Source organism: Streptomyces sp. NPDC047002 (assembly GCF_040704505.1).
In the GTDB taxonomy this organism is placed as follows: domain Bacteria; phylum Actinomycetota; class Actinomycetes; order Streptomycetales; family Streptomycetaceae; genus Streptomyces.
Genome location: NZ_JBEYWC010000044.1, coordinates 1 through 55,720, shown reverse-complemented (window position 1 = coordinate 55,720; position 55,720 = coordinate 1). Strand labels below are relative to the sequence as shown.

Genomic DNA, 55,720 nt, shown 5'->3' with positions numbered 1-55,720 from the left:
CTGCTCCCACGGTGGCCGCCCCGGCCGTCACCGCGCCAATGAAACTTCCGTATCCCGCGATGCGGATCGCGCATCACCCCACGTCACCGCCGTCGCAGGGCGGCGCGGACCAGCAGCGCCGCGGTTAGGCTTCCGGCATGCCCGACCCGTCGCCCGACCCGGTGGACCTCGACCTGCGGCTGGTGCACTGCTTCACCGTCGTCGCCGAGCACCGCCACTTCGGCCGTGCCGCCGACGCGCTCCACCTCACCCAGCCCGCGCTGAGCCGGCAGATCCGCCGCCTCGAACGGCAGCTCGCCTGTCGGCTGTTCGACCGCTCGCCGCGCGGCACGACGCTCACCGCGGCAGGGGATGCCTTCCTGCCGCTCGCCCGCGAGCTGCTGCGGCACGGCGCGACGGCCGTCGCGCGGACCAGGGCCGCCGCCCTGCCCACCGGCATCACCATCGGATACACCACGAACCTCGTGGTCACGGACGCGGTGGGCGAGCTGCGCCGCCGCCGTCCCGACGCCTGCGTGCACACGCTGCACCTGCGGTGGGACGCCACGCGCGACGCCCTGCTCGGCCACCGGGTGGACGCCGCCGTGGCCCGGCTGCCGCTGCGCCCCGAGGGGCTGAGCCTGACCGTGCTCCGCGAGGAGGCCCGCGTCCTGGTGGTCGCCTCCGGCCACCGGCTCGCCGGGCGGGCGTCCGTCACCCTCGACGACATCGCGGACGAGCCGCTCCCGCGCAGCACCGATCCGTATCTGGACGCCTTCTGGCGCATCGATCCGCGGCCCGACGGCCGCCCCGCGCCCGGCGGCCCGCTCGTCGAGGCCCTGGAGGACAAGACCGAGGCCGTCGCCGCGGGGGAGGCCGTGGCCATCGTCCCGGCCGGCGAGCACCTCGACCGGATGCGGCCGGGCCTGACCGCTGTGCCCCTCGAAGGGGCGGAGCCGAGCCGCGTCGTCCTCGCCACCCGCGCGGGGGACCGCACGCCCCTGGTCGCGGCGTTCCGCGAGATCGCCGGGACGTACCTCGCCGACCCCGCGGGGCCCGGGCCCCGCTGACCCCGGCGGGGGCGCTCAGGCCCGGTCGTCGGGGAACGGGTCGTCGTCGGGGAACGCCTCGTCGGGGAAGGGGTCCTCGGGCAGGTCGTCGGGGAACGGGTCCTCGTCGAGCGGCGGGCCGCCCGCGGGGGGAGCGGACGAGGGCCCCGGGCCCCCGTCGGCGCCGAGCGTGTCGAGGATCGACTGGCCGTACTTGGCCAGCTTGTTCTCACCCACACCGTTGATACCGCTCAGCGCGCCCAGCGTCGACGGCTTCGCCAGCGCGATCTCCCGCAGCGTCGCATCGTGGAAGATCACATACGCCGGGACGCCCTGCTCCTTCGCTGTCGCTGCGCGCCAGGCGCGCAGCGTCTCGAACACCTCGGCCGCCTCCTGCGGCAGGTCCACCGCTGCGGCGCGACCGCGCCCGCCCGAGCCGGAACCCCCGCCGGAGCGGCCGGCCTTGGCCGCCCGCTCAGGCTCCTTGCGGAGCGTCACCGTGCGCTGCCCGCCGAGCACCTCGGAGCTCTCGGGCGTCAGCACGAGCGTGCTGTACTCGCCCTCGACCGCGAGCAGCCCCTGCGAGAGCAACTGCCGCGCGACGCTGCGCCACTGGGCGTCCGTGAGGTCCGCGCCGATGCCGAAGACGCTGAGTCCGTCGTGGTCGAACTGGATGACCTTCGCCGTCTTCCTGCCCAGCAGGATGTCCACGGCCTGGCCCACCCCGAACTTCTGGTTGCGCTCGCGCTTGAGCCGCACCACCGTCGACAGCAGCTTCTGCGCGGGGACCGTGCCGTCCCAGGAGGCGGGCGGCGACAGGCACGTGTCGCAGTTGCCGCAGGCCTCGCTCTTCTGCCCGAAGTAGTCGAGCAGCCGCACCCTGCGGCACTCGACCGTCTCGCACAGCGCGAGCATCGCGTCGACGTGCTCCGCGAGCCGCCGCCGGTGCGCGGCGTCGCCCTCCGAGGTGTCGATCATCTTCCGCTGCTGCACGACGTCCTGGTAGCCGTAGGCGAGCCACGCCGTGGACGGCAGGCCGTCACGCCCGGCGCGCCCGGTCTCCTGGTAGTAGCCCTCCACCGACTTCGGCAGGTCGAGATGGGCCACGAACCGCACGTCCGGCTTGTCGATGCCCATGCCGAACGCGATCGTCGCGACCATGACGAGGCCGTCCTCGCGCAGGAAGCGCGCCTGGTTCTCCTGGCGCACCCGCGCGTCGAGGCCCGCGTGGTACGGCAGCGCCCGCACGCCGTTCTTCACGAGGAACTCCGCGGTCTTCTCGACCGAGGACCGCGAAAGGCAGTACACGATGCCCGCGTCGCCCTCGTGCTCCGACCGCAGCAGCTGGAGGAGCTGGCGGCGCGGCTCGTTCTTCGGGGCGATCCGGTACTGGATGTTCGGCCGGTCGAAGCTCGCCACGAAGTGCCGCGCGTCCTGGAGCTTCAACCGGGAGGCGATCTCCGCGTGCGTGGCCTCCGTCGCCGTCGCGGTCAGCGCGATGCGCGGCACGTCGGGCCACCGCTCGTGGAGCGCGGACAGCGCCAGGTAGTCGGGGCGGAAGTCGTGGCCCCACTGCGCGACGCAGTGCGCCTCGTCGATCGCGAACAGGGAGACGGTGCCGCGCTCCAGCAGCCGCACCGTCGACTCGACGCGCAGCCGCTCGGGCGCGAGGTAGAGCAGGTCCAGCTCGCCCGCGAGGAACTCGGCCTCCACCAGCCTGCGCTCGTCCAGGTCCTGGGTGGAGTTGAGGAAGCCGGCCCGCACGCCGAGCGCGCGCAGCGCGTCCACCTGGTCCTGCATGAGGGCGATCAGCGGCGACACGACGACGCCCGTGCCCCGGCGCACCAGGGCGGGGATCTGATAGCACAGCGACTTGCCGCCGCCGGTGGGCATGAGCACCAGGGCGTCCCCACCGGCCACCACGTGGTCGATGATCTCCTGCTGGCTGCCGCGGAATGCGTCGTACCCGAAGACCCGGTGCAGCACGTCGAGGGCGCCGCCGCGCGCCGCCTCTGCGGCGACGTGCCCTGCGCCCTCGCCTGCGGTGCCGTCCGCCGCGTGGTCCTGGTCGATAAGGGGGGTCTCGAACTCTGGAGCGCTCACGGGCCCGAGTCTAGGGGCGGGGTACGACACCGGCGGACGACCCCGCTGCCGCACCCCGCGCCGCACCCGCCCCGATCACCGGCCGCGCCCGTGTCGCCCGCCGCCCGCACCCGCGCCGACCCCGTATCGAGGGTCCGTGGAATTTTCTCCGGAACGACCTCTTGTCCCTCCGGCGGAGCCGGGCGTAGCTTCCTTCCACAGATACTTCGGGCACCGGACAGTACGGAGACCTAAGTGACCGTAAAGGGAAATCCCCCCGACGACTCACCGGGTCCCGGCGACACCTTGGGCGAGGTTCTGCTCGCGCTCGGCGGGCGCCTGACCCGATTGCAGACGGAGATCCTGGCCGGGCTGCCGCAGCCGCTCACGATCAGGCAGTTCCGCATCCTCTCCAGGGTCGACAACGGGCACACATCGCTGACCGCGCTGTCGAAACTCGCCCGGCGGAATCTCTCCACGATGTCGGAGAGCGTCGACAAACTCGTGACGCAGGGACTGCTCTCCCGCGCCGCCTCGGAGACGAGCCGCCGCACCATGCGCCTGACCCTCACCCCGGCCGGACGCACCGCGCTCGAAGCGGGCAACAGGGCCCTGGACAAGTTCACTTCGGAACTGACCGTCCATATGCCGCAGCAGCTCCAGGACCAGGTCCTGCCGGCACTTCAGCAGGTGTACACCGAGGTCCAGGGGGATCTGGACGACCGATAACGGGGGACTCGGCCACAAGGAGGTGGCATCGTTCGTGCTCCATGAACCCGAGACCGCCGGCAGTCCTTCCCGACTGCTGACCACGCTGGACAACGCGCCTTTCACCCGGCGGCACTGCATGCTCTACGGAACCGTGCTCGCCGGACACTTCCTCGACGGATTCGTCATCAACACGACGGGCGTCGTCCTGCCCGCGGTGATTCCCGCATTCCATCTCAGCACCAAACAGGCCGGATATCTCAGCTCCGTGCTCTTTCTCGGCATGCTCGTCGGCGCGGCGGTCGCGGGCGTGGTGTCCGACCGGCTCGGCCGTAAATTCCCGCTCGCCGCCTGCCTGTTGGTGTTCGCCGGTTTCTCGCTGCTCGCGGCTCTCTCCTGGGACTATCCGTCGCTCATGGCGGCCCGCTTCCTCCAGGGGATCGGCCTCGGCGCCGAGATCGCCGTCGTCCTTCCTTACATCACCGAATTCGTGCCCTCACGGCTGCGGGCACCGCTCGTCACCATGGCCACCGGCGCCTGGCTCATCGGCCTGCCGGTTGCCGGCGTGGTGGGCGCGGCGGTGGTGCCGTCCCTCGGCTGGCGCGCCATGTTCGTGATCGGGGTCGCACCGGTCCTGGTGAGCGCGGCGGTCGCGCTCGCCCTCCCCGAGTCGGTGCGCTACCTGCTGCGCAAGCGGCGCGACGCGGACGCGCGAAGCGTCGTCCTCGCGCTGACCCGCGGCGCCGAGACCGCGGGACCCGTGGCGCCGCACGCCCCGCCGCAGCGCGAGGCCCCGGCGGACGGCGGCAGCGGCGCCGCGGGCTCCGTGCGGCTGCTGCTCTCCGGCCGGTACCTGCGCTTCACGGTGTCGCTGTGGCTGATGGAGCTGTGCGCGGGCGCCTTCCTCTACGGGCTCTCCACCTGGCTGCCGTCCGTCCTGGAGAAGAAGGGGATCGGGCTCCTCGGCAGCCTCACGTACACCGCCGTCATCACCGCGGCGGGCGTGCTCGGCGCGCTCATCGCCGGATACACCGTCAAACGCGTGGGACGCAGGATCACCATCGGCGTCTCCTTCCTGCTGAGCGGTGCGTTCTGCCTGTGGTGGGGCAGCGCCGGGACCACCGTGTCCGTCGTGGTCCTCGGCTGCTTCGCGACCTTCTTCGGCAGCGGATTCGCCGGCAGCACCCTCTTCGTCTACGCGAGCGAGCTCTACCCGACCTTCAACCGGGCCACCGGGCTCGGCTGGGCGGCCGCCTGGCAGAAGGTCGGCGGCCTCGTCATCCCCACCGTGATCGGCTGGGTGCTCGCCCTGCACTCGTCCAGCTACCTCTTCTTCGTCCTGTTCGCCGTCATCTCGGCACTCGCCGGGGCCTCCGGACTCCTCGCGACCTTCGAGACCAACAAGAAGACCATCGAGCAGATCACCGACCTCATGACGGCGGGCACGCGGCGCGCCCAGGACGGCCCCGCGGAAACGGCGCCCGCACCCCGGGTGGCGCACGCCACCGAACTCACCGCACCGTACGACCGAGAGACAGGCAGGTGAAGATGGCCACGGTCAGCGACACACGGACCGCAGCTCCGGCCCCCGGCACTGGCAGCCCCGCACAAGACGCCGCCGAGCGCACGCTCCGGCACACCAAGGTCAGGGCCGCGATGGCGGATGAAGGCCTCGACGCGCTCCTCGCCTACGGCCCCGGCTGGCGGCGGGAGAACGTGCGGTACTTCACCGACACGCGCGTGGCCGGCAGCTCCTCGCTCGTCCTGTTCCCCGCAGCGGGAGCGGTCAGCGCCTTCACCACCCGCCGCGCCGACCTGCCGGAACTCGCCCGCGGCGGCTGGGTCGACGAGGCGCTCGAACTGGACGTGTGGGACCCGGCGCCCCTGGTCGAGCGGCTGCACGGGCTGGCTCCGAAGCGGGTCGGCGTCGCCCATCTCGAACTGCTGCCCACCGTGCTCGCCGACGCGCTGCACACGGCGCTCCCCGGCGCCGAACTCGTCTCTGCGACGGGCCTGATGGATGGGGTGCGCCTCGTCAAGAGCGACTGGGAGCTGGCCAGGATGCGCCGCAGCGCCGCCGTCTGCGCGGCCGGCTGGGAGGCGTTCGTCGACGTGCTCGAACCGGGGCTGCCCGAGTACCGGATCGTCGCCGAGGTCGAGGCGCGCATCAAACTCCTCGGCGCCGAGGACAACTTCATGCTGATCGCGTCGGGCGGTGACGAGGTGCGCGGCATGACGGCGCCCACCCCGCGCGTCCTGGCGGCCGGCGACATGGTGCGCACCGAACTCACCCCGCAGATGGACGGCTACTGGCTCCAGATCTGCCGCTCAGCGGTGGTCGGCGAGCCGAGCGACGGCCAGCGCGCCTCGTTCGACCTGTTCAACGAGGCTGTCGAGGCGGGCATGGCGGCCGTGCGGCCGGGGGTCACCGCGCACGACGTGGCGAAGGCGCAGAACGACGTGTTCCGCGCCCGCGGCTACGGCGAGTACTGCACCAGCCAGTACACCAGGGTCCGCGGCCACGGCCACGGCCTGCACCTGGACGAGACCCCGATCATCGAGGGCAACGAGACCGTCCTGCCGCAGAACGCGGTCTTCATCATCCACCCCAACACCTATACGCCGCTGGCCGGTTACCACGTACTCGGCGACCCGGTGCGGGTCACGCAGGACGGCTGCGAAGTGCTGATCCCCACCGAGCGCAGGCTGTTCCACTCCGACAAGGGCACGAAGGGGGCCGCGGCGTGAAACGCGGACTTGTTCTACTCGATCCCGAAGAGGTCTCGCGCGACGAGTGGCGCGGGCGCACCGAGCGGGTGCGCCGCAGGGCCGCCGACGAGGGCGTCGACCTCGCCCTCGTGTACGGGGACGTGTTCGCGTCCGACGACATCGCGTACCTGACGAACCTCTGCATCTACTGGAACGAGGGCGTGCTCGCGCTGCCGGCGACCGACGCCGTCCTCGGCTCCGGCGCGCCCGTCTTCCTGACGAAGCTGTCGCCGCGCGTCCACCCGTGGATGCGGCGCGTCTCGACCGTGGAGCGCATCGAGAGCGGCAAGAGCTTCGGCGCCCTCGTCGCCGCGCTGCTCGACGGGCGTCCCGCGGCCGCCGTGGGCCTTGTCGACGCACCGCTGTGGCCCGCCTCCGTCGTCGCGGAGATACGCGCGGCGCTGCCCGGGGTGCGGGTGCGGGAGCTGCCAGGGCTGGTGCGCGAGGAGCGCGCCGTGGTCTCCGACGCCGAACTCGCGCTGCTGCGGCGCGGCGGCGAGGTCGTGGCGCGGGCCGCGCGTGAGGCCACCGCCGACGGCCTCGGGGCACTCGCCCGCACGGCCGTCGTGGAGCGCGTCGTGCGCGGCGCCGGCTTCCTCGACGTGCAGGTCGCCACCCCGGCAGCGCCGGACGGCGTCACGGGCGTGGAGGTCACCGGCCAGTTCAGGACCGGCTGGCTGCGTGCGGCGCGCCTCGCGGGCCGCGCCCCCTGGACCCGCGCGCTCACCGAGGCGCTGGACGGGGCGGTCGCCGCGGCCACCGCGGGCGCCACGGCCGCCGACGTGGCCGCGGCCGCCGCCCCCGCCCTCGCGGGGCTGCCCGCGGGCGCCGACCCCAGGGTGCGCCTGGTCGACCAGGCAGACCTTGCCTCGGGCGGCGAGTACCGCGGGCCGGCGGCGGGCGGGCCGCTGGCCGCAGGGTCCGTCGTCGCCGTGTCCGTGGACGTCCTCTTCGAGTCCGGCGGATACGCCGCGCTCGCGGACACCGTGTTCGTCACGGGCGGCCGCGCAGAGCGCCTGACCGGCGGCGCACACGAGGAGGCGGCGGAGTGAGGATCCTGACCAACGGCGACATCGAGCAGGTGCTGACCGCGCGCGAGTGCCTCGACACCCTGGAGACCGCCTACCGCGAGCTGTCCGCGGGCCGGGGCGCCAACCGGCCGCGCAACCACACGTACTTCCCGGTCAAGGACGACCGCTGGCCCGGCTTCGGCTTCCGCTTCAAGTCGCAGGAGGGCGGCAACGTGTCGAGCGGCGTGTGGGCGCTGCGCATCACCTCCGACATGGCGGGCGTCGAGACCCTGCCGAGCGGGGTGCAGCGGCGCAGGCTGATCCCCGCGGCGCCCGGTGGACGGTACGTGGGCCTCGTGACGCTCTACAGCCTCACCACCCTCGAACCTCTCGCCATCCTGCACGACAGCTTCGTGCAGAAGATGCGCGTCGGCGCGACCTCCGCGCTCGGCATCCGCGAACTGGCCCGCGAGGACGCCACGGTGGCCGGGATGTTCGGCTCCGGCTGGCAGGCGGAGGCCCACCTGGAGACGCTGCTGCTGGTCCGGCCGAAGATCGAGGAGGTACGGGTCTACAGCCCGACGCCCGAGCACCGCGAGAAGTTCGCCGCCGACTGGAGCGAGCGCACCGGCCGCCGCGTCGTCGCCGTCTCCGACCCGCGGGACGCGGTCAGCGGCTGCCAGATCGTCACCTGCGCCACCGCCGCCATGGACCCCTGCTTCGACGGCGCCTGGCTCGAACCCGGTACCCATGTCACCGCGATCACCTCGCCCGACGGCACCGCCACCCGGCGGGAACTCGACGACACCACCTTCGACCGGGCAGACCGCATCACCGTGCTCTCCCGCGAACAGGTGCACCACGACAAGCAGTACGACATCCTCGGCCCCGTCGAACGCGGCCGCCTCACCTTCGACGACATCCGCGAGCTCGGCGAACTGCTGCTCGGCGACGCACCGGGCCGCACCTCGCCCGACGACATCACCGTCTTCGCCAACAACACCGGCATGGGCGTCCAGTTCGCCGCGGTCTGCGCCCGGGCGCTGAGCCTGGCGGAGGAGCGCGGCCTCGGACACCAGGTCCCCACCGAGTGGCTCCTCGAAGAGACCAGCCCCTGACCCGGCGGGCCGCGCCCCCGGCCGCCGCCCCGCACGCGGCGGCGGCCGGGGCGCGCAGGCGCCGGGCGGCCAAGGACGACAGGAAGAGGACCCGCGACACCATGACCACCGACACCGAAGACGCCCACCGCATCGGGGGCGCCACGATCACCTTCGGGGAGAGCGTCAACACCGACGTCATCATCCCCGGCCGCTACCTCGTCAGCATCGACCCGGCGGAACTCGCCGAGCACGCCTTCGAACCGCTCGGCCCCGAGGTGCAGCGCCGCCTGCGCGCCTCACGGATCGTGGTGGCGGGCCGCAACTTCGGCTGCGGCAGCGCCCGCGAGCAGGCAGCGACCTGCCTGCTCGGCGCCGGCGTCCAGGCCGTCGTCGCCGCCTCCTTCTCCCGCGTCTTCTTCCGCAACGCCATCAACACCGGCCTCGTCGCGGTCGAGTGCCCCGATGCCGTCGCCGCGCTCACGGCAGCGGGCGGCGAGGGCGAGATGTGGGTCGACTACGACAGCGGCACCGTCGAGACGGCGGGGCAGACCTTCCGCTTCGCGCCGTACCCACAGGGCCTCAAGGACATCCTCGCCGACGGCGGCCTGATCCCCCACCTGATGCGCGAGTTCGAGCGGACCGCACAGGGTCCCGCGGCGAGCGCGTCCGACGACAGCAAGGCAGGTGCACGATGAGCACGGCCACCGCGGCGCCGAGGACCTTCGCACAGAAGGCGATCGAGCGGGCATCGGGCGAGGAGGGCCTGGTGCCCGGGCAGATCGTCGACGCCTACCCCGACGTGTGCATGAGCCACACCGCGAGCTGGCGGTGCATCCGCACCCTGGAGCGCATGGGCGTCGACACCCTCTACGACCCGGACCGCATCGCCATGGTGATGGACCACATCTCCCCGGCGATGAACGCCAAGACGGCGGCCGACCACCGGCTGTGCCGCGAGTTCGCCGACCGGATGGGCGTCAAGCACTTCTACGACGTGGACGCGGGCATCGCGCACATCGTGCTGATGGAGCACGGCGTCATCAGGCCGGGCCAGTTCGTGATCGGCACCGACTCGCACTCCACCATCTACGGCGCACTCGGCGCGTTCGGCACCGGCGTCGGCTTCAGCGAGATCACCGCCGCCTGGGTGACGGGCAGGCTCTGGGTGAAGGTGCCCGAGTCCGTCCGCATCGAGATCGAGGGCGACCTGCCGGCCGGCAGCTACGCCAAGGACGTGATGCTCGCCCTCATCGGCGACCTCGGCGCGGACGGACTCACCTACTGCTCGGCCGAGTTCAGCGGCTCGTACGTGACGTCCCGGTCCGTCTCCGAGCGCATGACGTTCTGCAACCTCGCGATGGAGATGGGCGCCAAGAACGCCTACGTGGCCCCCGACGCCACCACCCGCGCCTATCTGCACGACGAGGCGGGCGTCGGCGCCGACGGCTACGAGGTGCTGCTGCCCGACGAGGGCGCCGTCTACCGCGACACCGTGCGGATGGACGGCTCCGCCCTCGCCCCGAAGATCGCCGTCCCGCACGCCGTCGACAACGTCGTCGACGTCACCGAGGTCAGCGGCACCCGGCTCGACCAGGTGTTCATCGGCTCCTGCGCCAACGCCAAGTACGACGACCTGGAGATCGCCGCGGGCGTGCTGGCCGGCCGCAAGGTGGCCCACGGGGTGCGTCTCGTGGTGACGCCCGCGTCCCGCGCCGTGATGGCGAAGGCGTCCCGCAGCGGCGTGCTCGCCACCCTGATCGAGGCGGGCGCGATGATCACCAACGCGGGCTGCGGGGCCTGCGCCGGCAACGGCGGCGCGATGGCGGACGGCGAGGCCACCCTCTCCACGGCCAACCGCAACTTCCAGGGCCGCATGGGCAGTTACCAGTCGAGCATCTACCTCAGCAGCCCGGCGACCGCGGCGGCCTCCGCGCTCACCGGCGTCATCACCGACCCGCGGGAGGTGCTGAAGTGAACCTGGTCGAGAAGATCCTCGCCCGGGCGAGCGGCCGGAAGTCCGTCGAGCCGGGCGAGATCGTCATCGCCGAGGTGGACCGGCTGCTCATGCACGACCTGAGCGGCTATCTGACGGCGGGCGTCTACGACGAGAAGGTCGACCTGCCCATCCCGCACCCCGAGCGCGCCCTGATGGTCTTCGACCACCACTTCTCGCCGCCCACAGAACAGCAGGCGGGCGTACTGAAGTTCAACCGCGAGTGGGCAAGGCGCAAGAAGATCAACCTGCTCGACTGCGGCAGCGGCAACCTCCACCACGCGGCCGTGCGCGGCGGGTTCGTCAAGCCGGGCATGATCGTGGTGGGCTCCGACAGCCACACCCCCGTGCACGGCGCGCTCGGCGCCCTCGCCGTGGCCCTCGGCAACGACTCGCACGCGGGCACCGTACTGCCGTACAGCAGGGCCTGGTTCCGCGTCCCGGAGACCGTGCGGATCGAACTGCACGGCCTGCCGCGCCCCGGGACCTCGCCGCGCGACGTGGCGCTCTGGCTGACAGCGCGGATCGGCGAGGGCGAGATGAACTACAAGGCCCTCGAATTCACCGGCCCCTACGTCAAGCAGCTGGGCTTCTGGGACCGCTGGCTGTTCCCGCTGCTCTGTGTGGACCTCGGCGCCAAGTGCAGCTACGTCGAACCCGACGAGGTCACCGAGGCGTTCGTACGCACCCTGCCCGGCGGCCTGCCCGAGGAGGTCGCCAAGGGCGACGGCGCAGGCGGGGAGGCCGCGAGCGTGCTGCGCTACGACGTGGGCGACGTCGTGCCGCAGGTCGCCTGCCCGCCCACCGTGGGCAACACCCGCGCCGTCACCGAGGCGGCCGGCCACCCGGTGCAGTACGCGGAGCTCGGCGGCCACGGCGGCGGCAGGATCGAGGACATCAGGGCGGCCGCCGCGGTCCTGCGCGGCCGCAGGGTCCACCCCCGCACCCGGCTCAACATCGTGCCGAGCAGCCGCGAGGTGTTCACCGAGGCGGTGCGCGAGGGCCTGGTGCTCGACCTGCACGAGGCGGGCGCCACCTGGTTCCCGCCGAGCACGGGCTCCAACCAGGCCATCAACATGGGCGCGATGGCCGCGGGCGAGGCGATGATCTCCACGCACGCGCGCAACTTCCCCGGCCGCAACGGCAGCAGCGAGGCCTCGATGTTCCTGGCCTCGGCCGAGACGGTCGCGGCCTCCGCGGCCGCGGGCGAGATCGCCGCGCCGGCCGGTGCCGTGACCGCGGGAGGCGCGTCATGATCTTCGAAGGCCGTTCCTGGACGTTCGGCGACAACATCCCCACCGACCGGCTGGTGAAGTCGCGGTATGTCTTCGAGCCTCTGGACGTGATGGCGAAGCACGTGCTGGAGGACCTGGACCCGGAGTTCCCGCTGCGCGTCGCTCCCGGTGACATTGTCGTCGCGGGCCGCCACTTCGGCCAGTCCTCCGGGCGGGCCATCGCGACCAAGGCGCTGCGGGCCACCGGCATCGGCTGCGTGGTGGCGGAGAGCTTCGCGCGCACCTTCTACCGCAACTGCTTCGAGGTGGGCCTGCCCGCGATCGAGGTGCCCGGCATCAAGGAGATCGTCACCGCGGGCGACCGGCTGCGCGTGGACCTCGCCGCCGGCACCGTGACCGACCCGGCGACCGGCGCCACCCGCTCCGGTGCCCCCGCCGACCCGTTCCTCATGAACATGCTCGAAGCGGGCGGTCTGATCGCCCTGGCCCGCGAGCACAGCGAGCTGTTTCGGGGGTGAGGCCGCAGGCGGGCGCGGGACCGGCAGGAGCGGTCCTGCGCCCGCCCGCTCTCACCCGGCCCGCGCGTCCTCGGAGCCGCCGCCGGGGAACTCCTGCGTGCCGACGACCCGCAGCAGGTCGAGCCGCTCACGGGTCTCGGCGTCCCCGGGCGTGAGCACCAGCAGCTGCTGGCCGAGGTCGGGCGTGACGAGGGTCTCGCAGTCCATCACCAGTCGGCCCACGCGCGGATGGTCGAAGGTCTTGCGGTCGGCGCGCCTGACCGCCACCTCGTGCTCGGCCCACAGCCGGCGGAAATCGGCGCTCTCCGTCCGCAGCCCGGCCACGAGAGAGGCGACCACGGGGTCGCCGGGCCGACGCCCCGCGGCGGCGCGCAGGTCGGCCACGAGGTGGCGGGCGTGCAGCTCCGCCTCCTCCGCGACGGCCGCCGCGCGCTCCCCCGGGTCGGTGAACCAGCGGTAGACGACATAGCGCCGGTCGCCCGAGTAGCGGGTGAGGTCCCCGGTGAGCAGCACGGACGCCCGGTTCTGGGCGAGCACCTCGCCCAGGTCGGAGAGGACCATCGCCGGGGTGTCCCCGAGCAGGTCGAGCATGCGCACAAGACCGGCCCTGGCCAGCCGCGCCGTCCCGTCAGCGGGCGGCGGCCGGTGCCCCGCCAGGTGGAACAGGTGGTCGCGCTCGTCGTCGGACAGCCGCAGCGCCCGCGCGAGCGCGCCCAGCAGCTGCACCGAGGGCCGGCTGCTGCGGCCCTGTTCGAGGCGTACGACATAGTCCACGGACATCCCCGCGAGCATCGCCACCTCCTCCCTGCGCAGGCCGGCCGTGCGGCGCCGCGGCCCCTCGGGGACGCCGGCCTCGGCCGGGCGCAGCGCCTCGCGGCGGCGGCGCAGGAAGTCGGCGAGCTGGTCGCGTTGCATGCCTTCCATGGTCCCTCGCACGCGGCGGCCCGGCCAGGGAGCGGCTCTCCCATGATGAACGCTCCGCTCCCGCCGGGGAGCGCGCGGGCCCAGGGTGGACACCGGACCCACGACGAAGGAGCACGCCATGCAGAAGCGAACCCTCGGCAGCACAGGACCTGCGGTCTCCACCCTCGGCCTCGGCGCGATGAGCATGTCGGGCGCCTACGGCGAGGCCGACCGTGCGGAGAGCATCGCCACCGTGCACGCCGCGCTCGACGCGGGCGTCACCCTGATCGACACGGCCGACTTCTACGCCATGGGCCACAACGAGCTGCTGCTCGCCGAGGCCCTGCGCGGCCGGGACAGGGACGGCTACCGGCTGAGCGTGAAGTTCGGCATGCTCAGGGGCCCCGGCCCCGAGTTCGGCGGCTACGACGGCCGGCCGGCGGCGGTGAAGAACTTCCTCGCCCACTCGCTGACCCGGCTCGGCACCGACCACGTCGACATCTACCGCCCCGCCAGGCTCGACCCCGACGTGCCCGTCGAGGAGACCGTGGGGGCGGTCAAGGAGCTGATCGACGCGGGGTACGTGCGCCACCTCGGCCTCTCCGAGGTCGACGCGCAGACCGTACGCAGGGCCCACGCCGTGCACCCGGTCGCCGACCTCCAGATCGAGTACTCGCTGATCTCCCGCGCGGTGGAGGCCGAGGTGCTGCCCACGCTGCGGGAGCTCGGCATCGGGCTGACCGCGTACGGCGTGCTCGGCCGCGGCCTCATCTCCGGCCACTGGTCGGCAGGACACCGGGCCGCCCCCGGCGACGCACGTGCCGCGAGCCCGCGCTTCTCGGGGGAGAACGTCGAGCACAACCTCGCGCTCGTGGAGGCGCTGCGCCAAGTCGCGGACGCGAAGGGCCGCACCGTCGCGCAGCTGGCGATCGCCTGGGTGGTCGCGCAGGGCGCCGACATCGTGCCCCTGGTCGGCGCCCGCACCCGCGACCGGCTCGCCGAGGCGCTGCCGGCCGCGGAGCTCTCCCTCTCGGCCGACGACCTCGCCGAGATCGAGAAGGCCGTGCCGTCAGGGGCGGCCCGCGGCGACCGCTACCCGTCCGCCTTCATGCGGGACCTCGGCGTCGGCAACTGAGCGCACCGCCGCGCCCGCCTCAGCCGGCCGCCCCCGCCCTGCCCCGGGCGGGCGCGGGGGACAGGGCGCAGGCGGGCGTGGAGGACGGCGAACGCCGTGCAGGAGAGGGGGAGCGCCAGGGCCGCCGTGGCGAGGACGCCCACGGCGACGGGCGCGAGGACGCCCGCGTAGTAGCCGGCGAAGAAGTTGCCCGTGGACCCTTCGACGAGGCTCCTCACCAGGGGGCGCAGCGGCAGGGCGAGCTGGGTGACCAGCCGGAGCGCCCCCGCGGTGAGCGCGGCGAGCGGCAGCGCGAGGGCGAGCACGCGGGGCCACCCGGCGCGCGTCCACGTCAGCGACCAGGAGCGGCGCAGCGCCCCCACGGGGCCGAGCCCGGCCGCCGCGGCGGCCGGCGCGAGCGCGAACGCGAGACGCAGCACCGCGGAGACGAGCAGCGCCGCCAGGGGGGAGTCCCGCACGAGGGTGAACGGCAGCGTGCCCGGCCGCAGGGGCTGGGGGCTGTCGAGCTGGTAGCCGGCGAAGCGCTGCGACACGGCGTGGACGACCACCGGCAGAGACCACACGGCCGCGCCCCGCAGCGCGTACACGGCGACCACCGGCCACGGCCGGTCCGCCCCGCCCTGCCCGGGAGAGGCCGCACGCGAGCACGCGCCCTGGAGCAAAGCGCTGCCGATCCCGAGGAGGAGCAGGAACAGCGGCAGCGTGCAGACCGCGACGAGCCCCAGCCCGCTGGAGTCGTGGACATACGGGTCCTCGACATGGCGGTACCAGTCGCGCTGGTTGCGCATGTGCGTGAAGACGGGCCAGGAGAGCGCGAAGACGGCGGCCGTCAGCAGCAGCCCTGCGGCCCCGCACCCGCCGGCCGTCCGCACGGCCGCGCGCGCCAGCGCGCCCCGGTGCCGCCACAGCACGGCGCAGACCGCGCCGGCCAGCCGCCGCGGCCTGACCCCCGCCGCCCCTGCTGTCCTGTCGTCCTGCTGCGTGCTGCGCGTCATGGGCGGCCCCTCCGTGCGTTCGTGCCCCGCTCCCGGAGGGGACGCGGCACCCGGCCGCCTGGTTCACCGGGCGGGCCCGGCGTCCGTGACCGCCCCGGATCAGCCCGGTGTCTCCATGAGGGCGGTGACATAGGCGTCGAGCCGCTCCGCCACGGCCCGCGCCGTCAGCTCGGTCCTGCCCGCCTCCCGCCACGGCCGCGCCACCTCGCGTACCTCCTCCGAGGACGCCAGCGCGTCCCGCACCAGCCAGTACCGCCGCTCGCCCGCATCCGCGGCCGGCACCCCGCCTGCCGCCTCGTACGCCGCGGTGAACCGCGGACCCCACGCCGGGCCGTGCAGCAGCGCGAGCGCGGTGGCGCAGTGCGCCACGTCGAGGTCCGCCGGGCCCCAGGAAGCCCCGGCCCAGTCGACGACGCCGGTGATCCCGGCACCGGCCGGATCACCGGCAGCCCCACCGAACAGCACGTTGCCGGGCTGGAAGTCCCGGTGCAGGAACCGCCCTTCGTAGGGCGGCGGGGACTCGCGGATCACGTCGACCGCCCCGGCCCACACCGCCGCGTCCGCGCCCTCGGGGACCACGACGCTGTCGGGGGTCGTCAACGCCGTGTACCCGCGGGGCCGCTCGGCGGGGCGCACCGCGTGGATGGACACGAGTTGACGTGCCAGCAGCGGGACGCGCGTCTCCACCCCCTCGTCGCCAAGGACCGTGCGCCCCGGCAGGTGCGTCATCAGGAGCGACGGGTACGCGCAGCGCGCGGCGGTCGGATCGGCCGCGACCAGCCCGGGCGCCGGCACGTCGGCCCCCGCGAGCACGGTCAGCGCCCCGGCCTCCCTGTTCAGCCAGTCCTCGGCGTGCTCAAGGGAGGAAGGGGCGACGAAGGAGCGCAGCACCAGGCGGCGGGAGCCGCCGCCCCGCGTGCCGACGGTCAGCCGCCGCACCTCGGCGGTGATGCCGCCGTGCAGCGCCTCGATCCCGACGATCCGCTCGCCGGCGTCCAGCTGCCCGCGCACCCAGGCCAGCGTCGACGCCGGAACGGCCCCCGCGTCGTCGCTGCCGTCGTTGTCGTCTCTGTCCACGGCGTGCCACCTCACCACAACGACGTCTTGGGGGGCCTGCCGCACGTCCGGGTCGGCCGGCGGCACGGTCGGGGGCGGAACCGGGTCCGCGCGGGATGACGGGCGGCATCCGTGGGCCGGGACCGGGCGGGGGCCGGCCTCATGGAGACCCGGACGGCAGCGCTCGGCGGCGCCGCTGCCGGGCGCCTCTCCTTATTGCATAGAAGTGCAGGCGTACGTATAGTCATGCCGTCTAGAGGGAGGACGGGTGATGGCTCTACGTGTGGCGGTGGCCGGTGCCAGCGGGTATGCCGGGGGCGAGGTGCTGCGGGTGCTGCTCGGGCACCCGGCGGTCGAGATCGGGGCCGTGACCGGGAACGCCAACGCGGGACAGCCGCTCGGGTCGCTCCAGCCGCACCTGCTGCCGCTGGCCGGGCGGGTGCTCGCCGAGACCGGTGCCGCCACCCTCGCCGGGCACGACGTCGTCTTCCTCGCGCTGCCGCACGGGCAGTCCGCCGCCGTCGCCGAGCAGCTCGGAGCCGACACCCTGGTCGTCGACATGGGGGCCGACTTCCGGCTCAGGGACGCCGCCGACTGGGAGCGGTTCTACGGCTCGCCGCACGCCGGGACCTGGCCCTACGGCCTGCCGGAACTGCCGGGTGCCCGCGCCGCGCTCGAAGGGTCCAAGCGCATCGCGGTACCCGGCTGCTACCCCACGGCGGTCTCGCTCGCGCTGTTCCCCGCGTACGCCGCGGGCCTCGCGGAGCCCGAGGCGGTGATCACCGCGGCCTCCGGCACCTCGGGCGCGGGCAAGTCGGCCAAGCCGCACCTGCTCGGCAGCGAGGTCATGGGCTCGATGTCCCCGTACGGTGTCGGCGGCGGCCACCGGCACACGCCGGAGATCACGCAGAACCTCAGCGGGGTCGCGGGCGAGCGCGTCACCGTGTCCTTCACGCCCACCCTCGCGCCCATGCCGCGCGGCATCCTCGCGACCTGCTCGGCCAAGGCCCGCCCCGGCACCACGGCGGAAGGCGTCCGCGCGGCCTACGAGAAGGCGTACGCGGACGAGCCGTTCGTCCATCTGCTGCCCGAGGGCCGGTGGCCCGCCACGGCGTCCGTCCACGGCTCCAACGCCGTACAGATCCAGGTCACCCACGATCCGTACGCGGACCGGATCATCGCGATCAGCGCCATCGACAACCTCGCGAAGGGCACCGCGGGCGGGGCCGTGCAGAGCATGAACATCGCCCTCGGACTCCCTGAGGACACCGGACTTTCCACGATCGGAGTCGCGCCGTGAGCGTCACCGCACCGAAGGGGTTCGCCGCGGCCGGCATCGCCGCGGGGATCAAGCAGAGCGGGGGCCCCGACCTGGCACTCGTCCTGAACAAGGGCCCCCGCCGCGCCGCCGCGGGCGTCTTCACCGCCAACCGCGTCAAGGCCGCGCCCGTCCTCTGGTCGGAGCAGGTCGTCAAGGGCGGCGAGATCGCCGCGGTCGTCCTCAACTCGGGCGGCGCCAACGCCTGCACGGGCCCGCGGGGCTTCCAGGACACCCACGCCACCGCGGAGAGGGCCGCCGAGGTGCTGAGCGCCCTCGCCACCGGCGAAGCCCCCGAAGGGATCGGCGCGGGACAGGTCGCCGTCGCCTCCACCGGGCTCATCGGCGTGACCCTCCCGATGGACAGGCTGCTGCCCGGCATCGGCAAGGCGGCAGCCGAGCTCTCCGAGCACGGCGGCGAGAAGGCCGCCCTCGCCATCAAGACCACCGACACCGTCCACAAGACGGCCGTCGCCGCGGGGCCGGGCGGCGCGTGGTCCGTCGGCGGCATGGCCAAGGGCGCCGGCATGCTCGCCCCCGGCCTCGCCACTATGCTCGCCGTCCTCACCACCGACGCCGACGTGGACAGCGCGGACCTCGACCGCGCCCTGCGCGCGGCCACCCGCACCACCTTCGACCGCGTCGACTCCGACGGCTGCATGTCCACCAACGACACCGTGCTGCTCCTCGCGTCCGGCGCCTCGGGCACCGCCCCCGCGTACGAGCCGTTCGCCGAGGCCGTCCGCGAGGTGTGCGCCGACCTGGCGCGCCAGCTCATCGGCGACGCGGAGGGCGCGTCGAAGGACATCCGCGTCGAGGTCGTCGGCGCCGCGAGCGAGGACGACGCCGTCGAGGTGGGCCGCTCCATCGCCCGCAACAACCTGCTCAAGTGCGCGATCCACGGCGAGGACCCCAACTGGGGCCGCGTCCTGTCCGCGATCGGCACCACCGGCGCCGCCTTCGAGCCCGACCGGCTCAACGTCGCCATCAACGACGTCTGGGTGTGCAGGAACGGCTCCTTCGGCGAGGACCGCGACCTGGTCGACATGCGCTACCGCGAGGTCCGCATCACCGCCGACCTGGCGGCCGGCAGCGGGTCGGCGGTCGTCTGGACCAACGACCTCACCGCCGACTACGTCCACGAGAACAGCGCGTACAGCTCATGAGCACACGCAAGCACACCGCACTGCCGAAGGCGCAGACCCTCGTCGAGGCGCTGCCCTGGCTGGTCCGGCACAACAACAAGATCGTCGTCGTCAAGTTCGGCGGCAACGCCATGGTCGACGACGACCTCAAGGCCGCGTTCGCGCAGGACGTCGTCTTCCTGCGGCAGGCGGGCCTCAGGCCCGTCGTCGTGCACGGCGGCGGACCGCAGATCAGCGCACAGCTCGACCGGCACGGCCTGGTCAGCGAGTTCAAGGCGGGGCTGCGCGTCACCACGCCAGAGGCGATGGACGTGGTGCGCATGGTGCTCGCGGGCCAGGTCCAGCGCGAGCTCGTGGGCCTGCTCAACGCGCACGGGCCGCACGCCGTCGGCCTCACGGGCGAGGACGGCAACACCATCACCGCGACCAAGCACCAGCCGCGCGTCGAGGGCGAGTTGGTCGACATCGGGCGCGTCGGCGAGATCACCGGCATCGACACGGGGCTGATCGGCACCCTGCTGGACGACGAGCGCATCCCGGTGGTGTCGTCCATCGCCCGCAGCGCGGACGACCACCACGTCTACAACGTCAACGCCGACACCGCGGCCGCGGCGCTCGCCGTCGCGCTCGGCGCCGAGACACTGCTCGTCCTCACCGACGTCGAGGGCCTCTACGAGGACTGGCCCCGCAGCGACGACGTGATCAGCCGGCTCACCGCCAGCCAGCTGGAGAAGCTGCTGCCCGACCTGTCGAGCGGCATGGTGCCGAAGATGGAGGGCTGCCTGTACGCGGTGCGCGGCGGCGTCTCCACGGCCCGCGTCATCGACGGGCGGGTCCCGCACTCGATCCTGCTGGAGATCTTCACCGACGAGGGCATCGGGACGATGGTCGTACCCGACGCACCCGGGGCGCAGGCCGCCCCCGGCGCCGGCCCGCACACCACTGGAGGGGACGCGCAGTGAGCGACACCGCAGGCACCGGCACCACCGGCGGCACGGCAGGGGCCGCAGGCAACGAGGCGCTGTCCCGCCGCTGGCGGGCCGTCATGGCCGACAACTACGGCACCCCGCAGCTGTCCCTGGTGCGCGGCTCCGGTGCGACCGTGTGGGACGCCGACGGCACCGCGTACACCGACTTCGTCGGCGGGATCGCCGTCAACGCGCTCGGCCACGCACACCCGGCCGTCGTCGAGGCGGTGTCCCGGCAGATCGGCTCGCTCGGCCATGTCTCCAACCTGTACGTCGCCGAGCCCGCCGTCGCCCTCGCCGAGCGCCTCGTCCAGCTGGCGGGCCGCCCCGGCCGGGTGTTCTTCTGCAACTCCGGCGCCGAGGCCAACGAGGCCGCGTTCAAGATCGGCCGGCTCACGGGCCGCCGCCACATGGTCGCGACGGCAGGCGGCTTCCACGGCCGCACGATGGGCGCGCTCGCGCTGACCGGCCAGGAGGGCAAGCGGGCGCCGTTCGCGCCGCTGCCCGGCGAGGTCACGCACGTGCCGTTCGGCGACGTCGAGGCGCTGCGCGCCGCGGTCACCGAGGAGACCGCTTTCGTGATCATCGAGCCGATCCAGGGCGAGCTCGGCGTGGTCGTGCCGCCGCGCGGCTATCTGGAGGCGGCCCGCGAGATCACCCGTGCCACCGGGACCCTGCTCGTCCTCGACGAGGTGCAGACGGGTGTCGGCCGCACGGGCCACTGGTTCCACTACCAGGGCCACCAGGGCGTCGAGCCCGACGTGGTCACCCTCGCCAAGGGGCTCGGCGGCGGCCTGCCGCTCGGCGCGGCCCTCGCGTTCGGCCCGGCGGCCGACCTGCTGAAGCCGGGCCAGCACGGCACGACGTTCGGCGGCAACCCGGTCGCCTGCGCCGCCGGGCTCGCGGTCCTCGACACGCTGGCGGCGCAGGGCGCGCTCGACGAGGTGAAGCGGCTGGGCGAGAAGCTGCGCGAGGGGATCGAGGGGCTCGGGCACCTGCTGGTCTCGCATGTACGCGGCGCGGGGCTGCTCCTCGGTATCGTGCTCACGGAGCAGCTCGCGGCGGCCGTGCAGCGGGCAGCTCAGGACGCCGGTTTCCTGGTGAACGCGCCGGCCCCCGACGTCGTGCGGCTGATGCCGCCGCTGATCGTCGGGGACGGCGAGGTCGACGGATTCCTGCGGGCGCTGCCCGGCGTCCTGGACGCCGCGGTGCACCCGGGCGACCCGGACGGCCCGAGCGGGGCCGACGGGCGCGAGCCGAGCTGAGCCGAACCGAGATGAGACGACGACGATGAGTGAGCCGCAGCAGGGCGGCGGTCCCGCCCTTCCGCAGACGAGAATGGCCAGGCACCGCCGGATCGTGGACATCCTGGGGAGGCAGCCGGTCCGCTCGCAGAGCCAGCTGGCGCGGCTGCTCGCCGACGACGGACTCACCGTCACCCAGGCCACGCTCTCCCGCGACCTGGACGAGCTCGGCGCGGTCAAGATCCGCAACGCGGGCGGCGAACTCATCTACGCGGTCCCGAGCGAGGGCGGCTTCCGCACGCCGCAGGCGCCGCTCGGCGAGTCGGTGAAGGAGGAGCGCATGCGCCGCCTCGCCGCCGAACTGCTCATCTCGGCCGAGGCGTCCGCCAACCTCGTGGTGCTGCGGACGCCTCCCGGCGCGGCCCAGTTCCTCGCGTCGGCGATCGACCAGGCCGAGCTCGGCAGCGTTCTCGGCACCATCGCGGGCGACGACACGCTGATGCTCATCAGCCGGGACCCGACCGGCGGCCAGGAGCTCGCCGACCACCTACTGAAACTCGCCGAGACCGGCCGCGAACGCTGACCCGCCCGTGCGGCCGCCAGGTCCGCGGTCCGTACGCCCGTGCGGTGCGGCACGGCCCGTACGCCGCGCCACCGCGTGCGGTGCGGCCCGCGCGGGGCTCAGTCGCCCAGCAGGGCCGCCACGTCGTCGGCGTGTGCCGCGCGGGCGAAGGCGGTCAGCTCGGCGCGGGTGGGCGCCGTCGCGGGGCCGCGGCGCGTGACCGCGTACGCGGCCGCCGCGTTGGCCGCCCGCACCGCGCGCTCCGGCGGCGCGCCCTCGCCCAGCAGGGTCAGGAACGCGCCGACGTGCGCGTCGCCCGCGCCGTTGCTGTCCACCGCCGTCACCGGGAAGCCGGGGACGTGGACGGGCACCGAGCCGTCGGGCGCGGCGAGCCAGCAGCCGTCCTTGTCCGCCCGCACCAGGGCGCCCGCGCCCGGCGCGAGCCGCGCCCGCAGCGCCGCCGCCGCGGCGGGCGGCTCGGCCGCGCCGGACAGCAGCGCCGCCTCGCGTGCGTTCGCGCTCAGCCAGTCCGTACGGGCCAGCACCGGGCCCAGCACGGCGGCCGGGATGTCCGCCACCAGCGGCCCCGGGTCCAGGCAGAGCACCACCCCGGCCGGCAGGCCCGCGGCGAACGCCGAGAGCAGCGGGCCGTTCGCCGGCATCACCAGGCCGTAGCCCGAGAGCTGCACCAGGTCGCCCGCGCGTACCTCGGCCGCGACCGCGGCCGTGTCGCGCGCGGTCAGTTCCGCTTCCACGCCGAAGCTGGTCACGAAGGTGCGCTCGCCGCCGCCCTCGACCAGCGCCACCGTGAATCCGCTGTCGCCGTCGGTGCGCCGCGGCAGCAGCACCCGTACGCCCTCAGCGGCGAGCGCGGCCCGCACCAGGTCGCCGTAGGGGCCCGTGCCGTGCAGCCCGGCGAAGACGGTCTCCGCGCCCAGCCGCCCGGCCGCGGCCAGCGTGTTGAAGCCGCCGCCCGCCGTGAGCGCGGTCCTGGTGCCGATGACGTCGCCGCCGCGCTCCGGCAGGGCGGGCACCTCGATCACCAGGTCGGCGATGACGTTGCCCGCGAGGAACAGCCGCCCGCTCACCGTGCGGTGCCTTCGGCGCCCGACTCCTGGCCGGGGAGCGCGGCGGGCCGCCGCGCCAGTACCCCGTAGAGCAGCGCGCCCACGGCCATCGAGACGGCCCAGCCGAGGCCGTTCACGCCGAGCCAGGTGTGCGCCCAGGGGCCCGCGAACCAGACGTCGTCCGCGCTCGTCGACGCCTCCGTGAACAGCAGGCCCGTCACGATCGCCACCGCCCACGCCAGCACGGCGGGCAGGTGCAGGCCGCCGGTGTACCAGTAGCGGCTGGTGCGGGTGGTGTCCATCAGGCCCGCGGGGTCGTAGCCGCGCCCGCGCGCCGAGTCCACAAGGATCACCCCGATCCACGCCGAGATCGGCACCGCGAGGAGCGTGAGGAACGTGGAGAACGGCCCGTAGAAGTCCTTCGCGATCAGCATGAAGTACACGCCGCCGAGGAACATCAGCACGACGTCCACGGTCACCGCGAGGTGCCGCCGCACCCGCAGGCCGAGCGTCAGCATCGTCAGGCCCGCCGAGTACGTCGACAGGTGGTTCGACATCAGCAGCCCGCCGAAGGCCGCGATCAGGTACGGCACCGCCATCCACGACGGCAGCATGCCGTTGATCGCCGCGACCGGGTCGGACGCGTTCGCCAGCGTCGAGTCGCCCGCCGACAGCAGCGAGCCGAGCGAGATCAGCAGCACGAGCGGGACGCCGGCGCCGAACGCCGACGCCGTCACCAGCCGCCCGCCGGGCAGCCTGCGCGGCAGGTAGCGCGCGTAGTCCGCGCCCGCGTTGGCCCAGCCGATGCCCGTGCCCGCCGCGATGAAGCCGACGCCCGCGACGACGCCGCTGACCGGACCCGCGTGCACATGGAGCACCTTGTCCCAGTCGACGGTCGCGACGAGGAAGCCCATCACGATCAGGTTCAGCACGCCGAAGACGACCGTCGCCCACTTGTTGATCCACATGATCGTGGCGTGGCCGAGGCCGCTGATCAGCAGGGTGCAGCCGATGAAGACGAGCAGGCACACCAGCGTCAGCACGGTGTTCTGGTGCCAGCCGAAGACCCACCGCACCAGCGCGAGCAGCGCATAGGCGGCGGTCGTCGTCGTGATCGTCTCCCAGCCCACCCTGCTGAGCCAGCTGATCAGGGTGGGGCCGGCGTTGCCGCGCTGCCCGAACACCGCCCTGGAGAGCGTGAGCGCGGGCGCGCCGCCCTTCTTGCCCGCCAGGCTGAGCACGCCCACCAGGGCGAAGGAGCCGACGGAGCCGACCGCGGCGACCAGGACGGCCTGCCAGATGTTCAGGCCGCGGAACGCCACCAGCGTGGCGCCGAGCGGCAGCCCGAGGAGGGAGATGTTGGCGGCGAACCACGTCCAGAACATCTGGGAGGCGTGGCCGTGCCGCTCCGCGTCGGGTACGGGCTCGATGCCCCGGGTCTCGATGGTCCCGACCTGCTCGTTCACGGTCGCGCTACCACTGGTGCCGACGTGATCGTTCGTCGTCGAAGCGGTCATGACGGAACCTCCTTGCCTCGTGCTCTCGGAGGGACTGGTTCCGCGCGCCGGGGGCTTCCGGCGGCGCGGCGGGACTGCGCCGACACTCTCAGCGCAGCGCGAGCAGACGCTCCGTGAGGGGCTCCAGCTCGAGGTCGTTGACGGCGCGGAGGGTGGCGACCGCGTCGGGCGGCAAGGCACGGAGCCCGGCCACCGACCCGGCGACGGCGCCCGCGATCGCGCCGATGGTGTCGCTGTCGCCGCCGAGGTTGGCCGCGAGCAGCGCGCTGCGCCACGGGTCGCCCCCCGCGACGGACAGGACGGCGAACGCGGCGGGCACGGACTCCTGGCTCGCCACACTCGTCCCCACGAGCGAGCAGACCAGGTCGAGAGCCTCCGCCTCGGGGAGGCCGGCGACAAGCCCGGTCGCCCACTCGATCCTGGCCGCGATGTCCGCGCCCGCGATCCAGTGGCCGCGCTCCGCGCCCGCCGCCGCCGCCTCGACGGCTGCGGCGACCGCGTCCTCCAGCGTGCCACCGCCGACGCCGGTGCTGACGGCCGCCGCCACGGCGGCGGCCCCCGCGATGCCGACGGTGGTGTCGTGGGTCACCTGGCAGGACTCCACGACCCGGTCGAGGAACGCCGCCACCGGCCGCGCGGGGAAGGCGATGCCCACGGGCGTGACGCGCATCGCGGCGCCGTTGGTGGTGCCGTGGCGCCCCGCCTCCCGCGGCTGGACCCCCTTCGCCACCAGGTCGAGCGCCGCCTTGGTCGAAGGGCCGAGCAGGTCGAGCGAGCCCTTCGCCCGCATCTCCTTCTCCCAGTCGAGCAGGGTCTGCGCGAGGCGCCCGGGGTCGATGTGCCCGCCGCCCTCCACGAGGAGCCTGCCGACGATGACGGCCTGGTCGGTGTCGTCGGTGACCGAGCCCGCCGGCATGCCCGCGCTGACCGGGTTGTCGGGCCCCGCGGGCGCGAAGCCGGTGAGGGCGCCGTACGCCCTGACCACGTCGCGGCGCGACATGAGCTGGGTGGGCATGCCGAGGGCGTCGCCGAGCGCGAGCCCGTAGTACGCGCCGAGGGCGCGGTCGAGGGTGGCGGTGTGCGGCTGGGTCATGCGCGGTCTCCTCGCCCCGAGTGGACGTGCAGTTGGAACCTGGCGGGATCGAGGAGGCTGGTCACCTGCTCGACGAGGGAGCCGTCGGCCGCCCGGTACACCTGGGCCAGGTGCAGGAAGGACTCGCGGGGGGAGCGGCGGAGCAGCTCCGCCTCCTTGGCGGTGAGGCCCCGTACCGAGACCTGGCCGTCGCCCGAATCGGTGATCCGCCCCGCGGCGAGCAGCGTCTTGTTGAGCGACCCCTCGGTGAGCCCGCGCGCGGGCAGGCCTGCCAGCGGCCCCACGGCCGGCACGCGGCTGAGTTCGAGCGACACCCCGACGCCGCCGGCGAGCCGCCTGACCCGGTCGAGCGCGACGAACGCGTCGGTCTCCGTGTCCAGCTCGGCCGCGAGCGCAGGGTCGCGCACCGTCTCGAACCGCAGCACCTCGGTGGCCAGCTCGGTGGTCTGCCCCGCGAGGGCGCGGGTCCAGCCGAGCCGGTTGTCCAGCGGCGTGCCGTCGAAGGTGACGAACGAGCCGATGCCGGGGTGCGTCGCGATCAGTCCCTCGTCGCCCAGTACCTGGAGCGCCTGCCGCAGGGTGGTGCGGCTGACCCCGAACCGCTGGGTGAGCGCGTGCTCGCCGGGCAGCCGCTCGCCGGTGCTGTGCACACCGGCTCTGATCTCGTCGGCGAGCACGCGGGCGATGCGATGGTGCTTGTGAACCTGTCCAGGCATGTCTGAAGAGTAGTGGACATGACTGGACAGGTCCAGGGCCGGAGGTGCTGTTCTGCTGTGCTGCCGTACGGGACCGACGGCCGCGGACGCGGCTCAGTACGCCGTGACCGCCGTGGACCCGCTCTGCGTGCCGATCGCGATGTGCGGAAGCCGCGACCGGTCGGCCCAGGCCAGGACCGCGGCCATCGCGTCCGCCGGGACCGAGACGCAGCCGGCCGTCGCGCCCTCGCCGTTGACGTGCAGGAAGATCCCGGCGCCCCGTCCGTGCACCGGGCGGTCGTAGTTGTAGGCGATCACCAGCGCGTGCGCGTACTGCTCCGGGTAGTCCGCCAGGTGCTCCGACTCGCTCGCGCGGCAGTCCCGCGGCAGCCCCTCCGTCCAGCGGTTGTACGCGCGCGAGGCGTTGTCCTCGCACCACCAGGACCGGTCGCTCGCGCGGCGGTAGGGGTACGTCGTGCCGCGCGGCGCCGCCGCGTTGCCGAAGGCGTACGGCAGGCCGTAGAGGCCCGTCGGCGTGGTGGACGTGCCCTGCCTGCGCGTCGCGCCGTCCGCGAGGCCGTTCGCACCGAAGCGCGCGGGCGCCGAGCCCGCGGCGACCCAGTGCCGCCCCCGCAGGTCCCACCAGGTGAGCCGGCCCGTCGTGGCGCCGAGCGCCGGCCCCTCGACGGTGATCAGCTGGCGGCCACCGCCGGTGTCCGCCATCCGCTCGGGCAGCGGCCCCGCGCCGCCCGTCGCCGCGGCCGCCGTGGTCGCGGCGACAGCGGTGAGGGCGAGGAGCGCGGAGGCGGCCGCGCGGGCTCTCTTCATGACTCGGAGCGTAGGAGCGGCGGGTGCCGCGGGCCCCCGGAGCGGAGCCGTATGGGGGAGCCGGGGCCCGCGCGGCCCCGGCCCCGGGCTTTGACAAACCATACGGTCGCTTGCATAGTTATACCCGCCAGTGAATGCATTCACGGAAGGGACGCGCCCGTTCCCGGCGTCCCGGGTCCCGGCCCGCACCATCCCCGCACCCCCTCATGTCCCACCCCTCTCACCTCGGGAGCAGCAGTGAGCAGCAACAACGGTGACGTCCGGCTCTGGGGCGGCAGGTTCGCCGAAGGACCGGCCGACGCCCTGGCCAGGCTCTCCGCGTCCGTGCACTTCGACTGGCGCCTCGCCCCGTACGACATCGCCGGGTCGCGCGCCCACGCGCGCGTGCTGCACAAGGCGGGGCTGCTCACCGCCGACGAGCTGACCGAGATGCTCGCGGGCCTCGCCCAGCTGGAGGACGACGTGGCCGACGGCTCGTTCACCGGCACCGTCGCCGACGAGGACGTGCACACCGCCCTGGAGCGCGGCCTGCTCGAACGCCTCGGCCCCGACCTCGGCGGCAAGCTGCGCGCCGGCCGCTCGCGCAACGACCAGGTCGCCACCCTCTTCCGGATGTACCTGCGCGACCACGCGCGGACCATCGGCGCCCTGGTCGCCGACCTCCAGGACGCGCTGGTGGGCCTCGCCGAGGCCAACTCGACCGTCGCCATGCCCGGCCGCACCCACCTCCAGCACGCCCAGCCCGTACTCTTCGCCCACCATGTGCTCGCGCACGTCCAGGCACTCTCCCGGGACGCGGAGCGGCTGCGCCAGTGGGACAAGCGCACGGCGGTCTCCCCGTACGGCTCCGGCGCGCTGGCCGGCTCGTCGCTCGGCCTCGACCCCGAGGCGGTCGCGGTGGACCTCGGCTTCGAGCGCGGTTCCACCGGCAACTCCATCGACGGCACGGCGTCCCGCGACTTCGTCGCCGAGTTCGCCTTCATCACGGCGATGATCGGCCTCAACCTCTCCAGGATCGCGGAGGAGGTCATCATCTGGAACACGAAGGAGTTCTCCTTCGTGACGCTGGACGACGCCTACTCCACCGGCTCGTCGATCATGCCGCAGAAGAAGAACCCGGACATCGCCGAGCTGGCGCGCGGCAAGTCGGGCCGCCTCATCGGCAATCTGACCGGCCTGCTCGCCACCCTCAAGGCGCTGCCGCTCGCGTACAACCGCGACCTCCAGGAGGACAAGGAGCCGGTCTTCGACTCCTGCGACCAGCTGGAGGTCCTGCTGCCCGCGTTCACCGGCATGATGGCCACCCTGAAGGTCAACAGGACGCGGATGGAGGAGCTTGCGCCCGCGGGCTTCTCGCTCGCCACCGACATCGCCGAGTGGCTGGTCAAGCAGGGCGTGCCGTTCCGGGTCGCGCACGAGGTCGCGGGGGAGTGCGTCAAGGAGTGCGAGGCGCTCGGCATCGAGCTCGACGAGCTGACGGACGAGCAGTTCGCCAAGATCTCCCCGCACCTGACGCCCGACGTGCGCTCCGTGCTCAACGTGCAGGGCGCGCTCGCCTCCCGCAACGGGCGCGGCGGCACGGCCCCTTCCGCGGTCCTGGCGCAGCTCTCCGAGCTCAAGGCCGACCTGGTGATCCAGCACGCGTGGGCCGCGGCGAAGAAGTGACCGCCATTCGGGGCAGTCGGGGCGACACACCGATAATCGGATGGCACCCCTGAGGCGCACCTGTCAGAGTCGGGAGCGCCGAAGGGGTGTAGCTCAGAGGCCAGAGCAACGCTCTCCAAAAGCGTCGGTCGCAGGTTCGACTCCTGCCGCCCCTGCTGGACCGCACAGAAGGCGAACGCCCCGTTCCCCACGGGGCGTTCGCCTTCTGCCGTACGCACGACGGGCCGGGGGCGCGCCCCCGGCCCTGCGGGCCGTCAGCCCTTGAGCGCGTCCACCGCCTGGTTGAACGTCTTCGACGGGCGCATCGCGGCCGCGGCCTTCGCCGGGTCGGGCTGGTAGTAGCCGCCCAGGTCGACCGGCGAGCCCTGCACGGCGACCAGCTCGTCGACGATGGCCTGCTCCCGCTCCGTCAGCGTCTTCGCCAGCGGTCCGAAGGCCTCGGCGAGCTGCGCGTCCTCGGTCTGCTTCGCCAGCTCCTGCGCCCAGTACAGGGCGAGGTAGAAGTGGCTGCCGCGGTTGTCGATGCCGCCGACGCGGCGGCTCGGCGACTTGTCCTGGTCGAGGAAGGTCCCGGTGGCGCGGTCCAGGGTGTCGGCGAGCACCTTGGCGCGCGCGTTGCCCGTGCTGCCCGCGAGCTGCTCGAAGCTGACCGCGAGGGCCAGGAACTCGCCCAGGCTGTCCCAGCGGAGGTAGTTCTCCTTGACGAGCTGCTGCACGTGCTTGGGGGCCGAACCGCCTGCGCCCGTCTCGAAGAGGCCGCCGCCGTTGATCAGCGGGACGACCGAGAGCATCTTGGCGCTGGTACCGAGCTCCAGGATCGGGAACAGGTCCGTCAGGTAGTCGCGCAGCACGTTGCCGGTGACCGAGATGGTGTTCTCGCCACGGCGGATGCGCTCCAGGGAGAAGCGGATCGCGTCGACCGGGGACTTGACCTCGATGACCAGGCCCTCGGTGTCGTGCTCGGGCAGGTACTGCTCGACCTTGGCGATCAGGTTGCGGTCGTGGGCGCGGGTGTCGTCGAGCCAGAACACGGCCGGGTCGCCGGTGGCGCGGGCGCGGGTGACGGCGAGCTTGACCCAGTCGCGGATCGGCACGTCCCTGGTCTGGCACATGCGGAAGATGTCGCCGGCGCCGACGGCCTGTTCGAGGACCGCGGTGCCGGAGCCGTCGACGGCGCGCACCGTGCCCGTGGCCGGGATCTCGAAGGTCTTGTCGTGGCTGCCGTACTCCTCGGCCGCCTGCGCCATCAGGCCGACGTTGGGCACGGAGCCCATGGTCGAGGGGTCGAAGGCGCCGTGGGCGCGGCAGTCCTCGATGGTGGCCTGGTAGATGCCCGCGTAGCTGCTGTCGGGGATGACCGCGAGGGTGTCGTGCTCCCCGCCGTCCTTGCCCCACATGTGGCCGGAGGTGCGGATCATCGCGGGCATGGAGGCGTCCACGATCACGTCGCTCGGCACGTGCAGGTTGGTGATGCCGCGGTCCGAGTCGACCATCGCGAGCTCGGGGCCCTCGGCCAGCTCGGCGTCGAAGGACGCCTTGATCTCCGTGCCCTCGGGCAGGCCCTCGATGCCCTTGAGGATGCCGCCGAGGCCGTCGTTCGGGGTCAGGCCCGCCTTCGCGAGCACGTCGCCGTACGCGGCGAACGTCTTCGGGAAGAAGGCGCGCACGACATGGCCGAAGATGATCGGGTCCGAGACCTTCATCATCGTGGCCTTGAGGTGCACGGAGAACAGCACGCCCTGGCGCTTGGCCTGAGCGATCTGCTCGGTGAGGAACTCGCGCAGCGCGCCGACGCGCAGCACGGAGGCGTCCACGACCTCGTCCTTGAGGACCGGCACGGACTCGCGCAGCACCGTCGTGGTGCCGTCGTCGCCGACCAGCTCGATGCGCAGCGCGCCGTCCGCCGCGATGACCACGGACTTCTCGGTGGTCCTGAAGTCGTCGGCCGCCATGGTGGCGACGTTGGTCCGCGAGTCCGGCGACCAGGCGCCCATGCGGTGCGGGTGGTTGCGCGCGTAGTTCTTCACGGACGCGGGGGCGCGGCGGTCGGAGTTGCCCTCGCGGAGCACCGGGTTGACGGCGCTGCCCTTGACCTTGTCGTAGCGGGCGCGGATGTCGCGCTCCTCGTCGGTCTTCGGGTCGTCCGGGTAGTCCGGCAGGTCGTAGCCCTTCTCCTTGAGCTCCGCCACGGCGGCCTTGAGCTGCGGGATCGACGCCGAGATGTTCGGCAGCTTGATGATGTTGGCGCTCGGCGTCCTGGCGAGGGCGCCCAGCTCGGCGAGGGCGTCGCCGATGCGCTGCTCCTCCTTGAGACGCTCCGGGAACTGGGCGATGATCCGCCCGGCCAGCGAGATGTCCCGGCTCTCCACGGCGACGCCGGCCGTCGAGGCGTAGGCCTCGATCACGGGCAGGAACGAATAGGTCGCCAGGGCCGGGGCCTCGTCGGTGTGCGTATAGATGATGGTCGAGTCAGTCACCGGTGCTCCGCTCCACGTTGCTCACGTCAGCAAGGACTTCTGCAATATTGCTCGACATCAAGATATCCCGTGGTCCGGTCCGGCAGGACACGGCCATGGGTCCCGCGTGACATCCCCCACGCCGTGAGACGTTCCTGTCTCATTCGGGTTAGGGTCGTCTCATGGCTGTCGACCGGGACCACGTACTGCGGGCCGCCGCCGCCCTGCTCACCCGCCGCGCCACCGCCACCATGGACGAGGTGGCGCGGGCCGCCGGCATCGGCAGGGCCACCCTGCACCGGCACTTCGCGGGGCGGGACGCGCTGGTGCGGGCGCTGGAGGCGCTCGGCCTGCGGGAGACCGAGGCCGCGCTCGACGCCGCCCGCCTCGACGACGGCCCCGCGGAGGGCGCGCTGCGCCGCTTCGTCGCGGCGGTCGAGCCCGCGGCGGGCCTGCTCGCCTTCCTCGTCACCGAGAACCAGCTGTTCGAGGGCGACGACGTGCACGAGGGCTGGAGCCGGATAGACGGCCGCATCTCGGCCCTGTTCCGCCGGGGCCAGGAGCGGGGCGAGTTCCGTATCGACCTGCCGCCCGCCTGGCTCACCGAGGCGCTGTACGGGCTGATCGGCGCCTGCGCCTGGTCCATCCAGGACGGCCGGGTGGCCGCCCGGGACTTCCAGTATCTGACCTGCGAACTCCTCCTCGGAGGAGCACGACGGAGCGTGCGGACATGACCCGCGACACGACCCCTGCGGCGGCCCGCGGCGGCGCGGCACGCTGGCTCGCCCTCGCCGTCCTGGTGCTCGCCGTGCTGCTGGTCGCCGTCGACGCGACCGTGCTCGGCCTCGCCACGCCCTTCCTCAGCGAGGACCTGCGCCCCACCGGCACCCAGCTGCTGTGGATCGGCGACATCTACTCCTTCGTCATCGCCGGGCTGCTGGTCTCCATGGGCGGCCTCGGCGACCGCATCGGCCGCAAGCGGCTGCTGCTCGCCGGCTCGGTCGCCTTCGGGGGGATCTCGGTGCTCAACGCGTACGCGGGGAGCCCGGAGACGATGATCGTCGCACGCGCCCTGCTCGGCGTCGCCGGCGCGACCCTGATGCCCGCCACTCTCGCGCTGATCCGCAACCTCTTCCACGACCCGCGCGAGCGCAGCCTCGCCGTCGGCATCTGGGGCGCCATGGCCTCGGCGGGCGCGGCCGTCGGACCGATCGTCGGCGGCTTCCTGCTCGAACACTTCTGGTGGGGCTCGGTCTTCCTGATCAACCTGCCGGTGATGGCGGTGCTCGTGCTCGTCGGCGCCCGGCTGCTGCCGGAGTCGCGCAACCCGCACCCGGGCCCCTGGGACCTGCCGAGTGTGCTGCTCTCGCTCGTCGGGATCGTCGGCGTGGTCTACGCGGTGAAGGAGGCCGCGGCCCACGGCGTGCGCGGGGACGCCGTGGCGGCGGGCGTCCTGGGCGCAGCCGCACTCTTCTGGTTCGTACGGCGGCAGCTGACGCTGCCTGTGCCGCTGCTCGACATGCGGCTGTTCCAGCACCGCGGGTTCCGCGGCGCCGTGCTCGCCGACCTGCTGACCATCCTCGGCCTCTCGGGCCTGGTCTTCTTCCTCTCGCAGTACCTGCAGCTCGTGCAGGGGCGCGACCCGCTGGAGGCGGGTCTCGCCGAGATCCCCGCGGCGGTCGGCGCCGTCGCCGCCGGGCTGGTCGCGGGGCGCGCCGCCCGCCGCTTCTCCGTCCGCGCGATCGTCTCCGGCGGCCTCGCCGCGGTCGGCCTCGCGCTCGGGGCCGTCACCCTCTTCACAGAGCACACCGGCTACCCGGCGCTCGGCGCCGTGCTGCTGGTCGTCGGCGTCGGCGCGGGCTTCAGCTTCACCGTCACCGCCGACGTGCTCCTCGGCAGTGTGCCCAAGGAGGAGGCGGGCGCCGCCTCAGCGGTCTCCGAGACCGCGTACGAACTCGGCGCCGCCCTCGGTATCGCTCTGCTCGGCACCATCGTCACCGGCGTCTACCGCGGCTTCGCCACCCCGCCCGGCGTGCCGGCGGCGGCGGCGTCCGCCGCCCACGAGTCCCTGGGCGGCGCGGTCCAGGCGGCGCACGGCCTCGGCGGCAGCGGTGCGGCGCTGGTCGCCGCCGCGCAGGAGTCGTTCATGTCGGGCCTGCGGATCGCCGCGGGCGCGGGCGCGCTGATCCTGCTGCTGACCGCCGCCACCGCCTGGGTCCTGCTGCGCGGGCAGCGCCTCGCCGACGCGCCCCCCAAGGACGCGGGCGCCGCGGACGGCAGGCCCGCGCACCTCGCGGGGGACAGGGCCGAGTGAGCGCGAGACGCGCGGACCCCTGGCCGTACGCCCGCTACGCGGCCTTCGCCTTGGTCGCGTACATGTCCACGTACTCCTGGCCGCCGAGCCGCATGACCTCCGCCATCACGGAGTCCGTCACCGCGCGCAGCACATAGCGGTCGCGCTCCATGCCGTCGTACCGGGAGAACTCCATCGCGGGCCCGAAACGGACCGTCACCTTCCCGGCCCGCGGCAGCCCGCGCCCGTCCGGCTGGAGCTTGTCCGTGCCGATCATCGCGAACGGCACCACAGGGGCGCCCGTCATCAGCGTCAGCCGCGCGATGCCCGTACGGCCCCGGTACAGGCGGCCGTCGGGGGAGCGGGTGCCCTCCGGGTAGATCCCGAAGATCTTCCCCTCCTCCAGGATGCGGCTCCCGGTCATCAGCGCCGCCACGCCGCCGCGCCCGCCGTCGCGGTCCACCGGGATCATGCCGACACCGGTGAAGAACCACGCCATCGCCCGGCCCTTGATGCCGCGGCCCGTGACGTACTCGTCCTTGCCGATGAAGAAGACCTGCCGGTCGCAGACGAGCGGCAGGATCATCGAGTCGATGAAGGTCAGGTGGTTGCCGGCGAGGATCACCGGACCGGTGGCCGGGATGTGCTCCGCCCCCTCCACCCTCGTGCGGAACGCGAGGCGCACCAGGGAGCCGAGCGTCGCTTTGAGGAACGCGAAACGGGACAACGGGTCCTCCGTGTCGTGGACTGGCATGGATGACGGCGAGGTCTGTGCAGGTGAGGACATTACTCGGGAAGCGTGTCGCCGCGCACGTCGGGAGGCGTACCCGGGTAGGGGTCCGGGGCGCACTGCGCGCACAGCACACCCACAGGATGGGTGCGGTTCCCGTCGTGTTCCGCCAACTGCCCCTGACCGTAGGGCCGTCCGCCCTACGCTCGGCCGTTCGCCGACGGGTTCCGCGCCCGGCACCGCACCGCCGAAGGAGCGTCATGACGCAGGAGCACCAACAGGAGCACGCCCTCACGGACGCCACGCGCCCCGCCCGCAGGGCGGTACTGGGGGCCGCGGCCCTCACCGTGGCCGCGCTCGCCGTCCCGGCGGCGGCCGCCGCCGCGCAGGCCGCCCCCCGGCCCGCGGGCCACGGCGGCGCGCTGCCCGTGCCCACCGTCGTCGGCCACCGCGGCACCGCCGGATACCGCCCTGAGCACACCCTTGCCTCCTACCGGCTCGCCCTCGACATGGGCGCCGACATCGTCGAGCAGGACGTCGTGCCGACCAGGGACGGTCACCTCGTGTGCCGCCACGAGAACGACATCAGCGCCACCACCGACGTCGCGGACCACCCGGAGTTCGCCGCGCGGCGCACCACCAAGTCCGTCGACGGCACCGCCGTCACCGGCTGGTTCACCGAGGACTTCACCCTCGCCGAACTGAAGACGCTGCGCGCCAAGGAGCGCATCCCGGCCAACCGGCAGCACAACACGCTCTACGACGGCCACTTCGAGGTCCCCACCTTCGAGGAGGTGCTGGCCTGGGCCGACGAGGAGGGGCGGCGGCGCGGCAGGCCCGTCTGGCTCTACACCGAGACCAAGCACCCCACGTACTTCCGCGGCATCGGCCTGCCCCTGGAGGAGCGCCTCGCGGCGCTGCTGCGCCGCCACGGCAGGCACCGCGCCGACTCCCCGCTCTACCTCCAGTCCTTCGAGCCGACCAGCATGCGGCGCATGGCGGGCCTCGTCGGCACCCCGCGTGTGGTGCTGCTCGATGCGGCGGGCACCCAGCCCTGGGACCTGAAGTCGGCAGGGGACCCGCGCGGTGTGGACGATCTCGTCACGCCCGAGGGGCTGCGCTGGATCGCGTCGTTCGCCCAGGGCATCGGGCCGACGCTCGACCTCGTCGTCCCGAAGGACGCGGCGGGCCGGCTGGGCGAGCCCACCACGCTCGTGCGGGACGCGCACGCGCGGGGCCTGATCCTGCACCCGTACACGATGCGCAACGAGAACACCTTCCTGCCCGCCGACTTCCGCCGCGGCACCGACCCGAACGCCTACGGCGACGCCTTCGGCGCGTTCCGCGCCTACTTCGAGACCGGCATCGACGGCGTCTTCACCGACAACGCGGACACGGCCCTGCTGGCCCGCGAGGAGTTCCTCGCCCGCCGCCGCTGAGCCCGCCCCCGTGCGCCGGCGCGGACCCGAACGGGTGGTCCTCGCCGGTGTGCAGGGCGTGAGCGTCGGCTATGTCACAGCGATGTTTGGTGGCGTTCCGCGCCGGATGTCCCGGTTGTCGCCGTGGAATGCGAACGCCGGAGGTTGCGGCGCCTGGACTTGTGGGAAAGGAGCCGTAGACAATCGGCGCAACCAAGTGAGCGGGAGGCATGCACACATGGGCATGAGCGTGACCATCTCAGCGGCACGGGCGCAGGACGCGGAGAACATCCTCAAACTCCAGTACCTGTGCTACCAGGGAGAGGCGGAGCGCCACGGCGACTACACCATCGAGCCGCTGACCCAGACCCTCGACGAGCTCAGGGCCGACCTCGACGGCGGCCACTGCCTCGTCGCGCGCCTCGGCGACGAGGTCGTCGCCTCGGTCCGCGGCAGGATCGACGCGTCGGGCACCGCCACCATCGGCAAGCTCATGGTGCATCCGCGGATGCGGCACCACGGCCTCGGCGGGCGGCTGCTCGACGCCATCGAGACACACTTCGCGCAGGACCCTGCGGCGCGCCGCTTCCAGCTCTCCGCCGGCGGCCGCAAGGACGGCGACACCCGCCTGTACCGCAGCCGCGGCTACGCGCCGGTCGTCTCGGGGGACACCAGGCTCGACCTGGTCACGCTGGAGAAGGAGGCGGCCGGTACGTTCGTGGCGAGCGCCTGACGAGGGCCCCTGGCGTCCCGGGCGCGGACGCCAGGGGCGAGTACGCACCGGGGCGGCCCGTAGGCCGTCAGGCCGCGGAAGCCCGGAAATCCCCGGGAGAGCCCCGGAACCCGGCTCAGGAACCGGCCGGTGCCGCAGCGCGCGACCTGCGCAGCCACAGGATGCCCGTGACGGGCAGCGCCACCGGGATGAGGATGTAGCCGGCCCCGTAGTACGACCAGACCGTCGCGTCGGGGAACGCCGACGAGTCGAGCAGGGTCCACGTGCCGACGGTCAGCACCCCGACCAGTTCGAGGGCGCAGCACACCAGCGCCACCTTGCGGGCCGTCTCCCCGCCGCGCACCAGGGTGTACGTGATGAAGACGTAGACGACCGCGGCGACCGCGGAGAGCGCGTACGCCAGCGGCGCCCGGTGGTACTCGGTGGCGATCTGGTACACCGACCGCGAGGCGGCGCCGACCGTCATCACCCCGTACAGCCACACCAGCAGCACGCCGGGACCCGTCACCAGCTTGGTCCGCTTGCGCCCGCCGTCCGCACCGGCCGCGCCCGCCGGCTCGTCACCCGGGCCCCCTGCGACCGGCTCCGCGGGGCCCGCCGTCTGTGCCGTCACGTTCGATCCGTCCCTCTCGTCCACCGTGCCTCACCCTCCCCAGATCGCGTGGAGCCGCACTTCGAGCACGGCGAGCACGACGCCGCCCGCCGCGACCACCACCGAGCCCCACCGGCTGCGCTCCGTCAGCGACATGAACCCCGCGACCGGCACCGCGAGCACCGCGCCCACCAGGTACGAGAAGAAGATCACCGACCCGTCGTGGGCCTGCCGGCCGCGCGCCACCTCCACGATCCCCACCACCAGCTGCACCAGCGCGAGCACCGACACCACGGCCATGCCGATGAAGTGCCAGTCCTTCGTGGGCTGGTCCCGGTAGGCGGCGAACCCGCACCAGGCGGCGAGCACGAGCGCGGCCGCGGTGACCGCGATCGTCAGGGCGACAAGCATTGGCCGAGCGTAGTACGGGCCGGGCGCCCGCCCGCGCCCGGCCCCGACCACCCCCTCTGCACGGGGGCCGCCGGATGCTGCATGCTGTGCCTTTACGGCGGACCGGACGCACCGCTCGACGGAACCAGGCATGGAGCTGCGGATGACTACCACCTTTCCGGACGTTTCCATCAGCACGGAGCGGCTCGTGCTGCGCCCGTTCGAGTCCGCGGACGTCCCTGCGTACACCGAGATGATGAACGACGAGATGGTCACCGCGTGGACGTCCGCCCCGCTGCCCTTCACGACGGCCGACGCGGCCCGCTGGGTCGGCAGGGCCGCGCCCGCCGTCCGCAGGGAGGGCCGCGGCATCGTCTTCGCCGTCACCGAGTTCCTCACCCAGCGCCTCGTCGGCACCGTGCGGCTGCAGGACACGGACTGGCGCATCCTCGCCGTGCGCGGCGAGTACGCCACCGCGCCCTGGGCCCGCGGCGAGGGATACGCCACGGAGTCGATGCTCGCCGTCGCCCAGTGGCTCTTTCGCGACCAGAAGTTCGAACGGCTCGAACTGCGCACCGCCGCCGACAACACCGCCGCACAGCAGGTCGCCCAGAAGATGGGGTGCATCAGCGAGGGCGTCCTGCGCAACGCCTGGATAGCGCGTACGAGGACCGAGGACGGCGGCTGGACGGACATCCGCACTGACCTGATCGTGTGGAGCCTCCTCCCCGAGGACCTGGAAGGCGTCGGCGAGCAGCTCGCCGACGCGGGCGGCTACGCCACCTACACCGACTGGCGCTGAGCCGGGGCGGGCCGCCCGGTGCCCGCTGGGACCGCCCGGGCCGCCCGGGCGCGCGAGGTGATGTCAGGCCCGACGGGGTGCCCATGCGCGCCTGGCGGTGCCGGGACGCGGCCGCCCGCCAGGTCCCGCCGAGGGCGGGCACCGGCGCGCGCCCCGGCCAACCGCCCGCACGCGGGGGCGCGTCGGCGCCCCGCGCGGCTCGCGCCCGAACCCCCACCCGGCTGCCGCGCCGATCCGGGGCCCGATACTCTCACCGTGCCCCGCGCCACGCCGCGAGCGCCCCCGCAGCCCCTTCTGCCCCCCTTTTTTTTCTGCTTGCATCCCATCCCGCACGCGACGACTCCGGGAGACGAACGACGATGGCCGACCGCGTCACGGTGATCGGCTGGGACGGCTCACCGCTGACCCCCGCGGCCCGATCCGCGCTCCTCGCCGCCACCCTGGTGGCCGGGTCCGCGCACCACCTCGCGCTGCCCGAAGTGCCCGGCGACGCCGAGCACATCCGCCTCGGCAGCATCGACCTCGCAGCCCGCCGCATCGCGGGCCACCGCGGCAGCGCCGTCGTACTCGCCGACGGCGACCCCGGGTTCTTCGGCGTCGTACGCACCCTCAGGGCCCCGGAACACGGCCTGGAGGTCGAGGTCGTGCCCGCCGTGTCGTCCGTCGCCGCGGCCTTCGCACGGGCCGGGATGGCCTGGGACGACGCCCAGGTCGTCGTGGCGCACCGCCGCACCCTGCGCCGCGCGGTGAACGTCTGCCGCGCCCACACCAAGGTCGCCGTCCTCACCTCGCCGGGCGCGGGCCCCGTCGAGCTCGCCCTGCTCCTCGAAGGCGTCCACCGCACCTTCGTCATCTGCGAGGAACTCGGCACGGACCGCGAGCAGGTGAGCGTCCTCACCTCGGACAAGGCCGCCGACCACGTGTGGCGCGACCCCAATGTGGTGATCGTCATCGGCGGCGCCACACCCGGCGCCGCGATATCCGCTTCGGCGCCGGCCGGCTGGCTGCTCGGCGAGCCCGTGCGCCCCGCGGGCGCCACAGGACGCGGCTGGGCACTGCCCACCGAGGAGTACGGCGTGACCCTCGACGAGGGCGAGTCGACCTGGCTGCGCGCGGCCCAACTCGCCCGCATCGGCCCCCGCACGGGCGACCTGATCTGGGACATCGGCTCAGGCAGCGGCGCCGTCGCGGCGGAGGCCGCGCGGTTCGGCGCCGCCGTCATCGCGGTGGACGGGGAGGAGGGCGCCTGCGCGGCCACCGCGGCGGCCGCCCGGCGCGCGGGCGTGCAGCTCCAGGTCGTGCAGGGCCGCGCCCCCCACGTACTCGAAAACCTGCCGGAGCCCGACGTCGTACGGATCGGCGGCGGCGGCCTCGACACCGTCACCGCGTGCGCCGACCGCAGGCCCGAACGGATCGTCACCCACGCGGCGACGCGCGACGAGGCGGAGGCCGTCTCCGCTGCGCTCGCCGCGGGCGGATACGCCGTGGAGTGCACCCTGCTGCAGTCCGTCGAGATGGACACGGACGACTGGTCGGAGCGCGAGCGCGCGGTCGTCTTCCTGGTCGCGGGACGGCGGCGGGAAAGCGCCCCCTGAACCCGCGGGTCGGGGGCGCGGGGTAGGCTGGCCGATCGTTGTACCGCAGTCGGCCACCCGTGTATCCGGTGGTCGATGTCCGGGGAAATCCGGGGAAATCCGGGAGAGTCTTTCAGTCACCAGGCCGTTTCCCACCCCTCGGCGGTACGGCGTGACCGGGGGACGCGCAACGGCGCGCGGTCCGCGGCCGGTGGTCGGGGGAGACGCTTCACGCGGCCCGCGGGACCGCGTGGGGACACGCCAGGACGGCGGCCCCTCGTGCCGCGCGGCGCCCACGCTCGTTGTTATGGACGGGCGGCCGGGGCCAAGGGCCCCGCGCGACCCCGGCGAAGGGCTGTAAGGAGCAGAACCGATGGGCGAGGGGTACGCATGACGGACACCGGCGGGATCCCGGGCGAGGGGCGGCCGGGGAACGCGGGCATGGTGGAGCAGCAGGGCGGCCAGGCCGCCGGCGAGTACACCTACCTCGACCCCTCAGACGCCCCCCAGGACGACGACGACCTCCTCCTGATGCCGAGCGCGCAGGGCGCCTGGAGCGACCCGCAGCCCGTGCCGTCGCAGGAACACGCGTACCACGCACCCCCGGTGGACCAGCAGCAGCCGCACGGCGGCCACCACGGCCCGGGGCAGTACGCGGTCCCCGCCGCGGTCCAGGACCCGCAGGGCACGCACACGCCGCCCATAGATCAGCCGGCACCGGTGACGGAGCCGGCGGCGCAGACCCCGGTGCACGCGGCCCCGCAGGCGCAGTACGCGCCACCGCAGCAGCACACCCCCGCGCACGGTGTGCCGTACGGCGCTGCGCAGGTCACACCCCCGCCCCCGCAGGAGCCGACCCACAGCTCAGACGGCCGGGGCTTCGCCGCCCCACAGCAGCCTCCCGCGACGCCTGACGCCCTTCTCGCCGACGAGACCCCGGGCCACGGCGACGGCACGCAGGCCGAGGACCTCGCTCTCAACGGCCAGGCGGTCCCGGGGCAGGCGTACAACGGCCAGGCGGATCCGGGCCGGCCGGCCGACGGCCAGAGCCTCGACGGCCGGCAGGTCGCGGGCGAGTCGTTCGAGGGCTTCGAGGGGCAGGACCCCGACGGCCCGCAGGCTCCGGGCCAGTCGCTCGACGGCCGGCAGTTCGACGGCCAGGAAGCCGGAGGGCCCGTGCTGGACGGTCGGGAGAGCCCCGGCCAGGAACCCGGCGGCCAGGTCGGCCAGGGCTCGGGCGGTGACGTGGACGGCGCCGCTGTGCAGGAGGCCCCGGGGGAGCCCGGCGTGGACCCGCAGGCACCCGCCGCCCCCGAAGGCCCCGGCACGGTCGGTCGTATCCCCGCGCCAGCGGCGCCCGCCGACGGTTCGCTCGGCGGTCAGGCCGCGGCCGCCCCCGCGCAGGCGGCCCCGCGCAGACCGCTGCGCCTCGGGCCACCGGTCTCCGACCCGCCGAGCGGTGTCGTGCGCTCGCTCGCCGATCGCGGGCCCGCCGCCCGCAAGGCACCCGTCTACCCGGTGCGTTCGCAGACGCCCGGGCCGCCCACCACAGGGCCCGAGTACTTCGACGTCGCCCACGACGCGCCCGCCGCGGAATCCGGTGCCGCAGCGCCCGGCACGGCAGGGGCGCCGCAGGGCGGGGTCCCGTGGGTGCCCCAGCCGCCGCAGGCCCCCCAGCCCCAGGACGCGGGCGCGGCGGAGATCCAGGCGGTTGAGCCGCAGACGCCCGAGCCTCAGGTCTCCGCCGCTGAGCCGGTGCCTGAGCAGGAGGCCGGCCCGCAGGGCCGGGCCGCGGACGCGCAGAGCGAGGACGAGCAGCAGGAGATGGCGCAGACCGTCGAGGAGCAGGCCCCCCAGGATTCCGTCCCGGCCGAGGAAACACCTGAGGCCGTCGACGCCGCGGTGACCGAGGACGCCGCGACGGCCGAGGCTGCCCCTGAGGCGGCGGCTGTTGGGGGGCCCGAGGCTGCCCCCGAGGCGGTGGACGCGGTGGCGCCCGAGGCCGCCCCCGGGGCGGTGGCCTCCATGGCGACCGAAGACGCCCCCGAGGTCCCCGCCGCCGAGCCTGCGGAGCCTGCCAAGGAGCCCGAGGCGGACGCCCCCGCCGACGTGCCGCAGGACGCGGAGCCCGCCGAGGCGCCCGGCGCCCCCGCGGCCCCCGTGGCGGACGAGCCGGCCGCCGACGCGCCGCCCCCCGTCCTCGTCACCGACGCGGGCGACGCCGCAGGGAACCCCGGCGGCGGCGCGGCCGACCCCGGCACGGAGCCGGCGCCCGCCGGTGCGGCAGCGGCCGAGGCCCCCGTCCCGGAGGCCACGGCGGAGCCCGGTCCCGCAGAGCCCGGGGCCGACCCCGGCCCCGCGCCCTCCGGCTACGACGACGCCGAGCGGGACACCGTACTGCGGGTGATGCGGGAGCGCCGCGACATCCGCAACGGCTTCCGCTCCGACCCCGTCCCCCAGGACGTGCTGCTGCGCGTCCTTGAGGCCGCGCACACCGCGCCGAGCGTCGGGCACTCGCAGCCCTGGGACTTCGTGGTCATCCGCTCGGAGGAGACCCGGCGCGCCATGCACGAACTGGCTCAGCGGCAGCGTGACGCGTACGCCGAGTCGCTGCCGAAGGGCCGCGCGAAACAGTTCAAGGAACTGAAGATCGAGGCGATTCTCGACACCCCGGTGAACATCGTGGTGACCGCAGACCCCACCCGCGGCGGCCGCCACACACTGGGGCGGCACACCCAGCCGCAGATGGCGCCCTACTCCTCGGCCCTCGCCGTGGAGAACCTCTGGCTCGCCGCCCGGGCCGAGGGCCTCGGCGTCGGCTGGGTCAGCTTCTTCGACGAGCGCGAGATGGTCCGCGCGCTCGGCCTGCCCGAGCACCTGGAGGTCGTCGCGTACCTCTGCGTCGGGTACGTCGACACGTTCCCCGAGGACCCCGAGCTGATGCAGGCGGGCTGGTCCAAGCGGCGCCCGCTGGCCTGGGTCGTGCACGAGGAGACGTACGGCAGGCGCATCCTGCCGGGCGCCGAGCCCCACGACCTGCTCCAGGAGACCGTGGCCGGCATCCGCCCGCTCGACGCGAAGGCGCTCGGCGAGGCGTGGGAGCGCCAGAAGCGCATGACCAAGCCGGCCGGCGCGCTCGGCGTGCTGGAGATCATCTCGGCGCAGCTCAGCGGGTTGTCCCGGATGAGCCCGCCGCCGATCCCCGAGCCGGCGGCCCTCGCGGTCTTCGCCGGGGACCACGGGGTGCACGCGCAGGGCGTCACGCCCTGGCCGCAGGAGGTCACCGGCCAGATGGTGGCGAACTTCCTCGGCGGCGGCGCGGTGTGCAACGCGTTCGCCGGGCAGGTGGGCGCCGAGATCTGCGTCGTGGACGTCGGTGTCGCCTCCGAACTGCCGGCCACCTCCGGCCTGTTGCCGCGCAAGGTACGGCCCGGCACCGCGGACTTCACCACCGGGCCCGCGATGACACGCGAGGAGGCCGTCGCGGCGATCGAGGCCGGCATCGAGACCGCGCGCGACCTGGTCACGGCGGGCAACAAGGCCCTCCTGACCGGCGAGATGGGGATCGCCAACACGACGGTGTCCGCCGCGCTGATCTCGGTGTTCACCGGCATGGACCCGGCCGAGGTCACCGGCCGCGGCACCGGCATCAACGACGAGACGCACAGCCGCAAGGTCGACGTGGTCCGCAGGGCGCTCGACCTGCACAGGCCGGACCCGGCCGACCCGATCGGCGTCCTCGCCGCGGTCGGCGGCCTCGAACACGCCGCGCTCGTCGGCTTCCTGCTGGGCGGCGCGTCGCTGCGTACACCGGTGATCCTCGACGGCGTCAGCGCGGGCGCGGCCGCCCTGGTGGCCCGCGCGATCGCCCCCGAGTCGCTCGCCGCGTGCATCGCGGGCCACCGCAGCGCCGAGCCCGGCCATGTCGCGGCCCTCACCAAGCTGGGCCTGCGCCCGCTGGTCGACCTGGACCTCCGCCTCGGCGAGGGCACGGGCGCGCTGCTCGCCCTGCCGCTGGTGCAGAGCGCGGCCCGCGCGATGCACGAGGTGGCGACGTTCGACTCGGCGGGCGTCACCGAGAAGTAACCACACCGGCGAACGACCACCGCGCGCGGCCCGACACACCACAGGGCCGCGCGCGGCAGCCCCGCCCGCCGGGCCGCATGGGGCGACTTCGCCCGACGGACGGCACGCGGCAAGGCCGTCGCCCGCTGCCCGGGTCTCGGCGGGTCCCGACCCCCGGTGGGCCCCGCGCGCCCCGGCGGGCAGGCCCCGCGCCGGGCCCACGCCCCCGCCCCAGGCGCAGAGCGCCCGCCCCCGCGCCCCCGCAGGCGCCTGCGCCCGGTACCCCTGCCCGGGCGCCACGTAAAGTGGTCGCACCATCCGTCCCACCAGCCGCTCCACCGGCGCAGCGGCCGCCAGACGAACCCGCCCGAGGAGCTGCACGCACGATGGCCGAGCCCGACGACGCCCCCCGAACGCCGCCGACAGGGCCCGCAGGCCCGCGCGACGGCCGGCACCCCGCCTACCCGGTGGGGCTGCGGCTCTCCGGCCGCAGGGTGGTGGTGCTCGGCGCCGGCCAGGTCGCCCAGCGCAGGCTGCCCGCGCTGATCGGCGCGGGCGCCGACATCGTGCTGGTCTCGCCGTCCGCGACGCCCTCCGTCGAGGCGATGGCGGCCGCGGGCGAACTGCGCTGGGAGCGCCGCAGGTACGCCGAAGGCGACCTCGCAAACGCCTGGTACGCGCTGGTCGCCACCAGCGACCCGGCCGCCAACGCCGCCGCGTCCGCGGAGGCGGAGCGCGCCCGCGTCTGGTGCGTGCGCAGCGACGACGCCCAGGAGGCCACCGCCTGGACGCCCGCCACCGGCCAGGAGGACGGCATCACCGTGGCCGTGCTCGCGGGACACGACGCGCGCCACCGCGACCCGCGCCGCTCCGCCGCCGTGCGGGACGCCGTCGTCGAGGGGCTCAGGGAGGGCACCCTCGCGCCGGCCCGCGCGCGTACCCCCCGCACGGGGCCCGCGCCCGTCGCCCTCGTCGGCGGCGGCCCCGGCGACCCCGACCTCATCACGGTGCGCGGCCGCCGCCTGCTCGCCGCGGCCGACGTCGTCGTCGCCGACCGGCTCGGCCCGCGCGACCTGCTCGCCGAACTCCCGCCGCACGTCGAGGTCATCGACGCGGCGAAGATCCCCTACGGCCGTGCCATGGCGCAGGAGGCCATCAACGCGGCGCTCGTCGAGCACGCCAAGGCGGGCAGGAACGTCGTACGCCTCAAGGGCGGCGACCCGTTCGTCTTCGGCCGCGGCATGGAGGAGGTGCACGCGCTCGCCGAGGCGGGCATCCCCTGCACGGTCGTGCCGGGGATCTCCTCCACGATCAGCGTGCCGGGCGCCGCGGGCATCCCCGTCACCCACCGGGGCGTGGCCCACGAGTTCACCGTCGTCAGCGGCCATGTCGCCCCCGAGGACCCGCGCTCCCTGGTGGACTGGGCCGCGCTCGCCCGGCTCACCGGCACGCTCGTCGTGCTGATGGGCGTCGAGAAGATCGGCGCGATCGCCGCCGCCCTCGTCTCCCACGGCAAGGACCCGGCGACGCCGGTCGCGCTCGTCCAGGAGGGCACCACCGCGGCGCAGCGCCGCGTGGACGCCACCCTCGCGACGGTGGGGGAGCGGGCCAGGGCGGAGGCCGTACGGCCGCCCGCCGTGATCGTGATCGGCGACGTCGTCGCCCTCGGGAACGGCTGAGACATGACCCGGCCCCTCCCCGTCGACGACCCCGCAGACCCGCGCCTGGGCGACTACACGGACCTCACCGACGTCGAGCTGCGCCGCCGCCGCGAACCCGCGGAAGGCCTGTTCATCGCCGAGGGCGAGAAGGTCATCCGCCGTGCCGTACGGGCCGGTTACGCCATGCGCTCGATGCTGCTCTCACCCAAGTGGCTCGGGCCGCTCGCCGACGTCGTCGAAGAAGCCACCGCGCCCGTCTACCTCGTGGACCCCGCGGTCGCCGAGCGCGTCACCGGCTACCACGTGCACCGCGGTGCGCTGGCCGCCATGGCCCGCAGGCCGCTGCCCGCCGCCGGTGAACTCCTGGCGGGGGCACGGCGCGTGGCGGTGTTCGAGGACATCGTGGACCACGCCAACATCGGCGCGGCCTTCCGCAACGCCGCGGCCCTCGGCATCGACGCCGTGCTGCTCACGCCCCGCTGCGCCGACCCGTTCTACCGCAGGGCGGTGAAGGTCTCCATGGGGGCGGTCCTGCAGGTGCCGTGGACGAGGGCGGCCCACTGGCCCGGCGACCTGGAGGAGTTGCGGGCCGCCGGCTTCACCGTGGCCGCGCTGTGCCTGAGCGACCGGGCCGTGACCCTCGACGCGCTCGCCGCGCGCGGCGACGAGAAGCTCGCGCTGGTCTTCGGCACGGAGGGAGCGGGCCTCGCGCCCGCCACCCTCGCGGCGGCCGACGTGCACGTGCGCATCCCCATGGACGCGGGCGTCGACTCCCTCAACGTGGCCGCCGCCTCGGCGGTCGCCTTCTACGCCACCAGGCCCCGCACACTCTGACCAACGCCCGCGCGCGGCGAACGGTCAGAACTGCTGCGCCAGCCAGATCCCCAGCGCCACCAGCAGCGTCACGATGACGAAGACGATGAGCCGCTGCCGCAGCAGCCGCGGGTTCGCGGGCCTGCGCGCAGGCGTGCCGCCCCGGGTACCGGACCGGCTCCCGGTACCGCTGCGCTGCCCCGGCGGCCGCGTCCCGCCCGTACGGGCGCCGGCGGCCCGGCGCTTCTGCGCGGTGCGCCCCGCCCCGGTCGTACGCGAAGCCCCCTGCCCTGAGCGCTCCGTGTGGTCCGCGTGGTCCGCGGCGGACGCGGCCCGCCGCATCGAACGCTCCGTGTAGTGCTCGGTCGGGCGCTCCCCTGCCCGGCGCTCGCGCTCCCGCTCGGGCATCCGGCCCGTCGGCACGTCCTGCGGCGCCCGGTCCCGCTGGGTCGGGGGCCGCGCCTCCGCCAGGCCCTGCGCCTCGCGGGCTGCGATCTCCTTCAGCCGCATCGACAGCTGGAGCGTGCTCGGCCGGTCGCCCGGATCCTTCGCCAGGCAGGCCCGCAGCAGCGGTGCCAGTGTGTCGGGCACCCCGCGCAGCTGCGGCTGCTCGTGCACCACCCGGTAGAGCATGACCTCGGAACTCCCGTGCCCGAAGGGGGAGTCGGCCGTTGCTGCGTACGCCAGCGTGGCGCCGAGCGCGAACACGTCCGTGGCGGGCGTGACGGCGGCGCCGCGCACCTGCTCCGGCGCGAGGAAGCCGGGGGAGCCCACGGCCGTGCCGACATGGGTCAGCGTGCTCGCACCGGTCGCCCAGGCGATCCCGAAGTCGATGATGCGGGGGCCCTTGGGCGACAGCAGGATGTTCGACGGCTTGAGGTCCCGGTGCACGACCCCCGCCTCGTGCACGGCGACCAGGCCCTCGGAGAGCGCCGCGCCGACCGCCGCCACGTCGGAGGCGGCCAGTGGGCCCTCCTCGGCGACCTTGTCGTGCAGCGAGGGGCCCGGCACGTACTGGGTGGCGAACCACGGCCGCTCCGCCTCCAGGTCGGCGGCGACCAGGCGGGCCGTGCAGCCGCCGCGGATGCGCCGCGCCGCGGACACCTCGCGCGCGAAGCGGGATCTGAACTCCTGGTCCTCCGCCAGGTCAGGTCTGATCACCTTCAGCGCGACGCGCTGCCCCCGCCGGTCCGACCCCAGGTAGACGACGCCCATGCCGCCGGCGCCCAGCCGCCGGTGGAGCCGGAAGGAGCCGACGACTCGCGGGTCCTCGCGCCGGAGCCGCATCATCGCCATGTCCATCCCCGCTGCCCGGTCGTCCGTCTGACGTGGCACAGCTTACGTATCCGCGCCCCGGCGCGCGCACAGGCCGCGCCCTGGCGTCCGGATCGAGCGTCAGTGCGGCACCCGCCGGGTGAGCGGAAGTCACCAGGACCGCCGCACCGGGCGCCTTGGGCCGGGCGCCGCCCCAAGATCCTTCCCCACCAGGGGGATTGGCCCCCGTCCCGGGGGGCGGGCGCGGACCGTGCCGTCCACCGCGCCGGGGTGCGCCCGCCCGCCGTCACAAAGCCGGTACGCGCCCACTCACCGCGGGGCGCGGGGTGAGCGAAGTCACGCGTGACGCGCGCCCCGCAGAAGGACCCCGAGACGGCCGCCGCGCGACTCCACCCAGGGGAGTACGTCCCCGCGCGGCGGGTCATCCCCTGGGAGGCCGCGCAAGCGGTACGCGGGCATGACGACCCGGGGGCCGCCGCCTCCCTACTGTTGGGGGCAAGCGGTGGGTACAGCACTCGTCCCCCGAGGCCAGGTGCCCGCCGCTGCAACCTTCGACGGGAGAGGGACGATGGCGGACACGGCCGCACGGAGCACGCTCAGCGCGCAGCGCAAGGCGTTCGCGGCGCTCGGCGTGCGGCCGTCGGGCACCCGCCACCCCCTGGTGGCCGCCGCCATCGTCCTCCCCCTCGCGGCCCTGCTCGTCGTCGTCTTCGGCGGCTGGAGCGCAGTGGTCGAACAGGCGTCGTCCGTGGGCGTGATGCTGGGGCGCTGACCGCGCCCCAGGCCCGGGAGAGCGGTCCGGGCCGGGGACATCCGGCCAACAGCCCCGTGGGGACGGGGGTGCGGCGGACGGCAGCGTACGGCCGGTCAGCTGGGGAGCTGACCGGCCGGCGCGTTTTTGCGGGCCGCGCACCGCGTACGCTCACGGCACACCGGCGCCGCCGGGTCCGCACGCCACCCGGGGGAGGACAGGCCCATGACGCGCGAGGGGCTGCTGCCCGCGCTGCACCGCGCGGCACGCGACGCCGCGCACCGCGAGGGCGCCTGCCGTGCCTGCGGCCACGCCGGCGTGCTCGCCGACCGCCCCGACGCCGCCGTCGTACGCCACGGCGCGGCCGTCGTGAAGGCGCACGCCGAGGACACCGACCCGGCCGCCCACCGCGCCAGGCTCGCCCTCGCCGCCCACCCGCGCCTCGCCGGCATCCTGCTCCCGCCGCTGGGTCCCGCGCCCGAGGTGCGCGGCCGCCTCGTCACGGCCTGGCCCTACGGCGTCCCCGTCGACCCCGCGGACCCGGACGCCGCACCCTGGGAGGAGGCGGCACGGCTGCTCGCCCGGCTGCACTCCGTACCCCTCGAAGCGCTCCCCGGGCCGCTGCCGCCGGTGCGCGCGCCCCTCAAGGTGGCCGCGGCCGTCGCGCGGATGCGCGCCGCGGCCCCCGTACACCCGGCGGCCCGCGCCGTGGAGCGCGCCCACGCCGCCCCGGCCCCGTACGCGGCGCGCGGCCCCGTCGCGCTCTGCCACGGCGACCTGCACCTCGGGCAGCTCGTCCGCGGCCCCGGCGACGGCAGGTGGCTGCTGATCGACATCGACGACGCGGGCGCCGGCGACCCCGCCTGGGACCTCGCGCGGCCCGCCGCCTGGTACGCGGCGGGGCTGCTGCCGCCCGAGGCCTGGACCCGCTTCCTCGGCGCCTACCGCGCGGCCGGCGGCCCCGCGCTCCCCGCGGCAGGCGACCCCTGGCCCCGGCTCGAAGGGCCGGCCCGCGCGCTCACCGTGCAGACCGCAGCCCTCGCCCTGGCGAAGGGGGCGGAGCAGGGGCGCCCCGTCGACGAGGCGGAGCGGCTCGTGGTCGCGGCCTGCGAGCGGATCGCCGCCCTCTCACCCGCCAACTGAGGCCGCACGCAACCGTGTCGGCCGCTCCCGCGTCGTCACAGAGGCAACGGACCGTTCACCCTGCCGAGGAGCTGACCTGGATGAAGTGCCCCAAGTGCCACGCGGAGATGCACACGTACAACCGCAACGGCGTCCAGATCGAGCAGTGCAGCGGCTGCCGGGGGATCTTCCTCGACTTCGGCGAGCTGGAGGCCCTGACCCGCATCGAGTCCCAGTGGGCCCAGCCGGCGCCGCCCCCGCCGCCCGCCGCGCCCTACCCGGCGGCGCCCGGACCGGCCTGGGGAGCCCCCTACGGGGGCCACGGCGGCGGCCACTACGGGGGCCACGGCCACCACCGTCACCAGAGCTTCGCGCACATGCTGTTCTCGACCTGACCGGCCCCGGCACGAGGGAAGCCCCGGCGGACGAATCCGCCGGGGCTTCCCGCTGTGCGCGATACTGGGATTGAACCAGTGACCTCTTCCGTGTCAGGGAAGCGCTCTCCCGCTGAGCTAATCGCGCAGGTCACCACCGGGGTGGCTGCTGCTGCGTGCGCGATACTGGGATTGAACCAGTGACCTCTTCCGTGTCAGGGAAGCGCTCTCCCGCTGAGCTAATCGCGCGGGGAATCCTTGCGGATCCGAGTGGACGATACTGGGATTGAACCAGTGACCTCTTCCGTGTCAGGGAAGCGCTCTCCCGCTGAGCTAATCGTCCTTGGAGGTGGAGACGGGATTTGAACCCGTGTAGACGGCTTTGCAGGCCGTTGCCTCGCCTCTCGGCCACTCCACCCGGAGTGCGCGGGGGTGATCACTCCCCACCCCCACATCGAGCGGACGACGAGATTCGAACTCGCGACCCTCACCTTGGCAAGGTGATGCTCTACCAACTGAGCCACGTCCGCCTGTCGTTTCCGGTCCGTTTTGCGTGCCGGGCGACGCAGTGAACTCTAGCGGATTCCAGGGCCAGCACAAAAACGCGTTTACGCAGCGTGCTGCGCCGGTACCCCGGCGAGGCCGCGGACCGGCACCCACCGGGTCCCCTGCGGCCGCCCGGCTGGGCCGCTCCCGGCCGGGTACGGCCGCCCGCTCGCGGTAGCGTCGGGGCGTACGAGGCGAGTGGGAGGACGGCTCCATGAAGATCTGGGTGAACGGCGCGCTGCGCACGGCCGACGAGGCGCGGGTGTCGGTCTTCGACCACGGACTGACCGTGGGCGACGGTGTGTTCGAGACGCTGAAGGCGGTGCACGGCAGGCCCTTCGCGCTCACCAGGCACCTGGAACGGCTGGCGCGCTCCGCGCGGGGCCTCGGGCTGCCGGAGCCCGACCTCGACGAGGTGCGCGCCGCGTGCGCCGCCGTGCTCGACGCCTCGCCGATGCCGCTTGGCCGGCTGCGCGTGACCTACACCGGCGGGCTCTCGCCGCTCGGCTCCGACCGCGGCGCCGACGGCCCCACGCTCGTCGTCGCGCTGGGCGACGCCCACCCCGCGCCCCCGTCGACCGCCGCGATCACGGTGCCGTGGGTGCGCAACGAGCGCGGCGCGCTCTCCGGCCTCAAGACCACCTCGTACGGCGAGAACGTCGTCGCCCTCGCGCGGGCGCACGAGCGGGACGCGTCCGAGGCGCTGTTCGCCAACACCGTGGGGCAGCTGTGCGAGGGCACAGGCTCCAACGTCTTCGTGGTCGTGGACGGCGAGCTGCACACCCCGCCGCTCGCCTCCGGCTGCCTCGCCGGCATCACCCGTGCGCTCGTCGTGGAGTGGACAGGCGCCCGCGAGACCGACCTCCCGATGGACGTGCTCGACCGCGCCGACGAGGTCTTCCTCACCTCAAGCCTGCGCGACGTGCAGGGAGTGCACCGGGTGGACGGCCGGGACCTGGCTCAGGCGCCCGGCCCCGTCACGGCCAAGGCGCTGCAGATCTTCCAGGAGCGCTCGGCCGCCGACCCCGACCCCGCCTGAGCCGCCGGCGCCGCGGCCGCGCGGCGGCGGGATGACGCGCGGCCCTGCGTACGGGTAGAACAGCAGCGATGACCACGACCCTGCGGCCGACCGGGCCGCTCCAGGAGACCCCGGACGGCGTCAGGACCCGCGCCTACCGGGTGTGCGTCAACAGCCGGCCGGTCGGCGCCGTCGAACTCGGCACCGACCCCGCCTTCGGCCCCACCGCAGGCGTGGTCAGGACGCTGAGCATCGAGGAGCCCGACCGGGGCAGGGGCCGCGGCACGGTCGCCGCGCTCGCCGCCGAGGAGGTTCTCAGGGGCTGGGGCTGCCGCCAGGTGCTCGCCTCCGCCCCGGCTGCGGCGGAGTCCGCGGTCGGGCTGCTGCGCGTGCTGGGGTACGCGGAGCGCAGCGTGACGATGGTGAAGGAGACGGCGGGCGAGGCCCCGGAACTGCCGCCAGGCGTCAGCGAACGGGCCATGACGGCAGGGGAGTTCGAGCAGTGGTCGGCCGGCGCCTACGCCCGCTTCGCGGCCGGCTGGGCCGACCGCGGCATGACGGAGGAGCAGGCGCGCCTGCGGGCCGCCGTGAGCCGGCGGCAGAACCTCCCCGACGGCCTGCGCACCCCTGGCACCGCCTTCCGGGTGCTGCTCGCCCGGGGGATCGTGGCCGGCCGGGTCTGGGTCGCCCGGCAGGAGGTCGCGGGACTGCCCGGCGCGTACGTCTACGAGGTCGCGGTCGAAGAGGAGCACCGGGGGCGGGGCCACGGCCGGGCGCTGATGGGGGTGGCCGAGCGGGTCGCGGCCGACTGGGGCGCCGCCCGGCTCGGCCTGCACGTCTTCACGGACAACACGCCGGCGGTGCGGCTCTACGACGCGCTCGGCTACCGCGCCACCGAGCGCCACTTCGTCAAACCGCTGCTCTGAGGGCCGTCGCGCCCCCCGCGGCGCGGCTCAGCCCGCGAGCAGCCGGTCCGCGATCTCCTCGACGCGCTCCCGCACACCGTCCTGGCTCTTGCTCGCGTCCAGCAGGACCCCGCCGATCTCGTACGTGGGGGTGCCGCGCACCCCGATCGCCTTGCCCTCTGCGTGGTCCGCGTCGACGGTGAGGATGTGCCGCCCGTCGATCAGCGCGGTGTCCATCTCGTCCGCGTCGAGGCCCAGCTCCCGCGCCACCTCGACCAGCAGCTCCTCGCCGCGCGCGGCGAGCTCGTCCGTGCGCGCGAGCACGGCGGCCGCGTACGCCCAGCCGCTGCCCTGCACGGCCGCCTCCTCCGCCGCCTGCGCCGCGGCGAAGGAGTGGGCGTGCTTCTCCAGCGGGAAGTGCCGCAGCCGCAGCTCGACGCGGTCCCCGTACGTCCCGCGCAGGGCGTCGAGGTCGCCGAGGGCGCGGAAGCAGTCGGGGCACTGGAGCTCGCACCACACGTCGAGCAGGACGCGGGGCGCGGTCGGGGAGTCGTTCATGGCAGCAGTCTCCCAGGAGGGCGCGCGGCCGCCCAACCGGGACCTCACGACCGCCCAACCGGGACCTGGGGACGACTGCGCCCCCGACTTTCCCCTGAGACCGGCCCCCGGGCCGTGGCCCCGACGGGTGCCCCGGGTGCAGGATGGGAAGGAAGGACGGGAAAGGGAGTTCGAGCCCGGGTGTGCGCGATGCGCGGCCCGGGCCCGTCGCCCGCGTACGGCAGAGCGCCAGGAGGACCGGATGATTGCCGAGACCATTTGCGCCGCGGTGTCGGCCGCGGGGCTGGGGATCGCCGCGGTCACGGCGTACCGCAAGCGGTTCCTCACCGCCGCCAAGACCGCCGCGTACGCCCTGGTGCCGATCGGCCTCGCGATGACCGGTGTGGTCAAGTGGGTGGCGCACACGGCGTTCAGCCCGACGGCCTGGGCCGGGTTCGGGGTCCTCGCGATCGCGGTGGTGCTGTTCCTCGTCACACGGGCCGTCGACCGGCGCCGCGGCACGACGCGCAAGCAGCGCAGGGAGGCCGCGCGGGCCGCGGGGCGCGAGGCGGTCGCCCCTGACGCCTCGGCGCCGTCCCTCGGCGCGGGGGCGGCCCCGGCCGCGCGCACGGCCGCCGCCGCGACCCGTCCGCAGGGGGCGTCGCGCGAGCAGTCCGAGGACTTCAGCGACATCGAGGCGATCCTCAAGAAGCACGGCATCTGACCGGTCCCCGCCCAGGTGGGCGGGGAGCGGGGGCGCACTCCGCGCCCGCATCCGTCACGCGATGATCAAGGTTGCTCAGATAACGGGCGCGCCCCGACGATTTCAGGTGAAGTCCTGGCCGCAGGGGGTCTGTTGGTCGGGAGCACTCGTCGGACTGCGTCATGATCTGTCCGAGATGCTCGATACCTCCGGGGATCAGTCCCCCGCACCGCCGGAACAGTACGTTCCCTCCGAAGAACAGCGCGGCTGTCTCTTCGCACTGTCCCAGCCGCCCCTGATGATCTTCCTGGCCGTGGTCGGCTCGCTCCTCCTCGCCGCGGCCCTCCACGACCTCCTGGTCCTGTGAGCGCCCGCCCCGGGGACCCGTCGCGCCGGTCGCTCCCCTCAGCCCGCAGCCTCCTTGCGGCGGGCCCGGTACGCGGCGACGTGCAGCCGGTTCCCGCACGTGCGGCTGTCGCAGTAGCGGCGCGAGCGGTTGCGGGAGAGGTCGACGAAGGCCCGCCCGCAGTCCGGCGCCTCGCAGCGGCGCAGCCGCTCGTGCTCGCCCGCGACGACGATGAAGGCCAGCGCCATCCCGCAGTCGGCTGTGAGGTGGTCGGCGAGGGAGGCGCCCGGCGCGAAGTAGTGCACGTGCCAGTCGTAGCCGTCGTGGTCGGTGAGCCTCGGCGTGGTGCCTGCGGCGGCGACCAGCTCGTTGATCAGCTTCGCCGCGGTGGCCGCTTCGGGCGCGGCGAACACCTCGGCGAACCGCGCGCGCACCGCGTGCACGGCCGGCAGATCCCCTGGCCCGAGGTCCGTGACGTCGCTGATGGCGTGGTCGTGTGCGAAGGCGGCCAGCGCGCCGACGTCGGCGAGGCCGTCGGCGGGAGGGCCGCCCGGCATGCTGTCCGGCGCCGTGTTCACCAGGTCGACGACGGCGTCGAGGGCGATCCGGGTGTCATGGGGGATCTGCACGGGTTGACTCTAGTCGCCGCCGTCCCCGTCGGCGGGGGCCGCGGCGGCTGTGCGCGGGCCGGAACACGGCGGCGCCGCCGCCACGGTGGCTTCCGCGGCGGCGACGCCGGTCCGGCTCGCTGTCTGCTCCCGCACGCGGCGCCGTCCCCCCGAGTAGGACGGCGTCGCGCGGCTCCCGCCCTGGCTCAGCTCTCGGCCAGGATGTGTGAGAGCTCCGTATCGAGGTCGAAGTGGCGGTGCTCGGTGCCGGGCGGGACCGCGGCATCCGTGCGCTTCAGGAAGGATTCCAGCGCCCGCGCCGGGGCTTCGAGCAGGGCCTCGCCCTCCGGGGAGCTCAGAGCGATGCAGACGACGCCCTGACCGTGGCTGCGGGAAGGCCAGACACGGACGTCGCCGGTGCCGGTGGGCCGGTGCAGCCCCTCGGCGAGCAGGTCGCGGGCGAAGACCCATTCGACCGTCTCTTCGGCTCCGGTGTGGAAGGTGGCGTGCACGGCGTAGGGATCGGCCGTGTCGTACCGCAGGCCCGCCGGTACAGGCAGTGAGGACTCGCTCGACACAACGAGGCGCAAGTGCAGCTCGCAGCTGACCGTGGTGTTCATAAGCGCCAGGGCCTTTCGCTCAGTGTGCGCTCGGGGATTCGCACGTCGGCGAAATCGACATGCCACCTACGGTGCCGTTGTAAACCCCTCTGACCTTTTTGTGCTGCTTGAGGTCACTCGTACGGCCCTGGTGTGTTTTGTCTCATTGGGCCATTCCGGTGAAGGAGAGGTGTCCGGTACGTTGGAGCCCATGGACGCGGAGCGTGACGAAAACGGACTCGGGTCCCGCGCGCCCGGCTTCGTCAAGGCGTCGCGCCCGCTGCATCTGAGCTGGCGGATCGGTGTGTTCGCGGTGGGCCTCGCCGTCGTCGTCGGCGGTGTGATCCTGCTGCCCCTGCCCGGCCCCGGCTGGCTGGTCATCTTCGGCGGCATGGCGCTGTGGGCGACCGAGTTCGTCTGGGCGCAGCGCGTGCTGCGCTGGACGAAACGCACGGTCACCGAGGCGGCACACCGGGCCGCCGACCCGAGGGTCAGACGCCGCAACACCGTCCTCGGCGTCGCGGGCGTCCTGGTCGTCGGTGCGCTGGTCGCGCTGTACGTGGCGCACTTCGGCGCCGTCATGCCCTGGTCGATCGGCGGGTGACGCGTGGCGGACCGGGGCCGCCCGGCTGCTCGCGCGTCCGCCTGCCCTGGGGGCGCTCTCCCGGGGCCGGTCCTGGCCGTGTGGTGGCGTTACTGGTCGCGGTACATCTCGGCGACGAGGAAGGCCAGGTCGAGGGATTGGCTGCGGTTGAGTCTGGGGTCGCAGGCGGTC

General features: G+C 74.2%; 51 protein-coding genes and 6 tRNA genes. 35 read left to right on the top strand and 22 right to left on the bottom strand.

What is annotated here, in order from left to right:
• Window positions 1-137: 137 nt before the first annotated feature.
• Window positions 138-1,049, top strand: a complete 912-nt coding sequence (locus tag AB0910_RS29150; protein WP_366747645.1) for a LysR family transcriptional regulator — start codon at window positions 138-140, stop codon at window positions 1,047-1,049.
• A gap of 15 nt (window positions 1,050-1,064) precedes the next feature.
• On the opposite strand, the gene recQ is transcribed toward AB0910_RS29150, so the two are convergent.
• The gene (gene recQ, locus AB0910_RS29145; RefSeq protein WP_366747653.1) at window positions 1,065-3,014 is read right to left on the bottom strand and encodes a DNA helicase RecQ; all 1,950 of its coding nucleotides are present in this window, start codon (window positions 3,012-3,014) and stop codon (window positions 1,065-1,067) included.
• A gap of 351 nt (window positions 3,015-3,365) precedes the next feature.
• On the opposite strand from recQ, the gene AB0910_RS29140 reads away from it, so the two are divergent.
• The 9 genes from AB0910_RS29140 to AB0910_RS29100 all read left to right on the top strand — a co-directional run bounded on the left by AB0910_RS29140 (window position 3,366) and on the right by AB0910_RS29100 (window position 12,443).
• Window positions 3,366-3,839: a winged helix DNA-binding protein gene (locus AB0910_RS29140; protein WP_366747644.1), complete on the top strand. Its 474-nt coding sequence runs from the start codon at window positions 3,366-3,368 to the stop codon at window positions 3,837-3,839.
• A 34-nt stretch (window positions 3,840-3,873) separates the two neighbouring features.
• A complete protein-coding gene (locus AB0910_RS29135; RefSeq protein ID WP_366747643.1) occupies window positions 3,874-5,364 on the top strand; it encodes an MFS transporter in 1,491 nt (496 codons plus the stop codon).
• Between the two features lie 2 nt (window positions 5,365-5,366).
• Window positions 5,367-6,566, top strand: a complete 1,200-nt coding sequence (locus AB0910_RS29130) for a Xaa-Pro peptidase family protein (RefSeq protein ID WP_366747642.1) — start codon at window positions 5,367-5,369, stop codon at window positions 6,564-6,566.
• The gene (locus AB0910_RS29125; protein ID WP_366747641.1) at window positions 6,563-7,639 is read left to right on the top strand and encodes a hypothetical protein; all 1,077 of its coding nucleotides are present in this window, start codon (window positions 6,563-6,565) and stop codon (window positions 7,637-7,639) included. Before AB0910_RS29130 ends, AB0910_RS29125 begins: the two co-directional genes overlap by 4 nt.
• Window positions 7,636-8,715 carry an ornithine cyclodeaminase family protein gene (locus tag AB0910_RS29120; protein WP_366747640.1) on the top strand — a complete coding sequence of 360 codons (1,080 nt, stop codon included), beginning with the start codon at window positions 7,636-7,638 and terminating at the stop codon, window positions 8,713-8,715. The genes AB0910_RS29125 and AB0910_RS29120 overlap by 4 nt, the downstream gene beginning before the upstream one ends.
• A gap of 101 nt (window positions 8,716-8,816) precedes the next feature.
• On the top strand, window positions 8,817-9,392 hold the full coding sequence (leuD, locus tag AB0910_RS29115) for a 3-isopropylmalate dehydratase small subunit (protein WP_366747639.1): 576 nt from the start codon (window positions 8,817-8,819) through the stop codon (window positions 9,390-9,392).
• Window positions 9,389-10,672, top strand: coding sequence for an aconitase/3-isopropylmalate dehydratase large subunit family protein (locus AB0910_RS29110; RefSeq protein WP_366747638.1), 1,284 nt, complete (start codon window positions 9,389-9,391; stop codon window positions 10,670-10,672). Before leuD ends, AB0910_RS29110 begins: the two co-directional genes overlap by 4 nt.
• On the top strand, window positions 10,669-11,946 hold the full coding sequence (locus AB0910_RS29105; RefSeq protein WP_366747637.1) for an aconitase family protein: 1,278 nt from the start codon (window positions 10,669-10,671) through the stop codon (window positions 11,944-11,946). The genes AB0910_RS29110 and AB0910_RS29105 overlap by 4 nt, the downstream gene beginning before the upstream one ends.
• Complete coding sequence (locus AB0910_RS29100; protein ID WP_366747636.1) at window positions 11,943-12,443, top strand: 3-isopropylmalate dehydratase; 501 nt, start codon at window positions 11,943-11,945, stop codon at window positions 12,441-12,443. The genes AB0910_RS29105 and AB0910_RS29100 overlap by 4 nt, the downstream gene beginning before the upstream one ends.
• Window positions 12,444-12,494: 51 nt before the next feature.
• On the opposite strand, the gene AB0910_RS29095 is transcribed toward AB0910_RS29100, so the two are convergent.
• Window positions 12,495-13,358 carry a helix-turn-helix transcriptional regulator gene (locus tag AB0910_RS29095; RefSeq protein WP_366747635.1) on the bottom strand — a complete coding sequence of 288 codons (864 nt, stop codon included), beginning with the start codon at window positions 13,356-13,358 and terminating at the stop codon, window positions 12,495-12,497.
• 127 nt (window positions 13,359-13,485) lie between these two features.
• On the opposite strand from AB0910_RS29095, the gene AB0910_RS29090 reads away from it, so the two are divergent.
• On the top strand, window positions 13,486-14,481 hold the full coding sequence (locus AB0910_RS29090) for an aldo/keto reductase (RefSeq protein ID WP_366747634.1): 996 nt from the start codon (window positions 13,486-13,488) through the stop codon (window positions 14,479-14,481).
• Here the strand turns inward: AB0910_RS29090 and AB0910_RS29085 are convergent.
• Together AB0910_RS29085 and AB0910_RS29080 are read right to left on the bottom strand one after the other, a co-directional pair.
• On the bottom strand, window positions 14,439-15,476 hold the full coding sequence (locus AB0910_RS29085; RefSeq protein ID WP_366747633.1) for a hypothetical protein: 1,038 nt from the start codon (window positions 15,474-15,476) through the stop codon (window positions 14,439-14,441). The genes AB0910_RS29090 and AB0910_RS29085 overlap by 43 nt on opposite strands.
• A 99-nt stretch (window positions 15,477-15,575) precedes the next feature.
• Window positions 15,576-16,487 (bottom strand): aminoglycoside phosphotransferase family protein, encoded by a 912-nt coding sequence (locus AB0910_RS29080; RefSeq protein ID WP_366747652.1) that lies wholly within the window; start codon window positions 16,485-16,487, stop codon window positions 15,576-15,578.
• A gap of 316 nt (window positions 16,488-16,803) precedes the next feature.
• Between AB0910_RS29080 and argC the strand changes: the two genes are divergently transcribed.
• The 5 genes from argC (at window position 16,804) to AB0910_RS29055 (ending at window position 21,790) form a co-directional block, all read left to right on the top strand.
• Window positions 16,804-17,832, top strand: a complete 1,029-nt coding sequence (gene argC / locus AB0910_RS29075; RefSeq protein WP_366747632.1) for an N-acetyl-gamma-glutamyl-phosphate reductase — start codon at window positions 16,804-16,806, stop codon at window positions 17,830-17,832.
• Window positions 17,829-19,016, top strand: a complete 1,188-nt coding sequence (argJ, locus tag AB0910_RS29070; RefSeq protein WP_366747631.1) for a bifunctional glutamate N-acetyltransferase/amino-acid acetyltransferase ArgJ — start codon at window positions 17,829-17,831, stop codon at window positions 19,014-19,016. Before argC ends, argJ begins: the two co-directional genes overlap by 4 nt.
• Window positions 19,013-19,957: an acetylglutamate kinase gene (argB, locus tag AB0910_RS29065; protein WP_366747630.1), complete on the top strand. Its 945-nt coding sequence runs from the start codon at window positions 19,013-19,015 to the stop codon at window positions 19,955-19,957. Before argJ ends, argB begins: the two co-directional genes overlap by 4 nt.
• A gap of 83 nt (window positions 19,958-20,040) precedes the next feature.
• The gene (locus tag AB0910_RS29060; RefSeq protein WP_366747651.1) at window positions 20,041-21,228 is read left to right on the top strand and encodes an acetylornithine transaminase; all 1,188 of its coding nucleotides are present in this window, start codon (window positions 20,041-20,043) and stop codon (window positions 21,226-21,228) included.
• A 25-nt stretch (window positions 21,229-21,253) separates the two neighbouring features.
• A complete protein-coding gene (locus tag AB0910_RS29055) occupies window positions 21,254-21,790 on the top strand; it encodes an arginine repressor (RefSeq protein ID WP_366747629.1) in 537 nt (178 codons plus the stop codon).
• Window positions 21,791-21,888: 98 nt separating this feature from the next.
• On the opposite strand, the gene AB0910_RS29050 is transcribed toward AB0910_RS29055, so the two are convergent.
• From AB0910_RS29050 to AB0910_RS29030, 5 genes are all read right to left on the bottom strand, one after another.
• Window positions 21,889-22,857, bottom strand: coding sequence for a PfkB family carbohydrate kinase (locus tag AB0910_RS29050; RefSeq protein ID WP_366747628.1), 969 nt, complete (start codon window positions 22,855-22,857; stop codon window positions 21,889-21,891).
• A complete protein-coding gene (locus tag AB0910_RS29045) occupies window positions 22,854-24,353 on the bottom strand; it encodes a cytosine permease (protein WP_366747627.1) in 1,500 nt (499 codons plus the stop codon). Before AB0910_RS29045 ends, AB0910_RS29050 begins: the two co-directional genes overlap by 4 nt.
• 88 nt (window positions 24,354-24,441) lie before the next feature.
• The gene (locus tag AB0910_RS29040) at window positions 24,442-25,446 is read right to left on the bottom strand and encodes an ADP-ribosylglycohydrolase family protein (RefSeq protein ID WP_366747626.1); all 1,005 of its coding nucleotides are present in this window, start codon (window positions 25,444-25,446) and stop codon (window positions 24,442-24,444) included.
• Window positions 25,443-26,162, bottom strand: coding sequence for a GntR family transcriptional regulator (locus AB0910_RS29035; RefSeq protein ID WP_366747625.1), 720 nt, complete (start codon window positions 26,160-26,162; stop codon window positions 25,443-25,445). Before AB0910_RS29035 ends, AB0910_RS29040 begins: the two co-directional genes overlap by 4 nt.
• Before the next feature lie 93 nt (window positions 26,163-26,255).
• Window positions 26,256-26,969 (bottom strand): L,D-transpeptidase family protein, encoded by a 714-nt coding sequence (locus tag AB0910_RS29030; protein ID WP_366747624.1) that lies wholly within the window; start codon window positions 26,967-26,969, stop codon window positions 26,256-26,258.
• Between the two features lie 237 nt (window positions 26,970-27,206).
• On the opposite strand from AB0910_RS29030, the gene argH reads away from it, so the two are divergent.
• Entirely contained in the window at window positions 27,207-28,634 is a 1,428-nt protein-coding gene (gene argH, locus AB0910_RS29025) for an argininosuccinate lyase (RefSeq protein WP_366747623.1), read from the top strand.
• Between the two features lie 82 nt (window positions 28,635-28,716).
• Window positions 28,717-28,789 (top strand) — tRNA-Trp (locus tag AB0910_RS29020).
• Between the two features lie 99 nt (window positions 28,790-28,888).
• Here AB0910_RS29020 and AB0910_RS29015 read toward each other — a convergent pair.
• Window positions 28,889-31,111 (bottom strand): NADP-dependent isocitrate dehydrogenase, encoded by a 2,223-nt coding sequence (locus AB0910_RS29015; RefSeq protein WP_366747622.1) that lies wholly within the window; start codon window positions 31,109-31,111, stop codon window positions 28,889-28,891.
• 161 nt (window positions 31,112-31,272) lie between these two features.
• On the opposite strand from AB0910_RS29015, the gene AB0910_RS29010 reads away from it, so the two are divergent.
• Window positions 31,273-31,824, top strand: coding sequence for a helix-turn-helix domain-containing protein (locus AB0910_RS29010; protein WP_366747621.1), 552 nt, complete (start codon window positions 31,273-31,275; stop codon window positions 31,822-31,824).
• A complete protein-coding gene (locus AB0910_RS29005; protein ID WP_366747620.1) occupies window positions 31,821-33,404 on the top strand; it encodes an MFS transporter in 1,584 nt (527 codons plus the stop codon). The genes AB0910_RS29010 and AB0910_RS29005 overlap by 4 nt, the downstream gene beginning before the upstream one ends.
• Window positions 33,405-33,438: 34 nt before the next feature.
• On the opposite strand, the gene AB0910_RS29000 is transcribed toward AB0910_RS29005, so the two are convergent.
• Window positions 33,439-34,170 carry a lysophospholipid acyltransferase family protein gene (locus tag AB0910_RS29000; RefSeq protein WP_345645900.1) on the bottom strand — a complete coding sequence of 244 codons (732 nt, stop codon included), beginning with the start codon at window positions 34,168-34,170 and terminating at the stop codon, window positions 33,439-33,441.
• 203 nt (window positions 34,171-34,373) lie between these two features.
• Here AB0910_RS29000 and AB0910_RS28995 point away from each other — a divergent pair, with 203 nt between their 5' ends.
• Both AB0910_RS28995 and AB0910_RS28990 read left to right on the top strand, forming a co-directional pair.
• Window positions 34,374-35,552, top strand: coding sequence for a glycerophosphodiester phosphodiesterase (locus AB0910_RS28995; RefSeq protein WP_366747619.1), 1,179 nt, complete (start codon window positions 34,374-34,376; stop codon window positions 35,550-35,552).
• Between the two features lie 217 nt (window positions 35,553-35,769).
• Window positions 35,770-36,264, top strand: a complete 495-nt coding sequence (locus tag AB0910_RS28990) for a GNAT family N-acetyltransferase (RefSeq protein ID WP_366747618.1) — start codon at window positions 35,770-35,772, stop codon at window positions 36,262-36,264.
• Between the two features lie 115 nt (window positions 36,265-36,379).
• Here AB0910_RS28990 and AB0910_RS28985 read toward each other — a convergent pair whose 3' ends face one another.
• Window positions 36,380-36,730 carry a hypothetical protein gene (locus tag AB0910_RS28985; protein WP_366747649.1) on the bottom strand — a complete coding sequence of 117 codons (351 nt, stop codon included), beginning with the start codon at window positions 36,728-36,730 and terminating at the stop codon, window positions 36,380-36,382.
• 177 nt (window positions 36,731-36,907) lie between these two features.
• Entirely contained in the window at window positions 36,908-37,267 is a 360-nt protein-coding gene (locus AB0910_RS28980; protein WP_366747617.1) for a hypothetical protein, read from the bottom strand.
• Between the two features lie 142 nt (window positions 37,268-37,409).
• On the opposite strand from AB0910_RS28980, the gene AB0910_RS28975 reads away from it, so the two are divergent.
• From AB0910_RS28975 to AB0910_RS28955, 5 genes are all read left to right on the top strand, one after another.
• Window positions 37,410-38,048, top strand: a complete 639-nt coding sequence (locus AB0910_RS28975) for a GNAT family N-acetyltransferase (RefSeq protein ID WP_366747616.1) — start codon at window positions 37,410-37,412, stop codon at window positions 38,046-38,048.
• 359 nt (window positions 38,049-38,407) lie between these two features.
• Entirely contained in the window at window positions 38,408-39,643 is a 1,236-nt protein-coding gene (gene cbiE, locus AB0910_RS28970; protein ID WP_366747615.1) for a precorrin-6y C5,15-methyltransferase (decarboxylating) subunit CbiE, read from the top strand.
• Window positions 39,644-40,012: 369 nt separating this feature from the next.
• On the top strand, window positions 40,013-43,708 hold the full coding sequence (gene cobT / locus AB0910_RS28965) for a nicotinate-nucleotide--dimethylbenzimidazole phosphoribosyltransferase (RefSeq protein ID WP_366747614.1): 3,696 nt from the start codon (window positions 40,013-40,015) through the stop codon (window positions 43,706-43,708).
• 365 nt (window positions 43,709-44,073) lie between these two features.
• Window positions 44,074-45,366 carry a uroporphyrinogen-III C-methyltransferase gene (cobA, locus tag AB0910_RS28960; protein ID WP_366747613.1) on the top strand — a complete coding sequence of 431 codons (1,293 nt, stop codon included), beginning with the start codon at window positions 44,074-44,076 and terminating at the stop codon, window positions 45,364-45,366.
• A gap of 3 nt (window positions 45,367-45,369) precedes the next feature.
• Complete coding sequence (locus AB0910_RS28955; protein WP_366747612.1) at window positions 45,370-46,182, top strand: RNA methyltransferase; 813 nt, start codon at window positions 45,370-45,372, stop codon at window positions 46,180-46,182.
• A gap of 24 nt (window positions 46,183-46,206) precedes the next feature.
• Here the strand turns inward: AB0910_RS28955 and AB0910_RS28950 are convergent, their stop codons facing one another.
• Window positions 46,207-47,463, bottom strand: a complete 1,257-nt coding sequence (locus AB0910_RS28950; protein ID WP_366747647.1) for a serine/threonine-protein kinase — start codon at window positions 47,461-47,463, stop codon at window positions 46,207-46,209.
• 541 nt (window positions 47,464-48,004) lie between these two features.
• Here AB0910_RS28950 and AB0910_RS28945 point away from each other — a divergent pair.
• The 3 genes from AB0910_RS28945 (at window position 48,005) to AB0910_RS28935 (ending at window position 49,704) form a co-directional block, all read left to right on the top strand.
• A complete protein-coding gene (locus AB0910_RS28945; protein ID WP_366747611.1) occupies window positions 48,005-48,208 on the top strand; it encodes a hypothetical protein in 204 nt (67 codons plus the stop codon).
• A gap of 204 nt (window positions 48,209-48,412) precedes the next feature.
• Complete coding sequence (locus tag AB0910_RS28940) at window positions 48,413-49,330, top strand: phosphotransferase (RefSeq protein ID WP_366747610.1); 918 nt, start codon at window positions 48,413-48,415, stop codon at window positions 49,328-49,330.
• An 80-nt stretch (window positions 49,331-49,410) separates the two neighbouring features.
• Window positions 49,411-49,704 carry a zf-TFIIB domain-containing protein gene (locus AB0910_RS28935; RefSeq protein ID WP_366747609.1) on the top strand — a complete coding sequence of 98 codons (294 nt, stop codon included), beginning with the start codon at window positions 49,411-49,413 and terminating at the stop codon, window positions 49,702-49,704.
• Between the two features lie 55 nt (window positions 49,705-49,759).
• Here the strand turns inward: AB0910_RS28935 and AB0910_RS28930 are convergent.
• From AB0910_RS28930 to AB0910_RS28910, 5 genes are all read right to left on the bottom strand, one after another.
• Window positions 49,760-49,831, bottom strand: a tRNA-Val gene (locus AB0910_RS28930).
• Between the two features lie 29 nt (window positions 49,832-49,860).
• Window positions 49,861-49,932 (bottom strand) — tRNA-Val (locus tag AB0910_RS28925).
• Between the two features lie 22 nt (window positions 49,933-49,954).
• Window positions 49,955-50,026, bottom strand: a tRNA-Val gene (locus AB0910_RS28920).
• A gap of 1 nt (window position 50,027) precedes the next feature.
• Window positions 50,028-50,101 (bottom strand) — tRNA-Cys (locus AB0910_RS28915).
• A 39-nt stretch (window positions 50,102-50,140) separates the two neighbouring features.
• A tRNA-Gly gene (locus tag AB0910_RS28910) sits at window positions 50,141-50,213 on the bottom strand.
• Window positions 50,214-50,443: 230 nt separating this feature from the next.
• Here AB0910_RS28910 and AB0910_RS28905 point away from each other — a divergent pair.
• Both AB0910_RS28905 and AB0910_RS28900 read left to right on the top strand, forming a co-directional pair.
• Window positions 50,444-51,268, top strand: a complete 825-nt coding sequence (locus AB0910_RS28905) for an aminodeoxychorismate lyase (RefSeq protein WP_366747608.1) — start codon at window positions 50,444-50,446, stop codon at window positions 51,266-51,268.
• A gap of 68 nt (window positions 51,269-51,336) precedes the next feature.
• On the top strand, window positions 51,337-52,173 hold the full coding sequence (locus tag AB0910_RS28900; RefSeq protein ID WP_366747607.1) for a GNAT family N-acetyltransferase: 837 nt from the start codon (window positions 51,337-51,339) through the stop codon (window positions 52,171-52,173).
• A gap of 27 nt (window positions 52,174-52,200) precedes the next feature.
• Here the strand turns inward: AB0910_RS28900 and AB0910_RS28895 are convergent, their stop codons facing one another.
• Complete coding sequence (locus AB0910_RS28895) at window positions 52,201-52,710, bottom strand: DsbA family protein (RefSeq protein ID WP_366747606.1); 510 nt, start codon at window positions 52,708-52,710, stop codon at window positions 52,201-52,203.
• Between the two features lie 241 nt (window positions 52,711-52,951).
• On the opposite strand from AB0910_RS28895, the gene AB0910_RS28890 reads away from it, so the two are divergent.
• Window positions 52,952-53,413 (top strand): hypothetical protein, encoded by a 462-nt coding sequence (locus tag AB0910_RS28890; protein WP_366747605.1) that lies wholly within the window; start codon window positions 52,952-52,954, stop codon window positions 53,411-53,413.
• A gap of 175 nt (window positions 53,414-53,588) precedes the next feature.
• Entirely contained in the window at window positions 53,589-53,759 is a 171-nt protein-coding gene (locus tag AB0910_RS28885; protein ID WP_345655899.1) for a hypothetical protein, read from the top strand.
• Window positions 53,760-53,797: 38 nt separating this feature from the next.
• Here AB0910_RS28885 and AB0910_RS28880 read toward each other — a convergent pair whose 3' ends face one another.
• The gene (locus tag AB0910_RS28880; protein ID WP_366747604.1) at window positions 53,798-54,367 is read right to left on the bottom strand and encodes a CGNR zinc finger domain-containing protein; all 570 of its coding nucleotides are present in this window, start codon (window positions 54,365-54,367) and stop codon (window positions 53,798-53,800) included.
• Between the two features lie 185 nt (window positions 54,368-54,552).
• Window positions 54,553-54,966 carry an SsgA family sporulation/cell division regulator gene (locus tag AB0910_RS28875; protein WP_003959770.1) on the bottom strand — a complete coding sequence of 138 codons (414 nt, stop codon included), beginning with the start codon at window positions 54,964-54,966 and terminating at the stop codon, window positions 54,553-54,555.
• Between the two features lie 190 nt (window positions 54,967-55,156).
• On the opposite strand from AB0910_RS28875, the gene AB0910_RS28870 reads away from it, so the two are divergent.
• The gene (locus AB0910_RS28870; RefSeq protein WP_366747603.1) at window positions 55,157-55,549 is read left to right on the top strand and encodes a TIGR02611 family protein; all 393 of its coding nucleotides are present in this window, start codon (window positions 55,157-55,159) and stop codon (window positions 55,547-55,549) included.
• Window positions 55,550-55,720 lie beyond the last annotated feature (171 nt).

Bases quoted from the DNA above. Each gene is read 5' to 3' on its own strand.
- cbiE (WP_366747615.1), top strand. From the start codon at position 38,408: ATGGCCGACCGCGTCACGGTGATCGGCTGGGACGGCTCACCGCTGACC.
- AB0910_RS28895 (WP_366747606.1), bottom strand. From the start codon at position 52,710: ATGAACGACTCCCCGACCGCGCCCCGCGTCCTGCTCGACGTGTGGTGC.
- AB0910_RS29085 (WP_366747633.1), bottom strand. From the start codon at position 15,476: ATGACGCGCAGCACGCAGCAGGACGACAGGACAGCAGGGGCGGCGGGG.
- AB0910_RS28955 (WP_366747612.1), top strand. From the start codon at position 45,370: ATGACCCGGCCCCTCCCCGTCGACGACCCCGCAGACCCGCGCCTGGGC.
- AB0910_RS29010 (WP_366747621.1), top strand. From the start codon at position 31,273: ATGGCTGTCGACCGGGACCACGTACTGCGGGCCGCCGCCGCCCTGCTC.
- AB0910_RS28945 (WP_366747611.1), top strand. From the start codon at position 48,005: ATGGCGGACACGGCCGCACGGAGCACGCTCAGCGCGCAGCGCAAGGCG.
- AB0910_RS28985 (WP_366747649.1), bottom strand. From the start codon at position 36,730: ATGACGGTCGGCGCCGCCTCGCGGTCGGTGTACCAGATCGCCACCGAG.
- AB0910_RS28870 (WP_366747603.1), top strand. From the start codon at position 55,157: ATGGACGCGGAGCGTGACGAAAACGGACTCGGGTCCCGCGCGCCCGGC.
- AB0910_RS29150 (WP_366747645.1), top strand. From the start codon at position 138: ATGCCCGACCCGTCGCCCGACCCGGTGGACCTCGACCTGCGGCTGGTG.
- AB0910_RS28950 (WP_366747647.1), bottom strand. From the start codon at position 47,463: ATGGACATGGCGATGATGCGGCTCCGGCGCGAGGACCCGCGAGTCGTC.
- cobA (WP_366747613.1), top strand. From the start codon at position 44,074: ATGGCCGAGCCCGACGACGCCCCCCGAACGCCGCCGACAGGGCCCGCA.
- AB0910_RS28935 (WP_366747609.1), top strand. From the start codon at position 49,411: ATGAAGTGCCCCAAGTGCCACGCGGAGATGCACACGTACAACCGCAAC.
- leuD (WP_366747639.1), top strand. From the start codon at position 8,817: ATGACCACCGACACCGAAGACGCCCACCGCATCGGGGGCGCCACGATC.
- AB0910_RS28940 (WP_366747610.1), top strand. From the start codon at position 48,413: ATGACGCGCGAGGGGCTGCTGCCCGCGCTGCACCGCGCGGCACGCGAC.
- AB0910_RS29100 (WP_366747636.1), top strand. From the start codon at position 11,943: ATGATCTTCGAAGGCCGTTCCTGGACGTTCGGCGACAACATCCCCACC.
- AB0910_RS29055 (WP_366747629.1), top strand. From the start codon at position 21,254: ATGAGTGAGCCGCAGCAGGGCGGCGGTCCCGCCCTTCCGCAGACGAGA.
- AB0910_RS29095 (WP_366747635.1), bottom strand. From the start codon at position 13,358: ATGCAACGCGACCAGCTCGCCGACTTCCTGCGCCGCCGCCGCGAGGCG.
- AB0910_RS28995 (WP_366747619.1), top strand. From the start codon at position 34,374: ATGACGCAGGAGCACCAACAGGAGCACGCCCTCACGGACGCCACGCGC.
- AB0910_RS29130 (WP_366747642.1), top strand. From the start codon at position 5,367: ATGGCCACGGTCAGCGACACACGGACCGCAGCTCCGGCCCCCGGCACT.
- AB0910_RS28900 (WP_366747607.1), top strand. From the start codon at position 51,337: ATGACCACGACCCTGCGGCCGACCGGGCCGCTCCAGGAGACCCCGGAC.
- AB0910_RS29090 (WP_366747634.1), top strand. From the start codon at position 13,486: ATGCAGAAGCGAACCCTCGGCAGCACAGGACCTGCGGTCTCCACCCTC.
- cobT (WP_366747614.1), top strand. From the start codon at position 40,013: ATGACGGACACCGGCGGGATCCCGGGCGAGGGGCGGCCGGGGAACGCG.
- AB0910_RS28975 (WP_366747616.1), top strand. From the start codon at position 37,410: ATGACTACCACCTTTCCGGACGTTTCCATCAGCACGGAGCGGCTCGTG.
- AB0910_RS28875 (WP_003959770.1), bottom strand. From the start codon at position 54,966: ATGAACACCACGGTCAGCTGCGAGCTGCACTTGCGCCTCGTTGTGTCG.
- AB0910_RS29030 (WP_366747624.1), bottom strand. From the start codon at position 26,969: ATGAAGAGAGCCCGCGCGGCCGCCTCCGCGCTCCTCGCCCTCACCGCT.
- AB0910_RS29000 (WP_345645900.1), bottom strand. From the start codon at position 34,170: ATGTCCTCACCTGCACAGACCTCGCCGTCATCCATGCCAGTCCACGAC.
- AB0910_RS29035 (WP_366747625.1), bottom strand. From the start codon at position 26,162: ATGCCTGGACAGGTTCACAAGCACCATCGCATCGCCCGCGTGCTCGCC.
- AB0910_RS29005 (WP_366747620.1), top strand. From the start codon at position 31,821: ATGACCCGCGACACGACCCCTGCGGCGGCCCGCGGCGGCGCGGCACGC.
- AB0910_RS29110 (WP_366747638.1), top strand. From the start codon at position 9,389: ATGAGCACGGCCACCGCGGCGCCGAGGACCTTCGCACAGAAGGCGATC.
- AB0910_RS29040 (WP_366747626.1), bottom strand. From the start codon at position 25,446: ATGACCCAGCCGCACACCGCCACCCTCGACCGCGCCCTCGGCGCGTAC.
- AB0910_RS28990 (WP_366747618.1), top strand. From the start codon at position 35,770: ATGGGCATGAGCGTGACCATCTCAGCGGCACGGGCGCAGGACGCGGAG.
- AB0910_RS28980 (WP_366747617.1), bottom strand. From the start codon at position 37,267: ATGCTTGTCGCCCTGACGATCGCGGTCACCGCGGCCGCGCTCGTGCTC.
- AB0910_RS28890 (WP_366747605.1), top strand. From the start codon at position 52,952: ATGATTGCCGAGACCATTTGCGCCGCGGTGTCGGCCGCGGGGCTGGGG.
- AB0910_RS29060 (WP_366747651.1), top strand. From the start codon at position 20,041: ATGGCCGACAACTACGGCACCCCGCAGCTGTCCCTGGTGCGCGGCTCC.
- argB (WP_366747630.1), top strand. From the start codon at position 19,013: ATGAGCACACGCAAGCACACCGCACTGCCGAAGGCGCAGACCCTCGTC.
- argC (WP_366747632.1), top strand. From the start codon at position 16,804: ATGGCTCTACGTGTGGCGGTGGCCGGTGCCAGCGGGTATGCCGGGGGC.
- AB0910_RS28885 (WP_345655899.1), top strand. From the start codon at position 53,589: ATGCTCGATACCTCCGGGGATCAGTCCCCCGCACCGCCGGAACAGTAC.
- AB0910_RS28905 (WP_366747608.1), top strand. From the start codon at position 50,444: ATGAAGATCTGGGTGAACGGCGCGCTGCGCACGGCCGACGAGGCGCGG.
- AB0910_RS29045 (WP_366747627.1), bottom strand. From the start codon at position 24,353: ATGACCGCTTCGACGACGAACGATCACGTCGGCACCAGTGGTAGCGCG.